Source organism: Enterovibrio norvegicus DSM 15893, from assembly GCF_900115495.1.
GTDB classification, from domain to species: domain Bacteria; phylum Pseudomonadota; class Gammaproteobacteria; order Enterobacterales; family Vibrionaceae; genus Enterovibrio; species Enterovibrio norvegicus.
The window spans coordinates 1-53,286 of sequence record NZ_FOWR01000034.1; the positions used below are offsets into that span (position 1 = coordinate 1).

Annotated in this window: 50 protein-coding genes and 3 pseudogenes; 24 read left to right on the forward strand and 29 right to left on the reverse strand. The window is 48.8% G+C overall.

The genetic code is table 11. The annotated features are described in order from the left end of the window. Positions 1–190: pseudogene (locus BM082_RS18625) on the forward strand (FAD-dependent 2-octaprenylphenol hydroxylase); the annotation flags it as partial. A 245-nt stretch (positions 191–435) separates the two neighbouring features. On the opposite strand, the gene eno reads toward BM082_RS18625, so the two are convergent. The 5 genes from eno to rlmD form a co-directional block, all read right to left on the reverse strand. Continuing rightward, positions 436–1,737 carry a phosphopyruvate hydratase gene (eno, locus tag BM082_RS18630; protein ID WP_017011833.1) on the reverse strand — a complete coding sequence of 434 codons (1,302 nt, stop codon included), beginning with the start codon at positions 1,735–1,737 and terminating at the stop codon, positions 436–438. An 84-nt stretch (positions 1,738–1,821) separates the two neighbouring features. Continuing rightward, positions 1,822–3,456, reverse strand: a complete 1,635-nt coding sequence (locus BM082_RS18635) for a CTP synthase (protein WP_017011832.1) — start codon at positions 3,454–3,456, stop codon at positions 1,822–1,824. Between the two features lie 140 nt (positions 3,457–3,596). Further along, positions 3,597–4,415, reverse strand: coding sequence for a nucleoside triphosphate pyrophosphohydrolase (gene mazG / locus BM082_RS18640; RefSeq protein ID WP_017014423.1), 819 nt, complete (start codon positions 4,413–4,415; stop codon positions 3,597–3,599). Between the two features lie 120 nt (positions 4,416–4,535). Beyond that, the gene (gene relA, locus BM082_RS18645; RefSeq protein ID WP_017011830.1) at positions 4,536–6,752 is read right to left on the reverse strand and encodes a GTP diphosphokinase; all 2,217 of its coding nucleotides are present in this window, start codon (positions 6,750–6,752) and stop codon (positions 4,536–4,538) included. 63 nt (positions 6,753–6,815) lie between these two features. Continuing rightward, the gene (rlmD, locus tag BM082_RS18650; RefSeq protein WP_074928128.1) at positions 6,816–8,132 is read right to left on the reverse strand and encodes a 23S rRNA (uracil(1939)-C(5))-methyltransferase RlmD; all 1,317 of its coding nucleotides are present in this window, start codon (positions 8,130–8,132) and stop codon (positions 6,816–6,818) included. Between the two features lie 195 nt (positions 8,133–8,327). On the opposite strand from rlmD, the gene barA reads away from it, so the two are divergent. Further along, positions 8,328–11,069: a two-component sensor histidine kinase BarA gene (barA, locus tag BM082_RS18655; RefSeq protein ID WP_074928130.1), complete on the forward strand. Its 2,742-nt coding sequence runs from the start codon at positions 8,328–8,330 to the stop codon at positions 11,067–11,069. Positions 11,070–11,151: 82 nt separating this feature from the next. Here barA and BM082_RS18660 read toward each other — a convergent pair whose 3' ends face one another. From BM082_RS18660 to BM082_RS18670, 3 genes are all read right to left on the reverse strand, one after another. Beyond that, positions 11,152–12,390, reverse strand: coding sequence for an NAD(P)/FAD-dependent oxidoreductase (locus BM082_RS18660; RefSeq protein WP_017017982.1), 1,239 nt, complete (start codon positions 12,388–12,390; stop codon positions 11,152–11,154). A 74-nt stretch (positions 12,391–12,464) separates the two neighbouring features. Then, entirely contained in the window at positions 12,465–13,532 is a 1,068-nt protein-coding gene (locus BM082_RS18665; RefSeq protein ID WP_074928132.1) for a methyltransferase, read from the reverse strand. Positions 13,533–13,557: 25 nt separating this feature from the next. Continuing rightward, entirely contained in the window at positions 13,558–13,953 is a 396-nt protein-coding gene (locus tag BM082_RS18670; protein WP_074928134.1) for a hypothetical protein, read from the reverse strand. Positions 13,954–14,009: 56 nt separating this feature from the next. On the opposite strand from BM082_RS18670, the gene BM082_RS18675 reads away from it, so the two are divergent. The 17 genes from BM082_RS18675 to BM082_RS18755 are packed head-to-tail and all read left to right on the forward strand — an operon-like array spanning position 14,010 to position 29,234. Next, complete coding sequence (locus BM082_RS18675) at positions 14,010–14,837, forward strand: beta-ketoacyl synthase chain length factor (RefSeq protein ID WP_017017985.1); 828 nt, start codon at positions 14,010–14,012, stop codon at positions 14,835–14,837. Continuing rightward, positions 14,834–15,625 (forward strand): lysophospholipid acyltransferase family protein, encoded by a 792-nt coding sequence (locus BM082_RS18680; protein ID WP_017017986.1) that lies wholly within the window; start codon positions 14,834–14,836, stop codon positions 15,623–15,625. Before BM082_RS18675 ends, BM082_RS18680 begins: the two co-directional genes overlap by 4 nt. 10 nt (positions 15,626–15,635) lie before the next feature. After that, positions 15,636–15,893 (forward strand): phosphopantetheine-binding protein, encoded by a 258-nt coding sequence (locus BM082_RS18685; protein ID WP_181163560.1) that lies wholly within the window; start codon positions 15,636–15,638, stop codon positions 15,891–15,893. Positions 15,894–15,900: 7 nt separating this feature from the next. Continuing rightward, positions 15,901–16,161 carry an acyl carrier protein gene (locus tag BM082_RS18690; protein ID WP_017011821.1) on the forward strand — a complete coding sequence of 87 codons (261 nt, stop codon included), beginning with the start codon at positions 15,901–15,903 and terminating at the stop codon, positions 16,159–16,161. Continuing rightward, positions 16,158–16,712, forward strand: a complete 555-nt coding sequence (locus BM082_RS18695) for a COG4648 family protein (protein WP_017014413.1) — start codon at positions 16,158–16,160, stop codon at positions 16,710–16,712. Before BM082_RS18690 ends, BM082_RS18695 begins: the two co-directional genes overlap by 4 nt. Beyond that, positions 16,712–18,088, forward strand: coding sequence for an AMP-binding protein (locus BM082_RS18700; protein ID WP_074928136.1), 1,377 nt, complete (start codon positions 16,712–16,714; stop codon positions 18,086–18,088). Before BM082_RS18695 ends, BM082_RS18700 begins: the two co-directional genes overlap by 1 nt. A gap of 10 nt (positions 18,089–18,098) precedes the next feature. Then, positions 18,099–18,449, forward strand: coding sequence for an ApeI family dehydratase (locus tag BM082_RS18705; RefSeq protein WP_074928137.1), 351 nt, complete (start codon positions 18,099–18,101; stop codon positions 18,447–18,449). A 14-nt stretch (positions 18,450–18,463) separates the two neighbouring features. Then, positions 18,464–20,149 (forward strand): glycosyltransferase family 2 protein, encoded by a 1,686-nt coding sequence (locus BM082_RS18710; protein ID WP_074928139.1) that lies wholly within the window; start codon positions 18,464–18,466, stop codon positions 20,147–20,149. Next, positions 20,142–21,686, forward strand: a complete 1,545-nt coding sequence (locus BM082_RS18715) for an HAL/PAL/TAL family ammonia-lyase (protein ID WP_074928141.1) — start codon at positions 20,142–20,144, stop codon at positions 21,684–21,686. Before BM082_RS18710 ends, BM082_RS18715 begins: the two co-directional genes overlap by 8 nt. Position 21,687: 1 nt before the next feature. Then, positions 21,688–22,116, forward strand: coding sequence for an acyl-CoA thioesterase (locus BM082_RS18720; protein ID WP_026024715.1), 429 nt, complete (start codon positions 21,688–21,690; stop codon positions 22,114–22,116). Further along, positions 22,106–22,723, forward strand: a complete 618-nt coding sequence (locus BM082_RS18725; RefSeq protein WP_017011814.1) for a LolA family protein — start codon at positions 22,106–22,108, stop codon at positions 22,721–22,723. Before BM082_RS18720 ends, BM082_RS18725 begins: the two co-directional genes overlap by 11 nt. Next, positions 22,707–25,013 (forward strand): MMPL family transporter, encoded by a 2,307-nt coding sequence (locus tag BM082_RS18730; protein ID WP_244276051.1) that lies wholly within the window; start codon positions 22,707–22,709, stop codon positions 25,011–25,013. Before BM082_RS18725 ends, BM082_RS18730 begins: the two co-directional genes overlap by 17 nt. Further along, positions 25,010–25,612 (forward strand): DUF3261 domain-containing protein, encoded by a 603-nt coding sequence (locus BM082_RS18735; protein WP_017017989.1) that lies wholly within the window; start codon positions 25,010–25,012, stop codon positions 25,610–25,612. Before BM082_RS18730 ends, BM082_RS18735 begins: the two co-directional genes overlap by 4 nt. 25 nt (positions 25,613–25,637) lie before the next feature. Further along, entirely contained in the window at positions 25,638–26,822 is a 1,185-nt protein-coding gene (locus BM082_RS18740; RefSeq protein WP_074928143.1) for a beta-ketoacyl-[acyl-carrier-protein] synthase family protein, read from the forward strand. Continuing rightward, positions 26,819–27,283: a hotdog family protein gene (locus BM082_RS18745; protein ID WP_017014405.1), complete on the forward strand. Its 465-nt coding sequence runs from the start codon at positions 26,819–26,821 to the stop codon at positions 27,281–27,283. Before BM082_RS18740 ends, BM082_RS18745 begins: the two co-directional genes overlap by 4 nt. Beyond that, positions 27,280–28,005, forward strand: a complete 726-nt coding sequence (locus tag BM082_RS18750; protein ID WP_074928145.1) for a 3-ketoacyl-ACP reductase FabG2 — start codon at positions 27,280–27,282, stop codon at positions 28,003–28,005. The genes BM082_RS18745 and BM082_RS18750 overlap by 4 nt, the downstream gene beginning before the upstream one ends. Beyond that, positions 28,002–29,234 carry a beta-ketoacyl-ACP synthase gene (locus BM082_RS18755; RefSeq protein ID WP_017014404.1) on the forward strand — a complete coding sequence of 411 codons (1,233 nt, stop codon included), beginning with the start codon at positions 28,002–28,004 and terminating at the stop codon, positions 29,232–29,234. The genes BM082_RS18750 and BM082_RS18755 overlap by 4 nt, the downstream gene beginning before the upstream one ends. Before the next feature lie 84 nt (positions 29,235–29,318). On the opposite strand, the gene acpS is transcribed toward BM082_RS18755, so the two are convergent. From acpS to rpoE, 11 genes and pseudogenes are all read right to left on the reverse strand, one after another. Further along, positions 29,319–29,702 (reverse strand): holo-ACP synthase, encoded by a 384-nt coding sequence (gene acpS, locus BM082_RS18760; protein WP_017011807.1) that lies wholly within the window; start codon positions 29,700–29,702, stop codon positions 29,319–29,321. Next, the gene (gene pdxJ, locus BM082_RS18765; RefSeq protein WP_074928147.1) at positions 29,702–30,433 is read right to left on the reverse strand and encodes a pyridoxine 5'-phosphate synthase; all 732 of its coding nucleotides are present in this window, start codon (positions 30,431–30,433) and stop codon (positions 29,702–29,704) included. The genes acpS and pdxJ overlap by 1 nt, the downstream gene beginning before the upstream one ends. Further along, positions 30,430–31,143, reverse strand: coding sequence for a DNA repair protein RecO (recO, locus tag BM082_RS18770; protein WP_017011805.1), 714 nt, complete (start codon positions 31,141–31,143; stop codon positions 30,430–30,432). Before recO ends, pdxJ begins: the two co-directional genes overlap by 4 nt. Positions 31,144–31,175: 32 nt before the next feature. Next, positions 31,176–32,075, reverse strand: a pseudogene (gene era / locus BM082_RS18775) (GTPase Era); the annotation flags it as partial. Between the two features lie 11 nt (positions 32,076–32,086). Then, complete coding sequence (gene rnc / locus BM082_RS18780) at positions 32,087–32,761, reverse strand: ribonuclease III (protein WP_017011803.1); 675 nt, start codon at positions 32,759–32,761, stop codon at positions 32,087–32,089. A gap of 11 nt (positions 32,762–32,772) precedes the next feature. Beyond that, positions 32,773–33,672, reverse strand: a complete 900-nt coding sequence (gene lepB, locus BM082_RS18785; RefSeq protein ID WP_017011802.1) for a signal peptidase I — start codon at positions 33,670–33,672, stop codon at positions 32,773–32,775. A 30-nt stretch (positions 33,673–33,702) separates the two neighbouring features. Then, positions 33,703–35,499 (reverse strand): translation elongation factor 4, encoded by a 1,797-nt coding sequence (lepA, locus tag BM082_RS18790; RefSeq protein WP_017014402.1) that lies wholly within the window; start codon positions 35,497–35,499, stop codon positions 33,703–33,705. 76 nt (positions 35,500–35,575) lie between these two features. Continuing rightward, a complete protein-coding gene (locus tag BM082_RS18795) occupies positions 35,576–36,070 on the reverse strand; it encodes a SoxR reducing system RseC family protein (protein WP_017011800.1) in 495 nt (164 codons plus the stop codon). Then, entirely contained in the window at positions 36,067–37,062 is a 996-nt protein-coding gene (gene rseB, locus BM082_RS18800) for a sigma-E factor regulatory protein RseB (protein ID WP_074928149.1), read from the reverse strand. The genes BM082_RS18795 and rseB overlap by 4 nt, the downstream gene beginning before the upstream one ends. After that, on the reverse strand, positions 37,062–37,688 hold the full coding sequence (locus BM082_RS18805; RefSeq protein ID WP_074928151.1) for an RseA family anti-sigma factor: 627 nt from the start codon (positions 37,686–37,688) through the stop codon (positions 37,062–37,064). The genes rseB and BM082_RS18805 overlap by 1 nt, the downstream gene beginning before the upstream one ends. Before the next feature lie 30 nt (positions 37,689–37,718). Beyond that, positions 37,719–38,297 carry an RNA polymerase sigma factor RpoE gene (gene rpoE / locus BM082_RS18810; RefSeq protein WP_017011797.1) on the reverse strand — a complete coding sequence of 193 codons (579 nt, stop codon included), beginning with the start codon at positions 38,295–38,297 and terminating at the stop codon, positions 37,719–37,721. Positions 38,298–38,829: 532 nt separating this feature from the next. On the opposite strand from rpoE, the gene nadB reads away from it, so the two are divergent. After that, positions 38,830–40,446, forward strand: coding sequence for an L-aspartate oxidase (gene nadB / locus BM082_RS18815; protein WP_017011796.1), 1,617 nt, complete (start codon positions 38,830–38,832; stop codon positions 40,444–40,446). 113 nt (positions 40,447–40,559) lie between these two features. Here the strand turns inward: nadB and BM082_RS18820 are convergent, their stop codons facing one another. From BM082_RS18820 to BM082_RS18830, 3 genes are all read right to left on the reverse strand, one after another. Next, positions 40,560–42,368 carry a methyl-accepting chemotaxis protein gene (locus BM082_RS18820; RefSeq protein ID WP_017011795.1) on the reverse strand — a complete coding sequence of 603 codons (1,809 nt, stop codon included), beginning with the start codon at positions 42,366–42,368 and terminating at the stop codon, positions 40,560–40,562. 125 nt (positions 42,369–42,493) lie between these two features. Beyond that, positions 42,494–42,904, reverse strand: coding sequence for a protein YgfX (locus BM082_RS25200; protein WP_208862539.1), 411 nt, complete (start codon positions 42,902–42,904; stop codon positions 42,494–42,496). Beyond that, the gene (locus BM082_RS18830) at positions 42,876–43,136 is read right to left on the reverse strand and encodes an FAD assembly factor SdhE (RefSeq protein WP_017011793.1); all 261 of its coding nucleotides are present in this window, start codon (positions 43,134–43,136) and stop codon (positions 42,876–42,878) included. Before BM082_RS18830 ends, BM082_RS25200 begins: the two co-directional genes overlap by 29 nt. A 203-nt stretch (positions 43,137–43,339) precedes the next feature. Between BM082_RS18830 and ygfZ the strand changes: the two genes are divergently transcribed. From ygfZ to BM082_RS18850, 4 genes are all read left to right on the forward strand, one after another. After that, on the forward strand, positions 43,340–44,317 hold the full coding sequence (gene ygfZ, locus BM082_RS18835) for a tRNA-modifying protein YgfZ (protein WP_074928155.1): 978 nt from the start codon (positions 43,340–43,342) through the stop codon (positions 44,315–44,317). A gap of 35 nt (positions 44,318–44,352) precedes the next feature. Beyond that, on the forward strand, positions 44,353–44,835 hold the full coding sequence (locus tag BM082_RS18840) for an aminoacyl-tRNA deacylase (RefSeq protein ID WP_017011791.1): 483 nt from the start codon (positions 44,353–44,355) through the stop codon (positions 44,833–44,835). Positions 44,836–44,841: 6 nt separating this feature from the next. Beyond that, on the forward strand, positions 44,842–45,777 hold the full coding sequence (locus BM082_RS18845; protein ID WP_074928157.1) for a LysR family transcriptional regulator: 936 nt from the start codon (positions 44,842–44,844) through the stop codon (positions 45,775–45,777). A gap of 216 nt (positions 45,778–45,993) precedes the next feature. After that, positions 45,994–46,197, forward strand: a complete 204-nt coding sequence (locus BM082_RS18850; RefSeq protein WP_017011789.1) for a DUF1107 family protein — start codon at positions 45,994–45,996, stop codon at positions 46,195–46,197. Positions 46,198–46,295: 98 nt separating this feature from the next. Here BM082_RS18850 and gcvH read toward each other — a convergent pair whose 3' ends face one another. The 7 genes and pseudogenes from gcvH to BM082_RS18885 all read right to left on the reverse strand — a co-directional run. After that, positions 46,296–46,691 carry a glycine cleavage system protein GcvH gene (gene gcvH / locus BM082_RS18855; protein WP_017011788.1) on the reverse strand — a complete coding sequence of 132 codons (396 nt, stop codon included), beginning with the start codon at positions 46,689–46,691 and terminating at the stop codon, positions 46,296–46,298. Between the two features lie 360 nt (positions 46,692–47,051). Next, complete coding sequence (gene mscS, locus BM082_RS18860; protein ID WP_017011787.1) at positions 47,052–47,885, reverse strand: small-conductance mechanosensitive channel MscS; 834 nt, start codon at positions 47,883–47,885, stop codon at positions 47,052–47,054. A 240-nt stretch (positions 47,886–48,125) separates the two neighbouring features. Beyond that, positions 48,126–49,037, reverse strand: a complete 912-nt coding sequence (mscS, locus tag BM082_RS18865; RefSeq protein WP_074928159.1) for a small-conductance mechanosensitive channel MscS — start codon at positions 49,035–49,037, stop codon at positions 48,126–48,128. A gap of 157 nt (positions 49,038–49,194) precedes the next feature. Next, positions 49,195–50,271 carry a class II fructose-bisphosphate aldolase gene (gene fbaA, locus BM082_RS18870; RefSeq protein ID WP_016960320.1) on the reverse strand — a complete coding sequence of 359 codons (1,077 nt, stop codon included), beginning with the start codon at positions 50,269–50,271 and terminating at the stop codon, positions 49,195–49,197. Positions 50,272–50,497: 226 nt separating this feature from the next. Beyond that, positions 50,498–51,661 carry a phosphoglycerate kinase gene (locus BM082_RS18875; RefSeq protein ID WP_017011785.1) on the reverse strand — a complete coding sequence of 388 codons (1,164 nt, stop codon included), beginning with the start codon at positions 51,659–51,661 and terminating at the stop codon, positions 50,498–50,500. A gap of 69 nt (positions 51,662–51,730) precedes the next feature. Then, entirely contained in the window at positions 51,731–52,771 is a 1,041-nt protein-coding gene (gene epd / locus BM082_RS18880; protein WP_017011784.1) for an erythrose-4-phosphate dehydrogenase, read from the reverse strand. Between the two features lie 217 nt (positions 52,772–52,988). Next, positions 52,989–53,286, reverse strand: a pseudogene (locus BM082_RS18885) (IS4 family transposase); the annotation flags it as partial.

Below are 53,286 nucleotides of genomic sequence, written 5' to 3' on the forward strand. Positions count from 1 at the left end.
AACCGAAGCCGCTCAAATGATTGCCGCTATGCAGGCATTCAGAGATTTGTTTGCCGGTGAAAACCCAGCGAAAAAATTGATTCGTGGTATTGGTTTGATGGCCGCAGCGACGCTACCGGGCATTAAGACACAGTTTATTAAGCGTGCATTGGGATTAAGTGGGGATTTGCCGAAGCTGGCGAAGAAATAGTTTCGAGTTTCGAGTTTCGAGTTTCGAGTTTCGAGTTTCGAGTTTCGAGTTTCGAGTTTCGAGTTTCGAGTTTTCTAGAGTGAGTGCTACTCCATCTGGAATCCAGCACTTTCTTTGATCTACCCGCTCTTTCTCGAATCTCGCACCTGCTCTTTCTCTAATCTGCTTTCAAAAAAAACGGCTCCCGAGGGAGCCGTTTTCATATCTAAATCAGCGTATCGCCGACTGAATGAAGTGCTAAGCGATTACGCTTGGCCTTTAACTTCTTTCAGACCGTTGAAAGGTGCGCGTTCGCCCAGAGCCTCTTCGATACGGATAAGTTGGTTGTACTTAGCAACACGGTCAGAACGGCTCATAGAACCCGTCTTGATTTGGCCTGCAGCAGTACCAACAGCTAGGTCAGCGATAGTTGCATCTTCAGTTTCACCTGAACGGTGAGAGATAACTGCAGTGAAACCAGCGTCTTTAGCCATCTTGATCGCAGCCAACGTTTCAGTCAAAGAACCGATTTGGTTGAACTTGATCAGGATAGAGTTAGTGATGCCTTCTTCGATACCACGAGCAAGGATCTTAGTGTTAGTAACGAACAGATCGTCACCCACTAGTTGGATCTTGTCGCCTAGAAGCTCAGTTTGGTGTTTGAAACCAGTCCAATCAGACTCGTCCAGACCGTCTTCGATAGAAACGATTGGGAATTGCTCAACGAGACCAGCAAGGTAGTGGTTGAACTCTTCAGCGGTGAAGGTTTTGCCTTCGCCTTTCATGTTGTAGATGCCAGCTTCTTTGTCGAAGAACTCAGATGCTGCACAGTCCATAGCAAGAGTGATGTCTTTGCCTAGCTCGTAACCCGCAGCTGCAACAGCTTCTGCGATAACTTCTAGCGCTTCAGCGTTAGACTTAAGGTTAGGAGCGAAACCGCCTTCATCACCAACTGCAGTGTTGTAGCCTTTAGACTTCAATACTTTCGCTAGGTTGTGGAATACTTCAGCACCCATGCGCACAGCTTCTTTCAACGTTGCAGCGCCAACTGGCTGAATCATGAACTCTTGGATGTCAACGTTGTTGTCAGCGTGCTCGCCGCCGTTGATGATGTTCATCATTGGTAGAGGCATAGAGAACTGACCAGCAGTGCCGTTTAGTTCAGCAATGTGCTCGAACAGTGGCATGCCTTTAGCAGCAGCTGCTGCTTTAGCGTTCGCTAGAGATACAGCTAGGATTGCGTTAGCGCCGAACTTAGATTTGTTCTCAGTACCGTCCAAGTCGATCATGATTTGGTCGATTTCTGCTTGGTTTTTCGCGTCTTTACCTTCAAGAGCGTTAGCAATTTCGCCGTTTACTGCGCTGATTGCTTTAAGTACGCCTTTACCTAGGAAACGAGCTTTGTCGCCGTCACGCAGTTCAAGCGCTTCGCGAGAGCCGGTAGATGCGCCAGATGGAGCAGCAGCCATACCAACGAAGCCACCTTCTAGGTGAACTTCTGCTTCTACAGTTGGGTTACCGCGTGAATCGATAATTTCACGACCTAGAACTTTAACGATCTTAGACATTGTGTTTCCTCTCGTATGTCATATAGCTTAAAAATGCGAAAAAGCGGTCGCACAACAAACCATCGCGACCGCTTCTTTGTTCAGTTACAGCTCACCGCGCTGATTTTTACCTGCCGCAGCAACAAAGCCCGCAAATAGCGGATGGCCGTCGCGTGGCGTAGAGGTAAATTCAGGGTGGAACTGGCACGCCACGAACCATGGGTGCGCAGGGTTTTCAATAATCTCAACCAGCTTTTTGTCCGCTGACAGGCCAGATACAACTAAGCCTGCTTTTTCGAGTTGCGGACGCAATACGTTATTTACTTCATAACGGTGACGGTGACGCTCGTGAATAGTGGCATTGCCGTAAAGTTCACGTGCTTTCGTGCCGTCAGCTAGGTGGCAAAGCTGTGCGCCAAGTCGCATGGTGCCGCCTAGATCAGATTTTTCGCTACGTTCTTCAACGTTACCTTCTTCATCAACCCACTCAGTGATCAGGCCAACAACAGGGAACTTACTTTCTTTGTTGAATTCCGTAGAGTTCGCGCCTTCCATACCCACAACATTACGTGCGTATTCGATCAGCGCAACTTGCATACCTAGGCAAATGCCCAAGTAAGGAATTTTGTTTTCACGTGCGAATTTCGCTGCCAAGATTTTACCTTCAACACCGCGGTCGCCGAAGCCACCTGGTACAAGGATTGCGTCTAAGCCAAGCAATGCTTCTTCGCCTTTGCTTTCGACATCTTGTGAGTCAACGTATTTGATTTTCACTGTCAGGCGGTTTTTCAGGCCTGCGTGTTTCAATGCTTCGTTAACAGACTTGTATGCATCTGGCAGTTCGATGTATTTACCAACCATGCCGATAACAACTTCACCGGTTGGGTTAGCTTCTTCAAAAATAACTTGTTCCCACTCAGCCAAGTCTGCTTCTGGCGCTTCAATACCAAAACGTTTACAAACAAGATCATCCAAGCCTTGTGAACGAATCAATGAAGGGATTTTGTAGATGGAATCTACGTCCTTCATGGAGATAACGGCTTTTTCTTGTACGTTACAGAAAAGCGCAATCTTTGCACGTTCATTAGCAGGAATAGCACGATCGCTACGGCACACCAGAATGTCTGGTTGAATACCGATAGACAGCAATTCTTTTACTGAGTGTTGAGTAGGCTTGGTTTTCACTTCACCTGCTGCTGCAAGGTAAGGAACCAGAGTCAGGTGCATGAACATGGTACGTTCGCGACCCAATTCAACCGCCAATTGACGGATAGCTTCAAGGAATGGCAATGACTCGATGTCACCAACAGTGCCGCCAATCTCGACGATAACTACGTCGTGACCTTCGCCGCCTGCAAGCACACGCTCTTTAATTGAGTTGGTGATATGTGGGATAACCTGGATGGTTGCACCCAAGTAGTCACCACGACGCTCTTTACGCAATACATCGGCGTATACACGGCCAGATGTGAAGTTATTGCGCTTGGTCATCTTGGTACGGATGAAACGCTCGTAGTGACCCAAATCTAGGTCAGTTTCTGCACCGTCTTCCGTAACGAATACTTCACCGTGTTGGGTTGGGCTCATCGTGCCCGGATCCAAGTTGATGTATGGGTCAAGCTTCATCATGGTCACATTAAGACCACGAGCTTCTAAAATTGCTGCCAAAGACGCTGCTGCAATACCCTTACCGAGGGAGGAAACCACCCCGCCCGTTACAAAAATGTAATTCGTTGTCATGCTAAACCTGAGAGTTGGATTTAGGGGAAATTATTGGAAATCTGGACGGGACGACATGTTACCAGAGCCCGAAACTTCCCACAACGTGAAAACTATCACACAGATCGCCGTTTTTTTTTGTCGTAAATCAATTCAGTGATTTACGACGCTGTGTTGTCTTCGTCACGTTTCACTTCTTGCCAAAGCATTTCTAGCTCATCTAGCCCACTTTCCTGCAAGTTTTTACCATTTTCGCGTAATTTCGTTTCAATATTGCGAAAACGTTTTTCGAATTTTCGATTTGCGTTCCTCAACGCAATGTCAGGATTTGTGCCGAGATGCCTAGCTAAATTAACCACAGCAAATAATAAATCACCGATTTCTTCATCGACACGCGTTTGGTCCACATCGACCATCAATGCTTCCTCCATCACCTCATCCAGCTCTTCATGAACCTTCTCAGCAACAGGGCCAACAGCATCCCAATCAAAGCCAACGCGCGCACATCGTTTTTGCAATTTCATGGCACGGCCAAGCGCTGGCAAACTGTTTGGCACATCATCAAGCACGCTAACATGCTCGGGAGCGCCTGCTTTTAATTCACGCTCTTTGGCTTTGATGCCTTCCCAATCCGCCTCAACGAGTGGGTTCCCATCTTGATCTTTCTCACCAAACACATGAGGGTGGCGACGCACCAATTTCTCACTGATTGCGTCCACGACATCATCAAATTCAAAGTCGCCTTGCTCTTTACCGAGTTGACTATAGAACACAATCTGAAACAGAAGATCGCCCAGTTCATCACGGACATCCGGCCAATTTTGGCGCTCTATCGCATCCACCACTTCGTAAGTTTCTTCGATGGTGTAAGGAATTATGGTGTCGAAAGTTTGCTTTTTGTCCCACGGGCAGCCGTTTTCAGGGTCTCGCAACGTGGTCATAATTTCGAGCAATTCTTGCATTCGCGACGCATTTTTCATCTTTTTAATCCTTCGTAAACGACGCTTTGCTCATCACTTAAAGCGAGTATGCAGAGCCAATATGTCGTTTTAAAGAAAAAGGGAAAGCCAATGCTTTCCCTTTGTTCATGTTTTGATTTTTCAGTGCAGGCGTTTTGCCTCATGCACATCTTTGACTTGTTCCAATCGGCTTATCACGCGACTCAGCACTTCCAAGTCACTGAGCTCCAGATCAAAGTCCATGATCGACATTTGTTTTTTGTAATCAACGCGACTTTGCATGCCGGCGATTTTCACTTTTTCGTTCGTCAATACACTGCTGAGGTCTTTGATTAATCCGTTTCGCTCAGTCGCAGACACACGCACACTGATTTGATAGCTCCCAACAAAGCCACCGCCCCATACAGTCTCAATCAAACGCTCAGGGGCATGATGGCGAAGCTCTGCGAGTTGCTCACAATCCGCGCGGTGAACTGAAATACCACGACCTTGTGTGACATAGCCTTCAATCACATCACCTGGAATAGGCTGGCAACAACGCGCAAGATGTGTCATGAGGTTATCAACCCCTTCCACTACAACCGCATCACGGCGCGGCTTTTTCGGGGCTGTCGACGTTTCAGCTTGTTCGAGCTTTTCGCGAAGCTGTTGGTCTTCTTCCGCCTTGGTGGGTTTATTCACCAAGGAGTTGATGTAATTCACCACTTGGTTGATACGTAAATCGCCGCTACCGACACCCGCGTACACTTCTTCCAAGCTGTTCATGTTAAAGCGCTTCATGGCCAACGAGGCATCTTTGCTGACAGCGCCTATTTTCGCCAGTTCGGTATCGAGGATCTCTTTACCTGCAATCATGTTCTTTTCGCGTGATTGCTTGCGAAACCATGCGTTGATTTTGGCACGAGCACGACCCGAGTTGACGAAACCCAAACTTGGATTCAACCAATCACGAGAAGGGTTTGGCTCTTTCTGCGTGATGATTTCAACTTGGTCACCCATTTGCAGGTGGTAAGTGAACGGCACAATGCGCCCTTCTACTTTGGTACCAATGCAGCGGTGCCCCACTTCAGAGTGAATGTGGTAAGCAAAATCAAGCGGTGTCGCGCCAATCGGCAAATCGACCACATCACCGCGAGGTGTAAAGGCATAGACGCGATCATCGAAGACTTGGCTACGGAGCTCATCCAGCATCTCGCCAGAATCTGACATCTCTTCTTGCCAATCAAGCAGCTTACGCAGCCAAGTAATTTTCTCGTCGTAGCCACTACGACCGCTCGCAGAGGCACCTTCTTTGTACTTCCAGTGCGCAGCCACGCCCAACTCAGCATCATCATGCATTTGCTTGGTACGGATTTGGATTTCAACGGTTTTGCCTTCCGGCCCAAGTACTACGGTATGAATCGATTGATAGCCGTTGGGTTTCGGGTTGGCGACGTAATCGTCAAACTCTTTGGGAAGGTGGCGATATTTGGTGTGCACCGCACCTAAGGCGGCGTAACAGTCTTGCAGTTGGTCTGCGATAATCCGTACAGCACGCACATCAAAGAGTTCATCGAAGTCGAGACTCTTCTTCTGCATTTTGCGCCAGATGCTGTAGATATGTTTTGGTCGGCCATACACTTGTGCATTGATGTTTGACGCACCCATCGCTTGCTGCAAGTCGGTCACGAAGGTATCGATGTATTCTTCGCGGTCAATGCGGCGCTCAGCCAGTTGTTTCGCGATTTGTTTATACGTCGCAGAGTGCTGATAGCGGAAAGCGTAATCTTCGATTTCCCACTTTAGCTGTCCAATACCCAAGCGGTTTGCCAAAGGCGCGTAGATGTTCGCACATTCTTTCGCAACGGATTGTCGAACCTCATCAGGTTCGTTTTTCACTTGGCGAAGGTAGCTGATGCGTTCAGCCAACTTAATCACCACGCAACGAAAATCATCCACCATCGACAGCAACATGCGTCGAACGTTATCGACCTGTGCAGAGGTGGCGGCTTCTTCTGTTGTCGCGTTCAAATGACGGATTGCCGCCATTTCTTGCACGCCTTCAACCATCTTGGCAATGGTTGCGCCATAGTGCTCTGCCAACGTTGCGCTATCCAGCAGCCCTTCTTCCACGACGGGAAAGAGCAATGCAGATACCAACGTTTCTTTGTCCATACTCAGCGTCACGAGGATTTCTATCATCTCGCGTCCGCACCATAAAGGCAGTGCAAGCGCATCTTCATCACCAAGGGTTTGGCAATAATGATAGGTATCGGTCAGCGTCTGAGAGACCGCGGAGTCTTGTGCTAGGCTCTTTACCCAGCTTTCAAGAACAAATTCTTTATTGTCATTAAGGTGCGCGCCACGAATTGCGACCATTTTACTATCCTGTTTTTCTTATCCTTTAACCGGCAACCTTCATGGTCGCCGGTGTCGAGCGGTTTAGGCTTTGACGAACAGCGCCATCGACTCTAAATGCCCGGTGTGTGGGAACATGTCCAACATGCCCAACCTAGCCAACTTATATCCATTTTCGAGCAACACTTGGCTGTCTCTTGCCAGCGTCGCTGGGTTGCAAGACACATAGACCACTCGCTCAGCGCGTGATTGTGCCACATATGGCATAACCCCTAAAGCACCAGCACGTGCTGGATCGAGCAAAATTTTGCTGTAACGCTGCTTGCCCCACGCTGTGTCCTTGGCGTCTAGCTCAAGGTTGGCGTGATAGAACTCGGCATTGGTCAATGCGTTGCGCTGTGCGTTATCGCTTGCGCGTTGCACCATGGCATCCACACCTTCAACGCCCACAACCGAAGCCGCGTGTTTCGCCATCGGCAAACTGAAGTTGCCCAGGCCGCAGAACAAATCCAGAACCTTGTCTGTGGGCTCAAGCGCCAACCATTCCAGTGATTGCGCAATCATCTGCTCATTGATGTTCGCGTTCACTTGAATGAAGTCTTGAGGTTCAAACGACAGCATCAGATCGTCCAAGCCGTATGCAGGCATATCACCGCGCAGACGCTCAGGTTCATCATCACCTTGCTGAAGATAGAACGTCAGTGCATGTTCATCTGCGAAAGATTGAAGGCGAGATACGTCTTCGTCATGCAAATGTTTCACCGCACGCACCAAAAGAACACGTTCTGCGTTGGCATCCACCAGCTCAATGTGACCGATAATTCGGCGCCCACGCAATGCGTTGATAACGTCATACAACGGCGGAAGCAACGCATCCAATTTCACGTCCAAGACCGGACAGTGCTTAACCGTAACAATGTCTTTAGCGCTTCGCTGACGAAAGCCCATTTCAAGCTCGCCAGATTTACTGACTTTTACGCTTAAACGCGCACGGCGACGATAACCTTCACCATGAGAAACCACTGGCGCGTCTTGCACCAACTCTGCAGAAGCGAACTTCTTCATCAGTTGCGACAAGGTATCTTGCTTGGCTGCGATCTGTGCGTCATGGTCAAGGTGTTGCAGGTTGCACCCACCACACTGGCGATACAGTTTACAAAAAGGGGCGACACGTTTTGCGCTCGGCGATACCACTTTGATCAACTTAGCGCGAGCGAATTGACGTTTATCTTCCGTCAATTGCGCCAACACCTCTTCCCCCGGTAAAGCGCCTGCAATAAAGACAGGCTTCTTGCCGTCGAAAGCGACGCCATCGCCTTGGTGATCAAGACGCTCAACCTTGAGTGATTTGTGTTTGGTATCGAGAGATTTTTTCTTCTCTGGCTTAAAAAAACGCGCCATGTATGTGTTCCAACTTCGTCAAATCAGCCCAAAATGTATCGGGCTGACAGCAGTGATTCGTGTATTGACGACCAGACAGTTGTGATAACCTGCTGAATTATCGCCGACAGCTTTGGCATAGACTTCTACCAAGGGGTTAGAATATAACTCAGGTACGTCTAAAAATGACGTCAATTCTCCCACAGAACAAGCAGCATGACCAAATACGGACTTCGCGCCAGAGTAATAACCCTCACGATTGCACCGACCCTGATTGTCGGTGTATTGCTAAGTGCGATTTTCATTTCAAATCGCTATCAAGAACTTGAGAACCAACTCAGTGTGACGGGTCAGGCCATTATTGAGCCGTTGGCCATCGCCAGTGAAATCGGCCTTGCCAATGAAAGCCGAGAAAACGTGCGTCGCTTAATCGGCCACACTCATAAGCAGTTCAGCAAGTACGTGCGCAGTATCGCGGTGTTTTCAGGGCAGAATGATTTATTCGTGACATCGAATTATCACCACAACCTTGATTCTCTCGCCGTACAGCGAGACTTGCCAATACCAAGCAAACTTCAAGTGGTTCGCCTTCAAGATAGCTTGTTACTGCGGGCACCAATCCGCGCTATCGGTCGCTTTAACACCAACCTTGATAACGAGCAGCCCATTGGTTACATCGCCATGGAGATGGATCTCTCCTCCGTGCGACTGCAACAATACCAAGAAGTGATTGCCGTCTGTGTTGTACTGCTCCTCGGCATCATCCTTTCGAGTTTTTTCGCTTATCGCTTGCTGATGGATGTCACCCATCCCATCACCCAAATGGTAAATATGATCGACCGTATCCGTCGGGGGCATCTCGATGTTCGGATTGAAGGCAAATTATTGGGTGAACTGGATACCTTGAAGAACGGTATCAATGCCATGGCGATCTCCTTGTCTGAATACCATTTAGAAATGCAGCAAAGCATCGACCAAGCGACGTCAGACCTTCGTGAGACCCTTGAGCAACTAGAGATTCAAAACGTCGAACTCGACATCGCGAAGAAGAACGCGCAAGAAGCTGCGCGGGTGAAATCTGAATTTTTGGCGAACATGTCCCATGAGCTTCGCACACCGTTGAACGGCGTTATCGGCTTTACGCGTCAAATGCTGAAAACCCAACTCAGCAGCAGCCAGCAAGATTACCTCCTGACCATTGAAAAATCGGCGAACAACTTGCTGACCATCATCAATGACATTCTCGACTTCTCTAAACTCGAAGCGGGCAAGCTGCTGCTGGAAAACATTCCGTTCGATTTTGAAGATTCACTCGATGAAGTCATGCGTCTTCTTGCGCCAATGGCCCATGAAAAAGGGTTGGAACTTAACCTTCGTATTGATCCTCGTATCCCACCGGGTGTGATTGGCGATCCTTTACGTATCCAGCAAGTGCTAACCAACCTTCTCGGTAACGCCACCAAGTTCACCGAGCGCGGGCACATCAATGTCAGTGTGGAATTGAAGCAATATCGCGACGAAAACCTGGAACTTCAGTTCGTGATCCGCGATACCGGCATCGGCATTTCTGAGCGCCAACAAGCCCAATTGTTCCAAGCATTCCGTCAGGCTGATACCAGCATCAGTCGCCGCTACGGCGGCACAGGGCTTGGCCTTGTCATCACGCAAAAACTGGTACAGCAGATGGGCGGCGACATCGGCTTCAATAGCCGACTACACCAAGGTTCAACCTTCTGGTTTACGCTGTCGCTGATGCACACCGATTTGCCATTGATTCAGCCCATTGATAGCACCGCCCTTCAAGGTAAATCGTTGCTCTTGATTGAACCCGATGGTGAAAGCCGACATGTATTGAGCGAGCGATTGACCCAGCTTGGTCTGGTCGTTCATAGCTATCCGAAGCGACCTGATACCTTCGAACGCACCACCTATGCGCTTTACTGCATTGATGCTAACGATGTGCCTGAACCAGAACAATTGCTCGATTGGGCAAGCAATGCTGACGACGTCGCAGAGAAAGTGATCTTCTGTCTGCCGACGACAGAGTTGGCGCTGTCAGAGCAACTTTTGCAGTCTGGTGTGGCAGCTTGTTTAGCAAAACCGCTGTCGGTACGTAAGTTGATTGAACAGCTTCAAGGGCCGGTTCAAGAACCAAAACTGCTGCCACCTGTCACCGAGGTGCATTTGAGTAAAACGCCTGTGACTGTCATGGCCGTGGATGACAACCCCGCCAACCTCAAACTGATCACGGCGCTGCTCAAAGAACGTGTCGCCCATGTCGTTACCGCCTCAGACGGCACCACCGCACTAGATAAAGCCAAAGAGCGCCATTTCGATTTGATCCTGATGGACATTCAAATGCCTGAAATGGATGGCGTGACGGCAAGTCAGGAAATTCGCAAAACGCCGCTCAATCAGTACACCCCGATCGTGGCCGTGACGGCGCATGCAATGTCGGGCGAACGTGAACGATTGATTTCAGAAGGCATGGACGATTATCTCACCAAGCCGATTGAAGAGCACATTCTTGAGCAAGTGCTGCACCAGTGGACGCACACGCATGCCGACGCGTTTCAGCCCACCACGCCGCTGATAGCCTCGAACAACGGCAACATGTCGCTGAGCGTCGATTGGTCTCTTGCTATGAAGCAAGCTGCCGGTAAAGAAGCCTTAGCAAAAGAAATGCTGCACATGTTGGTGCGCTCATTCTCCGCGGTGGAAGACATTGTTCAGCGCAGCTTGAACGGCGAGGTGATTGATTTGCTTCCTGTGATCCACAAGCTACACGGCAGTTGTGCGTACAGCGGCGTGCCTAAATTGAAGAAACTTTGTTTTGATTTAGAAAGCGCCCTGAAAGCCAATGCTTCCATCGAAGACGTGGAGCCTGAATTGCTTGAGTTGATGGATGAGCTAGACAACATTCGCCAACAAGCTGAGCCTTATTTGGAAAACAACTAAGGCTATCAACCTTAGCGATTAACGTCAGAATAACGCCCATAAAAAAAGCCACTGGAAACAGTGGCTTTTTGTTTTATTCATCTCACTCCGCCGCACATATCTCGGCAAGCGTATTCAATCGTCGCTCAGGATTTTTCACGTAAGGGTTATCGGTGTCCCATGCGTACCCTGCCAATATCGAGCAGATCATTTGTTTAATCTTTGGATCAGGCGACGGGTAGAAAATCACATCTTGCAGCGTGCCTTTGTACCAACCTTCGACGTAGCAGCGGAAAGTATCAACACCTTTCAGCAAGGGTTCTGCGTACTCTGATTGCCAATCCACAGACTCACCGTTTAATTGGCGCAAAAGCGCAGCAACCGATAACTCTGCAGATTTCATGGCAATCGTCACGCCAGAAGAGAAAACAGGGTCAAGGAACTCGCCAGCATTTCCAAGCAATGCAAACTGCTTCGTCGCCAAAGTAGATACATTCGCGGAGTAGCCACCAATGGTGCCTGAAGGGTTCGGATAATCTGCCTTGCTCAACAAGGCGTTTAAGCGCGGCTCTTCCGAAGCAAGTTCAGCCAGCGCTTCTAAGTGATTATCAGGATAACGATCAAAGAACTCAGGCTCACCCACAACGCCGAACGAACAAGTGCCGTTGCTGAACGGGATCAACCAATACCACACATCTTTTGAAGTGGGATGGACAGAGACAAGGATTTTTTCGCGGTCGTATTCTTCATCCTCGATATTGTCGATGATGTGCGTAAAGATGGCTTTGCGTGGCGGCAAGCAAGACGGCGATTCCAGATCGAGTAACCTCGGCAGCACGCGCCCAAAGCCGCTCGCATCAAGAATAAACTTGGCCTCAACGTCATACTCCAATCCGTGTTCGTCTTTGACACGCAGAACCGGAGAATCAGAAGAAAGGTCAACCGAGAGTATTTCGTGCTGGTAACGAATTTCAACGCCTTGGCGCTCCGCTTCATCAGCGAGGACTTTATCAAACTGTGCGCGTTGCACTTGGTACGTCGTGCCCTCGCCGAGCGAAAATTTGTCGGTAAAATCAAAGGCGGTGTACTGTCCTTGCCAGTTAAACGCCGCCCCATTTTTAAATTGGAAACCGGCGCTATTCACCGCATCGAGCATGTTGGCAGCTTTAAGCGATTCCATACAGGCAGGGAGAAGGCTCTCCCCAATAGAGAATCGAGGAAAGGTCGCTTTTTCTAACACCAGCGCCTTCACGCCTTGTTGGTGTAATAAGGCGGCGGCGATAGAACCAGAAGGCCCCGCACCAATAATGACCACCTCTGTGGATTCACGGCTCAACAACATCTCTCCTTAATAAAAACCATGCTCGATAACACCAACGCGCAAGCCGTTAAACACGGATTGTCGACACACCTTTTTTAGCGTGCTTTTAATTCTAATAGGGTGTGACCCAAACCGATATTGTCCGTTTGCTCCACCACATCAAAACCTGCTTCCTCCACAATTTGAAGGAATTCATTGCAGCGGTAAAAACGGCTGTTGCCGTTCGCCAGGCACGTAAAATATAGCGAGGTCGCATTCAAACTGTACGACGCCGCTTCATATTTTTGCGCATCCCAAAACAATTCAAGAACATACACCACCGCATCCGGCGCCATTGCTTGTCTCACACGGCGGAGAATACTGAGAATTTCCATCGGTGAAAAGCAATCAAGGAACTGACTCATCCACCACACGTCCGCGCCCTGCGGCAGTGCCAAAGACGTGTTCAACGCATCAAAAGGATGACCATGAATGCGACCTTCAAATCCTTGCTGTTTCGCATTTTCTAGCGCCATATTGATTTGCTTCGGCAAATCAATGATGGTGACGTCGACGTTGTCATCATGGTGACAACACTGCATTGCCCATTTGCCCGTGTTACCGCCGATATCAAAAATCTTTTTCGGTGAACGCGCGAACACTTTTTTAAGTAGCAATGGGAACGAACGATCAGAGTAGAAATGATCAAACTGGAACCAGCTTTCTTTCGCCTTTTCAGGCAATTCAGATAAGCCTTCGTAAATCGTGCTCCACTCACCCAGCTCTTTCAATCCAGCTGGCTTACCTTCTTTGATGGCGTCAGTGAGATGCGCCATCGCGGCGTAACACACGTCTGCGGTGAAATCCATGTTGGCGCGCGTCATGCCATCATGCAGCACAAAATGGCCAATATTCGCGATTCGGTAGTGTGGTTCGTGCCACGTCACCAATTTTGCACACAGTGCCATGTCGAGCAACACTTTAACGCCGTACTCAGACACACCTGTCACCTCAGAGAGGCGCACTGCATCCAAGCCTTCAGCGTCTGCATCATCCAGCGCTTTCAAAATACCCAGATCACGTAATGTTCTGGCGGTATGAAAAACAATCGGCGCAAAAGCAAGCTTTTGCGCCTCGGTCTTAGCATCAAACGCGCTAATGGTATCCACATCAAAAGAATTCAAATTAAAACCTATTACTTAACATCAGTTACTTTTGAGATGCAGACAGCATTGAAAGCTTTTTACGAATATCTACATCTAGGTTGTTGATCCAGCGATTGTAATTACGGTGAATCTTGCCATCGCTGTATTTTAAATTGTCAGAGTCAACATAGTGAATGGAATACACTTTATCGCTGTACTTCACATCAATGACCGCACTGTGAGAGCGTACAAATAATTCGCCGCGGATAACGCCAGGCTCAATCTCAGTCATCACCCATCCACGGTTTGACCCAGACTGAAGAATAGCTTGCTTCACGGTTGCAGCCGGCAGGTTATACGCGATAGGGGCATTTTCAACATTTCTGATCGGTTGCACGCGACCACAACCAACTAACAAGACAGACAAGGTAAGCAAAACCAGATATTTTTGAATTTTCACGACACACTCCTTGTTATTTCACAGGCGGGCTGATTACCTATACCGAAGATTACGATATGATCATGCATTACAACATTGATCGAACCGTAAGAAAATTGATCAATAACATAATCAGCGACGTTATAGCACCTCCCATGAGTAGTATTCAATTCAATCTGCAACGACTAAATGCACTGTCACCAGGCCTTGAAAACACTGAGGCATGGGAGAATTGGTGTCAGCGAAATCACGCTTGGCCAGAGGGCGCGCCTGCACCTAGAACAGACGCCATTCCAGCCATGATGAAGCGTAGAATGAGTCCAATCAGCAAGTTAGCGGTGCAAGTTGCCACTGAACTTTCTCGCGCTGAGCACATCGATTTCGTGGTGTTTTCAAGCCGTCATGGTGAACTGCAACGTACAGCCACCCTGTTGAAAGACATACAGATGGGAGAGCCAGCGTCTCCTACCGCGTTCTCACAATCGGTGCACAATACCGCTGCAGGCTTATTCACTATCGCCACCAAAACGCCTGTGCCCGCAACCTCATTGGCGGCGGGAGAAGACACCTTTCACTGCGCCCTGACGGAAGCGGCGATTTATCTTAGCGAGCACCCTGAACACCGCGTTCTCGTGATCGATTTCGATGCGCCTACCCCTGAACCTTACGATGCATTTGAACAGCAAGCATTCCAACCCTATGCGTTGGGTTTGTTACTCACAAAAGGTGACGACATTCGTATTGATCGACACCCAATGAACGGCGTTAACGGTGGTGATACTCAAGAAAAAGACTTGCCACAAGGGCTTGCCTTCTACTCACAATGGCTTGACCAACGCACCCTTTTTGAGATTGAAAGCACACGCCAATCTTGGCGCTGGCACATCAAGCAGGCAGAAAAATGATCACTGCCGTCAGCAAAGGATGGCGTGTTTTTGCTACTGGTTTTTGTTTCAGCCTTTTTGGGCTGGGCGCATTGCTGCTGACATTCCTCGTTTTTCCTTTGATGACCTTTACTGCAAAGGATCATCAAGACAGGGAAAAGCGCGTACAACGGATCATTCAAAAAACGTTTCTACTGTTCTGTTTGATCATGAAATACACAGGTGCGATCAATTTTCGCATTACGGGTGCCGAAAAGCTGAAGGAAGACAGAAGCTGCCTGATCCTCGCCAACCACCCAAGCTTGATCGATTACGTACTTATCGCATCGCAACTACCACAATGTGATTGTTTAGTGAAATCAGCCATATGGCATAACCCTTTTATGAAGGGCATCGTCAAGGCAGCAGGCTACATCCCCAATAACAGCCCTGATGATCTTTTTTCACGTTGCGGTGAACGCCTTGGCGACGGTAACGTGTTGCTCATTTTTCCTGAAGGTACGCGCACCACGCCCAATGAGCGGTCCGTGTTGCAACGCGGTGCCTCACAGATTGCCGTAAGAACACAAACGGACATCCGCATCGTTCATATCACCGTCACACCCAGTTTTCTCACCAAAGAAAAGAAATGGTATCAAGTTCCAGACACGAGACCCTTTTTTCATGTGCAGGTGAAAGGTAAGATAGTCGCGAGTGAATTCACAGATTGTGATGTAGCGGAAGCGACACTGGCTCGTCGGCTGAATAAAACGCTGGCATCGGCACTATTTCCAAACACTGACAATTCCAAACATCAACACTCAACATAAGAAGGCTATGGTGAATACACTACATAACGAGCTAAAAACCTTGATTATCGAGGCATTGAACCTTGAAGATCTGACTATTGACGATATTGAAACCGATGCTCCTCTTTTCGGAGAAGGACTTGGGCTTGATTCCATTGATGCCCTAGAGCTTGGGCTAGCCATTAAAAAAGCGTACAACGTGGTACTGGATGCTGATGACAGCAACACCCGCGAGCATTTTGCTTCTGTCGCTAACTTGGCTACGTTCATCTCTGCCAACAAAGCGTAAGTAAATAATGACAGAAGTAAGCAAAACCCAAGTATTTGAACAGGTACGTGACGCTCTTGTTGAGCTGTTTGAGCTCGATCCAGCGGACATCACACTGGAAATCCACCTGTACCAAGAACTTGATTTAGACAGTATTGATGCGGTTGATTTGGTTGTTCATCTGCAAAATCTCACAGGTAAAAAAATCAAACCTGAAGAGTTTAAATCAGTACGCACAGTACAAGACGTTGTTGATTCCGTAGTTAATCTGCTTTCTGAAGCCCAATGAGGCTACTTACCGTTTTAGCGGGCTTGCTGTTGCTCGCCTATCCGCTAGCGGTATACGCAGGACTCTCAAACTTTGGGATCGCTCCCCTCGCACTTGTGCTCGTCATCCTTTTTGGGTTTCGCATCGCTTCTGGTCATTTAGCCAATCGTGGACCATTGAAACACCTCGCTGTCGTCACTGGCGCAATCGGTATTGTGCTCGTGTCTCTCGGTTATCTGTTTCGACAACACGATTGGCTGCTGTTTTACCCGGTTGCCGTCAATAGCGTCATGCTGACAGCGTTTGCCTATAGTCTGACTCAATCTCAATCCATGATTGAACGACTCGCACGGTTGCAAGATCCCGACCTCCCACCTTCCGGTGTACGTTATACCCGTAACGTCACCAAAATCTGGTGTGTGTTTTTTCTGGTGAATGGCAGCATTGCGTTAGCAACCTGTTTTATGCCCCTGACATCTTGGACACTCTACAACGGCTTATTAAGCTATGTTGCGGCGGGCGTTTTGTTCGGCATTGAGTTTGTGGTCAGAAAAAGGGTTCAGACGTCCTAATGTCTCTCATTCCTCTTGCACAGTTGCTGGCGTGTGAACGTCCGCATGATCACCCTGTCGCGTTCAGTGACAATCACACAGCAACATGGGCACAGTTTCAACATGACGTGTCGTCACTTACTGCGCACTTCGAGGCCAAAGAAGAACAACGTTGGGCCTTGGCATTTGATGACAGCTACCTGTTTGCGACCGCTTTTTTGGCGCTTTGCCACGCACGAAAAAACATTGTGCTTCCTGGCAATCTCCAACCCGGCGCGCTCAATGAACTGCGTCCGCATTTCGATGCCATTGTGCATGATGAGCGCATTCAACTGCTCGCAAACACCCCTGCTGTATCTCTTCCGTACGCAGAGGTAAACACGCACGCCAATCTTTCACGCCCTGCCCCTTTTAATGCTGTCACGCTGACTTTGTTTACATCTGGGTCAAGTTCGACGCCGAAGGCCATCGTGAAACAGCTCAGTCAGCTCCAAGCAGAGCTCAACCAGCTTGAGTTTCAATGGGGGGAATCACTGTCGAACACCCGCGTTCAAAGTACGGTATCCCACCAGCATATTTATGGCTTGTTGTTCCGCGTGCTTTGGCCATTAAGTGCAGGCCGTGCCTTCTCATGCAGTGATTTGGTTTACCCTGAACAAGTCAGCGCCGCAGCGCAATCCGATGCCACCTTGATCAGCAGCCCAGCGTTGCTAAAACGCTTAGAAGGCCAATGCAAACACAACGAATACCGCGCGGTATTTTCGTCCGGCGGCCCGCTTCCTTTTGATGCTTCAACGCACAGTGAGCAGTTACTCGGTCAACGCCCTGTCGAGGTCTATGGCAGCACAGAAACCGGCGGCATTGGTTTTAGACAACAAACCCTTTCGACTCAGCCTTGGCAATTGTTTGATGACATTCGTGCCGAACTGGATGAGCACGGCTGCCTACGCTTACTGTCTCCTTACATTGATGCCAATGCGTGGTACCAAACCGCGGATCTTTGCGACCTCATCAACGACACCCAGTTCGTGCTGAAAGGCCGCGCAGATCGCGTCATAAAATTGGAAGAAAAGCGCGTCTCATTATCTGAGATAGAACAACGACTTTGCGAAAACGCATGGATTTCTGATGCCGCTTCTTTGGTTTTGTCACTTGATGAGCGCCAAGTTGTTGCCGCAGTCGTGGTATTATCCCCAAAAGGACAGCGGAAGGTTGCCGACGTTGGGAAAGGAAAATTTCAGCTAGCACTGAGACAACAACTTCGAGATTGGTTAGAGCCGATTGCGATTCCTCGCCAGCTCCGATTTGTTAATGCAATACCGCAAAACAGTCAGGGAAAACGACAGAAACAGGTGATTGAATCTTTATTTTCACCCGCATCGTCGACGAACGAGTAACAGGTAAACCATGCAAAGAAAACCCACTTTACTCAATACAACATTGAGTGAGAACACCGCCACATTAACCTTGAAAGTGGACGCAAGCCTTGAAGACTTCAAAGGCCACTTTCCAGTGTTCGCACTTCTCCCTGGCGTGACCCAGATTGATCTGGCGGTGCGTTACGCACGCGATACCCTTGGCATTAATGGCACCTTCGGTGGCATGGAAGTGATCAAATTCCAAGACCCAATTTTGCCTAATGCCACAGTAGACCTAACGCTTACATGGCACCCAGACAAAGAGAAACTGCATTTCAGCTATCAATCAGGCACCACTGCGCACTCATCAGGCCGCGTAACCCTTCGTCAGGCACAGTGAGTGATTAACGTCGTATGAGCAGTTATCGACCCTGTTTTCTGATCCCTTGCTACAACCATGGCAATACGGTGCATGGTGTTGTTCAGCAGTTGATGCCCTTTGGTTTTGACGTGTTGCTGGTGGATGACGGTAGCAATGCTGACACCAAAGCTGCCCTCGCCTATGCCGCCCTTTCACCGAATGTCACTTTGCTGACATTGAAAGAGAACCAAGGTAAAGGCGGCGCGGTCATCGCAGGGCTAAAAGAAGCGCAGAGACTGGGTTACTCCCATGCGATTCAAATCGATGCCGATGGTCAGCATGACACACAGGCATTGCCAGAACTCATCCAAACCTCGGAAGACAACCCGAACGCCTTGGTGTCAGGTAAACCCATTTATGATGCGTCCATTCCCGCGTCTCGTCGTTATGGTCGCTACATTACGCATTTTTGGGTGATGTTAGAAACCCTCTCCACTTCCGTAAAAGACACCATGTGTGGTTTTCGCGCCTATCCACTGACCCAAACGCTGGCAGTCATCGACGGTGCAGCCATTGGCACACGCATGGACTTTGACATTGAGATCATGGTGCGCCTTTACTGGAACGACACTGAGATCTTGTTTGTCGATACGCGGGTGATCTACCCAGAAGATGGCATCTCGCATTTCGATGCGTTGAAAGACAACGTGCGCATCAGCAAAATGCACAGCAAGTTGTTCTTCTCGATGTTTCCTAAAATCCCGCATTTACTCAGCAGAAAACGCCGAAAAGCCAAACACTGGTCAACGCAAAAAGAGCGTGGCACCATTCTTGGCATTAAAATTCTGTTGGGATCTTACCGCTTATTAGGGCGGGGGGTTTTCAGTCTGTTGCTGCGTGTCGTCATGGCGTATTACTGGCTTACGGGCAAATCCGCAAAGCGCGCATCTGAGCAATATTTAGCGCGATTGAATGCCTACGGTGCGGAGCAAAACATCACGTTCCCTGAAAAGATGACATCGTATAAGCACTTGTTATCTTTTGGAGAAACCATGCTCGACAAACTCGCGGCATGGCAAGGTGACTTCGACGAGAGCAATTTAACTATAAGTGGCGCGGAACATTTTCATGACTCTGTGTCACAAAGCAAAGGCGCAGTGTTATTAGGCTCGCATCTGGGAAATATTGAACTGTGTAGAGCGTTGAGCCGTCGACACACAGGTGTGAAAATAAACGCCTTGGTGTTTACTGAACATGCAGTTCAATTTAACTCGGTAATGGAAGCTGTTAACCCAGACTCCGCCGTGAACCTGATTCAAGTGACCAACCTTGGCCCTGACACCGCGATCATGTTGCAACAAAAAATCGATCAAGGGGAATGGATTGTCATCGTTGGAGACCGGACATCAGTGACCCGCGAAGGGCGCGTTGTGATGGCCGATTTTCTTGGTCAACCTGCGCCATTCCCACAAGGTCCTTTTGTGCTCGCGTCGGTATTGAAAGCCCCCGTATTTCTTCTCTTCGGCCTCAGAGCCCAAAGCGAAAGCGGTCCGCACTTCAACGTCTACTTCGAACCTTTTCATGACCCGATTGTACTGCCTCGCGGAAGGCGAGAAGAAGCACTTCAAGACGTAGTACAACAATACGCTTCGCGTTTGGAACACTACACCCTTTTAGCACCACTCCAATGGTACAACTTTTTCAATTTCTGGCAGTTAGCGGGTAAAAATAATGAATAAGATTTCTGACAACCCTATTGTGTTTGGGGATGATCAGCTCACCATCGAGTCTGTTGTTGCCATCGCGAATGGACAACACGCTGCATTGAACAGCTCTCCTGAATTTAGCGCGCGCATTGACCGCGGCACCAAATTCTTGGAGCGTTTGTTGAAAGAAGAAGGCGTGATTTATGGCGTCACCACCGGGTACGGGGATTCTTGTACCGTGGCGATTCCGCCTTCTCTTGTTGATGAACTTCCCCTTCACCTCACTCGTTTTCACGGTTGTGGATTGGGACAAAACCTAGACCATGCCCAAAGCCGCGCAGTATTGGCAACGCGCCTGAACTCCTTAACCCAAGGCGTCTCAGGCGTAAGCATGGAACTGCTCAACCAACTCACAGCTTTGATCAATCACGACATCTCTCCGCGCATTCCACAAGAAGGTTCGGTGGGCGCAAGTGGCGACCTTACGCCGCTTTCTTATGTTGCCGCGACCCTTATCGGCGAGCGTGAAGTAATTTACAAAGGCGAGATCCGCCCAACGGCAGAAGTGTTTGCAGAGCTTGGCATTAAGCCCATCAAACTCAAGCCAAAAGAAGGCTTGGCGATGATGAACGGGACGTCAGTCATGACGGCACTCGCGTGTCTTGCGTTCAAACGTGCAGAATACCTGACCCAGCTTTCAACGCGCATTACCGCCATGGTGTCATTGGCAATGCAAGGCAACGATTTCCACTTTGATGAAGCCTTGTTTGCAGTGAAACCTCACCCAGGTCAGCAGCAAATTGCGGCTTGGCTGCGTGATGATCTGCAAGCCGATCGTCCACCACGAAACAGCGACCGTCTGCAAGATCGTTACTCGCTGCGCTGCGCACCCCATGTCATCGGTGTTCTTCAAGACACCCTGCCATGGCTACGCCAAATGATTGAAAACGAACTAAACAGCGCGAACGATAACCCGATCATTGATGGCGACAACGAGCGCGTACTACACGGTGGACACTTCTATGGTGGGCACATAGCCATGGCAATGGACACACTGAAAACCGCCGTGGCAAACATCGCCGATCTGCTTGATCGTCAAATGGCACAGTTGATGGACTACAAGTTCAACAACGGACTGCCGTTTAACCTCACAGGCGCTGAAGGCGAGAGAAAGCCAATTAACCATGGCTTTAAAGCGGTACAAATCGGCATTTCAGCATGGACAGCGGAAGCGCTGAAAAACACCATGCCAGCCAGTGTCTTTTCGCGCTCAACTGAATGTCATAACCAAGATAAAGTCAGCATGGGCACCATCGCCTCGCGCGATTGTCTTCGTGTGTTGGAATTGACAGAGCAAGTCACCGCTGCAAGTTTGCTTGCAGCGACACAGGCGCTTGAAATTCGTATTCGCAAAGGCGAACTCAACATGAATCACTTGAGCCCAGCACTTCGTCAAATGATGAAAGACGTGCAGAGCGATTTTGACTTTGTGGTTGAAGACCGCCCGTTGGAGCAGGATTTACGTCGCTTTATCGATCGTATCCAGCATCAAGGATGGGAGCTTTACTAGTATGCCAGAAGCCACTTTACAGGCTGAGGTTACTCTAAGGACGGCGTTTCAGGACGCCGATCCTATGGGTGTGATCTACCACGGAAACTATTTCCGCTTTTTCGAAGAAGCCCGTCGCGCCATGATGGAACAACTCGATTATGGCTACATGGCGATGAAAGAGTCAGGCTACATGTGGCCAATCATTGATGCCGCTGTGCGCTACGTAAAGCCCATCAAGTTTGACCAATCCATCATCGTTACCGCCAAGCTCACCGAATGGGAAAATCGCCTTCGCACCGATTACGTGATTTACGATGCAGCCACCCGCAAACGCTTAACCAAAGGCCACACCATTCAAGTGGCCGTCAGCATCGACACAGAAGAGATGTGTTTTGTCTCTCCGACCGTCTTTACCCAAAAACTCGAGGCGTACCTGAGTGCTCAATAAATGCCGCCGTTTGTTCTCTGCGCTATTGCTGTTTGTGTGTGTCTTTCCTGCGCACGCATTAACCTTGTCTGATTTACAGACACGCCTTTCAGCACATGACATCACACGTGGTGATTTTACCCAAACGCGTCATCTCGCCATGTTGGACATGCCATTGGTGTCCCAAGGTGCATTCCTATTGAGCCAGACCGACGGCCTATTGTGGCAACAAGCCACCCCCTTTCCGCTGTCCTTGGTATTAACAGGGAAAACCCTGACACAGCGCATCCCTGGGCAAGCAGACAACATCGTCAATGCGGATGACAATCCGATGGTGTTCTACTTCAGTCGTTTATTTTTATCTCTGTTCCAAGGAGATACCGACGCTCTAGCAGCGCAGTTTGATTTGCAGCTAACGGGAACCACAGAGAAGTGGCATTTGGTGTTAACCCCAAAACAACCGCCGCTGTCTCAGGTATTTAAAGAAATCACGCTTCAAGGCACAGAGCACATCGATATGTTGACCTTGCACGAAGTCAGAGGCGATCATTCAGAGATTCGCTTTACCAATGTGACCTTCACACCCACGAACCTGACAGAAGAAGAACTAGGTGAATTTGCTGACTAAAGCAACAGGCTGGTTGCTTGTTCTTGTTTTGCTCTTCGCAACCTCACTGTGGCGCCAGCCTAGTGATTTGCCAATGTTGGACACTGATGTCCTCAATCTTCTGCCTAAAAACCAACAAGACCCATTGGCACAAAAGGCGTTCCAACAAGCGGCTGAGAACATTGAAGATCAGGTTGTTATTCTTGTCGGTCACGCGTCACCAAGTGTTGCCATTGAAGCCACAAAAGCACTTACCTCTCAGCTAACACAGCTTCCGTTGTTTGATAGCATCAAAGCAGAAATGTCTGACGATGAACAAAACTCATGGGGCACTGTCTTTGCGCCTGTGAAATCGCAACTGCTGACAACAGAACAACGCCAAAGGCTTGCTGACAATCCCTCTGCACAAACTGCGCATGTCATTCAATCCATCTATAACCCCTTTTCAGGCGTCACCGGAGCAGAGCTCGCGCACGATCCTTTCTTATTGTTCCGTGATTTCTTATTACACCTCGGTGCGCAAAACAGCCGTTTTACGCTAAAAGACAATGTGCTCACCACCCAGTTTGAAGGCAAGACTTACACCTTGGTGCGTGCAAGCCTGTCAGGCAGTGCCTACAGTGTGCCCATACAAGAACAGCTCATAGATTTGTATCAGGCTGAAGCGCAGCTAAAAACGCAGTACGGTGCGGACGTTCTGCATACTGGCGCCGTGTTTTACGCGGCCTTTGGCGCAGAGAGTGCTCGGTCAGAAATCAGCACCATTGGTGTTGGGTCCATGGTGGGTATTTTGCTCTTGGTGTTGTTTGTGTATCGCAGCCTTTTGCCCGTCAGCCTTGCGCTGCTTTCCATTGGCTCAGGGGTTATCACTGCCTTTTCCGTCAGTTTGCTCATCTTTGGACAAATTCACTTATTCAGTCTGGTCATTGGAGCCAGTTTGATCGGTGTTTCCATCGATTACTCTTTCCATTTCTTAACGGAAAGAATGGCAATGGGCGACAAATGGAACGCCAACGCTGGCTGGCGTGCGGTCGCTGTACCTATCACCTTTGGCCTCGCCTCAACGTTAATCGCCTACTTGAGCATGTTTGCTGCGCCTTTTCCCGGCCTTCAACAACTCGCGGTGTTCTCAGCCGCAGGGCTCATTGGCGCTTACCTCAGCGTGATGTGCTGGTATCCCTTACTTGCCGCGAAGCTGGCAAAAAAAAGAACGCTGCCATGGCAACGCGCAGCGGTTTGGTGTCTCGCGCCTTGGCAAAAAGCCTCATGGCAGCGAGGCGTCATGTGCATTGCACTGGGTATCGGCGTGCTCGGGTTAGTGTATGCCGATTACGATGACAACATTCAGAAGTTGCAGTCACTGCCACCGTCACTCAAACAACAAGAACAACGCATTCAAGATATTTCAGGGATGGGAAGCAGCCAGCCTATGCTGTTGGTGCGCGGCAATAGCGAACAGGCGGTACTCACGTCACTCAATGCATTAACGCCGTCTCTTGATGCGCTTAAAGCCTTCGGTGATATCAGCGGTTACCAAACGCTCGCCGACTATGTGCCGCCCTTGTCGATACAAAAAGACAACTATCAACGCGTCGAAGCGCTTTATGCCTCACAGGCAGAAAAACTGGCGACGCAGCTCGGCTTGGCTGAGGTTCCAACACTCAAACAGGCTTTTACACCATTCACACTCCGTGATTTTTTACAGTCACCGAGTGGCCGTGAATTTCAACCGCTTTGGCTCGGAGACATTGACGATCAATTCGCAGCGCTCGTGTTGCTCCAAGATGTGTCTTCTCCTGCCAATGTGAAAGCCGCCCTTGCTCATCACTCCCATGTCAGTTGGCTCAACAAAGCCGAGGAGGTATCGCGTCTGTTTGGTGATTACCGCCAGCGTATCAGCGTGTTCATTGGGTTGTCGTGCATCATCATTCTTATCTTACTTAGCCTTCGCTTTGGCATGAAAAACGCGTGCCGAGTTCTTATCGCGCCCGTATTGGCAGCGGGTATAGGTTTGGCCGCAGGCGCACTGAGCAGTGTGCCAATGAACTTGTTCAACTTGCTGGCATTGTTTCTCGTGATGGGCATCGGCATTGATTACGCCCTCTTCTTTGCCGAGCAGAAAGACAGCCTTCGCGCGTGGGTAGCAAACACCTTAGCGGCGCTCACCACCTTGCTCGCGTTTGGTCTGCTGTCCCTTAGCAACACAGAAGCCATTCACAGCTTTGGCATTACGGTGCTCGTGGGTATCAGTGCCGCTTGGCTTCTTTCCCCCATCGCGATTCGCGCAAACAGTAAGGGTATCGCTAAATGATCAAACGATTTGCGTTTCTCATTATCTTGGCCATAAGCCTTATGGGCTGTTCAACGCTTTTAAGCACGCCTGAATCTGACAACCGCGTTGAGCTAGCCAAAGGGGTATCTGTCACCCTCCCCACACCCGCAGAATTTGGCGGCAGCGTGAGTGTTAGCCAACTCATTAACGCAGATTGGGAAGGTGAAGCACATACGCTTCCGGTGCATTTAGAAATATCTTCTGAGCGTGTGGTGTTGGTCGGGTTTTCGGCATGGGGAACCCGCTTGATTACCGCCACGTATGAGAAGGGCCGACTCGAAGAAGATGCGCTAGCAGGCCTCGGTATTGTGTTACCAGACAGCCGACAAATCTTGATGAATTTGATGATTACACTCTGGCCAGTGGAAGCATGGGCACCGCATCTCAAGCCCATTGGTTGGACGCTGATCGAACAAGATAAGCATCGCATCTTACGCGATGCGAGCGGCGAAACCGTGGTTGAAATACAGTATGATGAACCCTTCAAATTGGGGACGGTGCCAGCCTTCATCCAATACGAACACAAACAACAACATTATCGCATTACGATTAACACCCTGAGCCCGAACGGACGCTAATTTCAACACCAAGGCGGTAAACTTCATGACTCCCGTTTACATACATGCCTGCGGTGCGCACTCCGCACTTGGCAGCACTCTCGATGAGATTCATTCCAGCTTAAAACGAGGCATTAGCCCAGGTATGTCCGGCGAGCGCTTTCGGTTGAACGATGACACCATGGTGACCGTCGGTCGCGCAGTGGGCGCACTGCCGTCATTGGAAGCTTTTCCTTCACATCAGCAGACACGCAATAACCAACTGGCACTCTCTGCGTTGCTGCAACTGTCTGATGCCGTTAATGATGCCAAAGCGCGTTTCTGCCCTGATCGCATTGCCGTGGTATTAGGCTCGAGCACGTCCGGCATTTCAGACGGTGAGCGCGCGTTAAAACATTACATTGATCAGGGTGAATTCCCAAAAACTTACCATTACCACCAGCAAGAACTCGGTAACCTATCAGACTTCGTCAGTGACTATTTTGGCCTAACGGGGTTGCACTATACGGTTTCAACCGCATGTTCATCCAGCGGCCGCGTTTTTCTCACCGCGAAACGGTTATTAAAAGCAGGCCTTGCCGATGCAGTGATCGTTGGTGGTGCTGATAGTTTGTGTGCGTTAACAGTGAACGGGTTCCATGGGTTGGATTCAATCTCTCCTGAGCTTTGCAACCCATTCGGAGAGAACCGAAACGGGATAAATATTGGTGAGGCAGCGGCTTTTATGCTTCTCTCGCTTGAGCGGCCTTCTGACCTTCCTCATATTGCATTACTCGGCGCGGGAGACAGTTCTGATGCGCACCATATTTCAGCGCCCCACCCTGAAGGGGATGGTGCTGAACGAGCAATGAGAAACGCGCTGGAGGATGCGCATCTCACCGCGAATGACATTGGTTATGTGAATGCGCACGGTACGTCTACGCCATTGAACGATGCGATGGAATCTAAAGCCATTTTACGCACCTTAGGTGAACACGTACCTGTGAGTTCGACAAAGCCGCTGACGGGACACACTTTAGGCGCAGCCAGTGCCATTGAAGCCAGCATTTGTTGGCACGTATTGAAACATTCACTGCCGCTACCCGTATCAAAGCATCAACAAGCGCATGCAACGGATGTCGCGCCGATTCGATTGGCACAGCTCGGCGATACACTGGAAAAACCGGCCATTTTGAGTAACTCCTTTGCGTTTGGCGGTAACAATATCAGCCTGATTTTTGGACACGTATGAAAACAGTACCTCATGTGAATGATTTGCTTCCTCACGAAGCACCCATGATCTTGATCGACGACATGATCGATGTGGGTGAAAAACACATTCACTGCCGCGTCACCTCAAAAGAGAGCAACCTCTTTTTTGATCAAGAGATAAAAGCGATCCCAGGTTGGGTCGGCATTGAGTTAATGGCCCAAACCATTGCTGCGTGGTCGGGGTATCACGCTTGGCATGAAGGCGGCGAACCGCCTGTCGGCTTCTTGCTCGGCAGTCGTCGCTACAACACTGACACCAGCGTATTTCCTGCTGGGCAGGTGTTAGACATTCATGCTGATCACATGATGGAAAGCAACGGCATGGCCGTTTTTGCTTGCCGAATAGAACATGACGGCGTTGAGATTGCCACCGCGCAGCTCAACGCATTTGTACCGCCAAAAGAAAAACTCGAACAGATGATGAACAGGGATACCCAATGAACAGAGATGTACTGGTAACGGGTGCCAGCAAAGGCATCGGTAAAGCGATTGCACTGCAACTCGCAAAAGATGGGTTTTCTGTGGTGGTGCACTATGGCCGAGATAAAGCAGGTGCAAAAGACACACTCGCTGCTATTCAAGCTGAAAATGGACAAGGTCGCCTCATCAGTTTTGACATCAGCAACCGTGAACAATGCCGTGAAACTTTAGAAGCCGATATTGCAGAACACGGTGGCTACTACGGCGTTGTGAACAACGCTGGCGTTACCGCAGATACCGCCTTCCCAGCGATGACAGCTGAAGAATGGGATGGCGTGGTTCATACCAACCTAGACAGTTTCTACAACGTGCTTCACCCATGCATCATGCCGATGCTTCAACGCCGCAGAGGCGGGCGCATTGTTACCATGGCGTCTGTTTCCGGTATGATGGGCAACCGCGGTCAAACCAATTACAGCGCGGCGAAAGCGGGCATTATCGGTGCAACAAAAGCACTGGCATTGGAGTTGGCCAAGCGAAAAGTCACGGTCAACTGCGTCGCACCCGGTTTGATCGATACAGGCATGATTGACGAGCATGTAAAAGAACATGCGCTACCACAAGTTCCTTTGCGTCGCATGGGCGAACCTGAAGAAGTCGCAGGCCTTGTTAGCTACCTGATGTCAGACATCGCAGGCTATGTCACGCGACAAGTCATTTCAGTCAATGGAGGCCTCATATGAACCGCAGAGTTGTTGTCACTGGTATGTCCGGTGTCACTGCGTTTGGTAACAACTGGCAAGACGTTAGCGCCAAGCTCGATGAGCTTAAAAATGCGGTACGTTACATGCCAGATTACGAACAGTATGACGGACTAAACACCAAGCTCGCCGCGCCGATCAGCGACTTTCAAGTGCCTTCGCATTACAACCGCAAGCAACTGCGCGGTATGGGTCGAGTCTCGAAACTTTCCACCGTAGCGACAGAGAACGCTTTGGTTCAGAGCGGGCTGATTGGCAGCGACACGCTCACCGATGGCCAAACGGGTATCGCTTATGGCTCATCAACGGGCAGTACACCCGCTATCGGCGCTTTCGGTGTCATGTTGAATGACAAAACCACCAAAGCCATTACAGCCACCACCTACGTGCAAATGATGCCGCACACCACCGCGGTTAACGTGGGTCTGTTCTTTGGTCTTAAAGGCCGCGTTATTCCAACCAGCAGTGCATGTACGTCGGGCAGTCAAGCCATTGGCTATGCGTTCGAAGCCATTAAACACGGTTATCAAACAGCCATGGTTGCAGGCGGCGCTGAAGAGCTTTGCCCGACAGAATCAGCCGTGTTCGATACCCTTTTCGCGACAAGCTTGAGAAACGACGCCCCTGAAACATCACCGCGCCCGTACGACAAAGACCGTGACGGCCTTGTGATTGGCGAAGGTGCTGGAACCTTGGTGCTGGAAGAATACGAACATGCGGTTGCTCGTGGCGCAACGATTCTGGCTGAATTGGTCGGCTTTGCCAGCAACTGCGATGCTGCCCACGTGACACAGCCTAAAATGGAAACCATGCAAATTTGTATGGAAATGGCACTGCAAAACGCAGGCTTAACGCCCTCTCAAATTGGGTATGTATCTGCGCATGGCACAGCAACAGAAAAAGGCGATATTGCTGAATCTCAAGCAACGTCAAACGTCTTTGGCAATCAAATTCCAATCAGTTCGATGAAAAGCTACTTTGGCCATACGCTCGGCGCATGCGGTGCGATTGAAGCCTGGCTTGCTATCGAAATGATGAATGAAGGCCGTTTTAGCCCGACACTAAATCTTGAAAACATCGATCCAGCCTGTGGCGATCTTGATTACATCCGAGGTGAAAACCGTCATATTGATTGCGATTACATCATGAGCAATAACTTTGCTTTTGGTGGTGTGAACACCTCACTGATCTTTAAGCGTTTCCAAGCGTAAACGCACTCGGTCTCTTTACGTTTAAAAAGAGCCAGAGACAAAAATGCCCGCAATGTGCGGGCATTTTTATGTTTGTGCGTAGACTCATGAACGCTCTAATAACACCGTCGCCACGGCATAGCGTTTTTCATCCGCAATGGTCAGAAGAATGTTGGTCACGCCACGCTCGTCCGCCATCTGCTTAGCAACGCCAGAGAAAGCCACAATCGGTTTACCCAAAGCATCGTTGGACACTTCAAAGTCGTGAAACGTGACGCCACAGGCAATGCCTGTTCCCAAGGCTTTAGACGCCGCTTCTTTTACGGCGAAACGCTTAGCAAGGTAGCGGGCTGGAAACTTGGTCGCGCCATACTTTTCGAGCTCAGAGTTCGTAAGCACACGCTTGGCAAAGGCATCTTGATTCCGCGCGATGATGTCATCAAATCGCGCGATTTCAACAATGTCTGTCCCTAGACCCACAACCGACATTAGCGACGCGCGTCCTGCATGATCACTTTCATGTCAGCCACGGCTTTTGACAGGCCATCAAACACGGCACGGCCCACAATCGAGTGACCGATGTTCAACTCGTAGATTTCAGGGATAGCCGCAATTGGCGTCACGTTGTGGTATGTCAGGCCATGACCCGCATTTACCTTAATGCCTTGATCAGCTGCGTAGCTCGCGGCGGCGGCAATTTTTTTCAGCTCAGCCTGCATGTCTTCATCAGATTCAGCATCGGCGTAGTGACCCGTATGAAGCTCTATGTAAGGTGCACCACAGGCTTTTGCTGCATCAATCTGCTCGCGATCAGCATCGATAAACAGTGACACTTTAATACCTGCTTCCGCCAGTGTTTGAGTAGCCGCTTTCACTTTTTCAAGTTGACCCACCACGTCCAGTCCACCTTCAGTGGTCAGCTCTTCGCGCTTCTCTGGCACCAAGCAAACATAAGCAGGTTTCACATCCAACGCGATAGCGACCATCTCATCTGTCACTGCCATTTCAAGGTTCATGCGTGTTTGCAGGGTATCTCTCAGCAAGTAAACATCGCGATCTTTAATATGGCGACGGTCTTCACGGAGGTGAACAGTAATACCATCGGCACCTGCACGCTCTGCAATTTCAGCGGCATGGACAGGATCAGGGTACTTGGTGCCGCGTGCATTTCGAACCGTTGCCACGTGGTCAATATTGACGCCCAAATAAATGGTATTCATTGCGTAGATTTCCTTGTTCGTAACAAAAATAACTCTCTGCTCTTGAGAGGCTTTGAGCCAAGATAAGGCTTGAGGGCCAGCCGTGTAAAGCGCTTGGCGGCTTTTAACTGTTCAGTGGTCGAGAATTGGCGACTTGAGAGCGCAATTAAATCACTGCCTTGAAATGCAAGGTTGTGGCTCTTCATGAGCGAGGCAACAAATCCCATTTGCTCTCGGAATATATATGTCATTCCTTCCCCAACAGGTTCACCGCTGCCGGCGCAATGCAGAAAATCAACACCATAGCCCAATGATTCCAGCAAGGCCAACTCAAATCGGCGTAGTGCAGGTTCAGGGTTTTCGAATTGTGCGAGCTCTGTTAATGCAGAAACATAATCGAAGAACAATTGGTGATACGCCGTTTCAGGCTCAACCACACGACTGAGAATTTCATTGAGGTAGAAACCAGAAAAGAGAGCGTTACCAGAAAGAGGAATAGCAAGGCCCATGGCTTCAGCGTGACGCATCGTATGCATCTCACCGCGACCAGACCATTTCATTAAAAGCGGGGTAAAAGGCTGAAGTGCGCCTTTTAGGGGAGAGCGTTTACCACGAGCGCCTTTTGCCATAAGGCTAACGCGCCCGTGATTTTCGCTAAAGACATCCAGAATAAGGCTGGTTTCGCTATAAGGGCGAGAGTGCAAGACAAAGCAACGCTGCAAGCCTTCCATACCCCACCTTTCTTATTCTGAATATTCGGCGATCAAAGATCGTCGATGTAGCCAAGGCTGCGCAGTGCACGTTCGTCGTCTGCCCAACCTGATTTCACTTTCACCCATAGCTCTAAGTAGACTTTGCGTTCAAACAAATCTTCCATGTCTAGGCGGGCTTCGCGACCGATGGTTTTGATTTTGTCGCCACCTTTGCCGATCACCATGCGTTTTTGACCGTTACGCTCAACCAAGATCAGGCCATTGATTTCAAAGCCATCAGTGTCTGGGTTGTAGTCAAAACGCTCAATTTCAACGGTGACGGCATACGGTAGTTCATCGCCCGTAAAACGCATCAGCTTTTCACGGATGATTTCAGACGCCATAAAGCGCTGTGAACGGTCTGTCACGTAATCTTCTGGGAAGTACCAATCGCCTTCAGGCAAATGCGCACGCACCAGTTTCTCAACCACATCGATGTTTTTACCGCTCTTCGCAGAAACAGGCACAACATCAACGAAGTCCATCTTCTCGCTTAATGCTTGAAGATGTGGGAACAAGTCCGCTTTTTCTTTTACGTTGTCGACTTTGTTGATCAGCAAAACAACGGGTAATTCAGACTTCTTGAGCTTGTTCAGCACCATTTCGTCATCTTCGGTCCAGTGTGTACCGTCAACGAGGAAGAGTACCAATTCAACATCGGTCAATGAGCTTGATGCCGCGCGGTTCATCAATCGGTTGATGGTGCGCTTTTCTTCAATGTGAAGCCCAGGTGTATCCACGTATACCGCTTGGAAACCGTCGCGCGTATCGACACCCATGATGCGGTGACGCGTGGTTTGCGGTTTACGAGAAGTAATAGACAGTTTCTGGCCCACTAAACGGTTCAGAAGTGTCGATTTACCCACGTTAGGGCGACCAACGATGGCGATAAAGCCACAGTGGTGAATTTCGTGCGTGTCTGTCATGAGTCCAGCTTTTCTAATGCCAGTTCTGCAGCCGCTTGCTCTGCCTTGCGACGACTACTGCCTTTACCTACTGCAGGTCGTTCCAGACCTGCCACTTCACATTCAACCGTAAATTGCTGGTTGTGCGCCTCGCCTTGTACCTTCGTTACATTATAGGCAGGCAATGGCTTACGACGTCCTTGCAAGAATTCTTGCAACCGTGTTTTCGGGTCTTTTTGGTTCGCGCCGGGCATGATGGTGTCCAAACGTTCTTTATACCAACCCAAAACAATCCCACGGACCGTTTCCAAATCGCTGTCGAGGTAGATTGCGCCGATAATTGCTTCTACAGCATCAGCAAGGATAGAGTCGCGACGGAAACCGCCACTTTTCAACTCACCCGGCCCCAGTTGCAATACATCACCCAGTTCGAACTCACGGCCTAGCTCAGCCAGAGTATTACCACGAACCAAGGTCGCACGCATGCGGCTCATGTCACCTTCATCAACGTTCGGGAAACGATGGTAGAGATCGTCAGCAACAACGAAACTCAAAATAGAATCACCCAGAAACTCTAAACGCTCGTTGTGTTGACCACTAGCACTGCGGTGAGTAAGGGCGAGACTAAGAAGCGCCATATCGCGAAATTCATACGCAATACGACGCTGTAATTTATTTGTTGGTGTTGTCATGTTGTTCCAAGTTAATCAATGCCGCCGATACGCTCGAAGCGCACGCCGACAGGTACCCATGATGGCAAGAAGCTATCGCCTTGCTCATCAAATTCAAAACTGGTCCAGATACCTACTGCTTTACCCACCAAATTGGCTTCTGGGACAAAGCCCCAGAATCGGCTGTCTTTACTGTTGTCACGGTTATCACCCATCACAAAGTATTGCCCTTCAGGTACAACCCACTCACCCAGTCCAGGGGTTGGGTAGTACTGACCTGCCTGATTCGGCATGTAAGGGTTAACCAAAATCTGGTGGGGTTCTTGGCCAAGCTGTTCTTGCGCTTGAATAAGCGACACACCGCGCTGCGTAAACGGGCTTTCGTGGACATCGTCCACAGCGACCAATTCACACGTAGACTCGCCTTTTTGTTGAACACAAAGGCGTTTGTCTTCGCTGTAACGCACGATGTCGCCCGGCATACCGACTACACGTTTAATGAAATCAATGCTCGGTTGCGGTGGGTATTTAAATACCACAACATCACCACGTTCTGGTTGTCCCGTCTCAACAAGCTGATGACGGAACACCGGATCTTTCAAGCCGTAAGCAAACTTCTCAACCAAGATGAAGTCACCCACCAGCAAAGTAGGCATCATAGAGCCTGAAGGAATTTGGAAAGGCTCGTAAATAAACGAGCGCAATACCAATACAAGGCCGATAACAGGGAACACAGAAGCGGCGGTTTCCACCCAGCTAGGCTGAGGGGCAACTTGTGCGATCTGTTCTTCACTTATCTCACCACTTGCCAGATTGAGCGTTTCTGCCGCTTGTTCGGCGCGACGTGGTGCCCATCTGAATTTATCCAGTGCCCAGATAATCCCAGTCAATAGGGTGACCAGCACCAGAATCAGTGAGAAAGTATTTGCCATAGTGTTCCCTTAACCCTTAATCCTTTTTTATTATTTGTCTTTGCCTACATGCAGAATTGCGAGGAACGCTTCTTGTGGCAGTTCGACGTTACCGATCTGCTTCATGCGTTTCTTACCGTCTTTCTGTTTCTGCAGTAGTTTTTTCTTACGGCTAATATCACCACCGTAACATTTTGCAATCACGTTCTTACGCAATTGTTTCACGGTTGAACGTGCAATGATGTGTGTGCCGATCGCCGCTTGGATCGCGATATCAAATTGCTGACGAGGGATGAATTCTTTCATCTTCTCAACCAGATCACGACCACGATTCTGAGCGTGATCTTTGTGCGTAATGATCGCCAACGCATCCACGTTATCGCCGTTCAATAGCACGTCAACACGCACCATGTTTGATGCTTCATAGCGTTGGAAGTTGTAATCCAGTGACGCGTAGCCACGTGACGTTGATTTCAGACGGTCAAAGAAGTCCAAAACCACTTCAGCCATCGGAATGTCGTACGTCAAGGCAACTTGTTTACCGTGGTAAACCATGTCCACTTGCATGCCGCGTTTTTCGACACACAATGTGATCACATTACCAAGGTATTCAGAAGGCACTAAAATATGGCAGCGAGCAATCGGCTCACCCATGATCTCAATGTCGTTTACCGCAGGCAATTTAGCTGGGCTATCGACATACAAGATATCGCCATTTGTTTTCTTCACTTCGTACACTACGGTTGGTGCTGTTGTAATCAGCTCCAAATTGTATTCACGCTCAAGACGCTCCTGAATGATCTCCATGTGCAACATGCCAAGGAAACCACAACGGAAGCCGAAACCTAGAGCAGCAGAGCTTTCTGGTTCGTAGAATAGCGACGCATCATTCAGGCTAAGCTTACCTAGCGCATCACGGAAGTTCTCGTAATCATCCGAAGAGATAGGGAACAAACCCGCATACACCTGTGGCTTCACTTTTTTAAAGCCAGGAAGCGCAGCTTCTGCACCGTTTTTCGCGTGAGTCAGCGTATCACCAACCGGTGCGCCAAGAATGTCTTTGATACCACATACAACCCAGCCCACTTCACCAGTGCGCAGTCCTTGCGTATCTTTTTGTTTTGGTGTGAAGATACCAATGCGATCAACGCCCCAGACTTGACCCGTCGTCATCACCTTGATCTTGTCACCTTTCTTCAGTTCGCCATGTTTAATACGAACGAGGGAAACAACACCTAAGTAGTTATCGAACCATGAGTCAATGATCAATGCTTGCAAAGGTGCCTTTGGGTCACCTTCTGGCGCAGGGATATTTTTCACGATATCTTCAAGGACAAGATCAACACCCAAACCTGTTTTCGCAGAACAGCGAACAGCTTCAGTGGCATCAATACCGACAATGTCTTCAATTTCTTCAGCAACACGATCAGGATCGGCAGCTGGCAAATCAATTTTGTTGAGAACTGGAACCACTTCAAGGTCCATCTCAATGGCTGTGTAGCAGTTAGCTAGTGTCTGAGCTTCTACGCCCTGACCCGCGTCAACCACCAGCAAAGCACCTTCACAGGCCGCCAGAGAACGTGATACTTCGTAAGAGAAGTCAACGTGTCCTGGGGTGTCGATGAAGTTCAGCTGATAGGTTTCCCCATCATTGGCTGTGTAATTCAGCGTCACACTCTGTGCTTTGATGGTGATACCACGTTCGCGTTCTAGATCCATAGAATCCAGAACCTGTGCGGCCATTTCACGGTCTGATAGACCACCGCAAACCTGGATAAGACGGTCTGACAGCGTCGACTTACCGTGGTCAATGTGGGCAATAATCGAAAAGTTACGAATGTGCTTCATAGATGGTGTGACTAACTCGTTAGTGAAAATTTGACGATCAATAGATCAAGTGGCGGGATTCTACCGAAATTAATGGCTAGTCGCTATCCTCAGTTGCGGCATTTATCACCGCAGCCCCTGCAACGGAAGCCCCAATAACCCGAATCAGTGACGGTGTTGACCCGGTATCTTGTTCCAATTTACGGGAAAAACGGCGCGCTAGGCCCATACCTAGGCCACCAGCAAGCAAGGAAGATAAAATGATTATCCCTTCGCCACTTTCCAATAAGTCTGATAAAAATTGCCCGATGAACGCCCCGCCAATGGCAAACATCAGCGGCAAGACATACACCAGCATGGCAGATTTCAGCACGGTTTGTTCTTCCAAGCCAATTTCGACCAAGGTGCCAGCGGGCACGGGCTCAGATGACGGCACGCGAATATCAAGCACTTTACCTGGTAACGCGTTGCTCACCACCCCCGTGCCGCAGCTGCTTTTTGACGCGCAACTGCCACAGCTGGTTTTCTGCTGGCAACGAACAGTGAGATAACCGTCTCCACTGCCCGTCACTTCAGCCAATGCTGTCATCATGGGCTTTTCGCCTCGGTTGCGATCGCATCCGTTGCGGTTTCATCTGATGGTGGATTGAATCGCACGGATTCAGCCACTTTCTTTGCCGTTGCAGGTGGAATATCACCTACCACAGTAATTTCAGCGTTACCTGACACATGGCTGTGCAGTGTACGCCCGCCTTTACGAACAAGTTGTTCGCGTACCGACATGTTGTCAGCTTCTGCTAAATACACAGAAAAGCTAAACAACCCATCGCTGAACATCTGACTTTCAACAGGTCGCTCCGTCATTAGTAAACGATGACGATTGCTGTAGATCGGTTTAAAACCATTAGGAAGTGCGGTGACCTGCCAACGTAATTCCGATTTTTCTTGCTTAGGGACTTGCACCACTGGCGGCAATTCCAATGCAGCAAGTTTGCTCATGGCATCGCTCAATTTCGGTGAAACCACCAATGACAATGCGCGATATTGCTCGATAGGATCACCATCGCGGTCGAGCAAATCAGCGCGAACCAGCAAGCGAGAACCTTGATCTATCCAAAGTACATAAGAATAGCGCGCACCGTCTTTTGGTGACACACGCACAACATCACACGCAAGACCCGCTTCACGGGCACGCCCTAGCGGGACAAAGTCATACATGCTGGCAAGGTGGTTCACGTCGGTTTGCAAAATAGAAGGCAAAGGCGCAACCATCTGTGCGCTTTTAATCGTAAACGGATCAACGCCTGGCTCGAAGTAACTGACTTCGTCGCCCCGACGGATCACTTCTCGAGGGGGACCGCTTAGGTAGGCAATATGCCCAAAGGATTCGCCTTCCACCAATGCATGGCGGTAACGCAACGGTTCGATACTGTTCTTTCGAACCAAGATGTACGAGAGTTCGTAGTTTAGTTGCTCGGTAGCCTGGCCCATTTGATGCAACAATGCCTCGGCCGGACTTTCATCCGTCGAGGCATTCGCAACCAGACTGACCAGTGCAACAACACCGATCAGGAGGGGTTTCATCAATCTTGTATGCTCACTTCCGGGGTTAGCAGATCGTTTTTGTCAGCAATATCATCAGCATTTAAGCGCAACTGCAGTTCGTAGTCTTGGAACATCGCGTTTACACGGCGGCGTTGTTCCATCAGTTGAGCTTCGTCAGACGTGGATTGCAAAGGTTCACGACTCAAGCTGACAGGTTCTGCAGAACCAGACAATGGAATAGTTTGCAGTACTGGAGGCTGTGCACCGGCTAATACAGGATCTGTTACCGAACCGCCATTGTATTGCTGCACACCAACAATCACAGCCAACGAAACCGCAGCGGCCATACCCACTTGGGTCATTTGCTGAAGCCAAGATGGCATACCGCTACGTGCAACCTCTGGGGTTGGTTGAGAGACATGCATAGGTACAACGTTTTCTGCTGTTTCACCTGAGTATGTCGGCTCATTTTCCAACGCAGCGGCAACACTGCCGGCGATATCCCAATTCAGATGTTGAGGGACATCGCCACGCATCACATCGCGGGTGACGCTGAAGCTCTTCCATGCTTCTTGCGCCGACACATCGTTTTCGAGGGCATCAATCAGCCGACGATCTGTCGTATCACCATCAAACAATGCAGATAGGTTTTCTTTTTCAGCCATTTATTTCACCGTTATTAAACAGGTCATTCGCTAGTGGTTCATCAACGGACGAACACGTTTATCCACTGCTTCCCTGGCGCGAAAAATACGCGAACGTACTGTTCCTACCGGGCAGTCCATTACTTCTGCGATCTCTTCATAGCTTAGGCCATCGATTTCACGCAATGTAATTGCTGTTTTCAGGTCGTCAGGCAAAGCCTCGATTGTACTAAAAACGACCTGTTTCAATTGTTCTGACAACATAAGGTTCTCAGGGTTCGATATTTCTTTTAGCGCCCCACCACTTTCGTAATTTGCTGCATCTTCTGCATCAATATCACTGGCTGGCGGACGTCTCCCCTGAGCGACTAAATAATTCTTCGCTGTATTGACGGCAATGCGATACAACCACGTATAAAAGGCACTTTCTCCGCGAAAACCCGGCAAGGCACGATACGCTTTAATAAAGGCTTCTTGAGCCACATCTGGCACATCACCGCTATTGTTTACATAGCGAGAGATAAGGTTGCACACCTTATTCTGATATTTGATGACCAAAAGATTAAACGCTTGTTTATCACCGTTTTGTACGCGTTCGATTAGCGCTTGATCAGTAAACTGCTCGCTCATTCGAGCGCCTTCTCCTTATTATTGATACCAATACACTAGAGGTACTGCGTAATGCATAACCTACAATTCTTCATCGACATCATGTCTGTGTTTGGTATTTCTTTATGCTCTTATGCCACTGCGCTCTGCTGCATAATATTTACAGCGAGTCATTTATGAATGAGCACATTGTCAGAGTTTGCAGAAAATGAAAAGTTCCCACTAGACGCTGAAATCATCTCGTGATCTGATCCAGCTCGCAAAGTCTACCAGATCGAACGGCTACTCTGTAACCGTCAAACCATGACATGCGATATACCCAATAACCTCAAGATGAAGGGTTCAGTGCCTATCATTCGCTTCAATGTTGCGTGGTCTAGGTATATACCCACAGTAAAGCATTGTGCCATGCGAATGTCTCTAGCATGTGAACATTCTCCGTTTACACGGTTTCGTGTAAACTGGCTTGATATCTCAGAATAAATCACGCTGTCTCGGACGGACACAGGAAATGCGGGTGCCAATTCGTTCGAGTGAAAGGAATACATAATCGATGGGCAATCACCAAGAACATATTTGTGACGTGCTGGTTATAGGCAGCGGCGCAGCAGGACTTTCTTTGGCGCTTCACCTCGCGCCAACGCAAAAAGTCATGGTGTTAAGTAAAGGACCTCGAAACGAAGGCGCGACCTACTACGCGCAAGGCGGCATTGCTGCCGTTTTCGATGAAAGCGATTCCGTGGAATCACACGTTGAAGACACTCAAATTGCTGGCGACGGCATTTGTGACGAAGACGTGGTGACATTCATTGCTGAGAACGCAAAAGATTGTGTGCAGTGGCTCATTGATGGTGGCGTACCCTTCGACCGCGAAGAGAACGACAACGATGATTCGCCAAAGTACCACTTAACGCGAGAAGGTGGACACAGTCACCGCCGTATTCTGCATGCTGCCGATGCCACAGGCATGGCGGTGCAAACATCACTTCAAGAAAACGTTCACCAACACCCAAACATTACCGTGCTTGAGCGCCACAACGCCCTTGACCTGATCACGCGTAAAAAAATTGGCATTTCTGGTGCGAACCGTGTGTTAGGTGCATATGTTTGGAACCGAGACCGAGAAGCGGTAGAAACAGTACGAGCGAAATTCGTGGTATTAGCCTCTGGCGGCGCATCCAAAGTTTACCAATACACCTCTAACCCTGACGTGTCTTCCGGCGATGGTATTGCCATGGCATGGCGTTCAGGGTGCCGTGTCGCCAATCTAGAATTCAACCAATTCCACCCAACGTGCTTGTTTCACCCAGACGCACGTAACTTCTTGCTGACAGAAGCCCTGCGCGGCGAAGGCGCCTATTTGCGCCGGCCAGACGGTTCCCGTTTCATGCTTGATTTTGACGAGCGCGCGGAACTTGCCCCTCGTGATGTAGTGGCACGTGCTATCGACTACGAGATGAAGCGTTTGGGTGCAGATTGCATGTACATCGACATCAGCCATAAAGATCCTGAGTTTGTGTCCAAGCACTTCCCGACCATCCATGAAAAACTGCTGACTTTCGGGTTTGATTTAACCAAAGATGCCATTCCTATTGTGCCAGCCGCGCACTATACCTGTGGTGGCGTGATGGTAGACAGGAATGGTCAAACAGATCTAAGTGGTTTATATGCCATCGGTGAAGTCAGCTACACTGGCTTACACGGCTCAAACCGCATGGCGTCTAATTCACTGCTCGAATGCGTGGTTTACGCGTGGGCAGCGGCGATGCACATTGGCGAACATGCGTCAGAAGCAGAAGTGCCACCTTCCCTCCCCCATTGGGATGACAGCCTTGTTTGTTGCTCCGATGAAGAGGTGGTGATCCAGCACAACTGGCATGAATTACGCCTGTTTATGTGGGATTACGTGGGCATCGTGCGTTCGACCAAGCGTCTTGAACGCGCACTTCGACGCATTGAATTGCTCAAGCAAGAAACCAATGAGTACTACAGCAACTTCCGTGTCTCTAACAACTTGTTGGAACTGCGAAACTTGTTGCAAGTGGCTGAACTGATGGTGCGTTGTGCGATGGCGAGAAAAGAAAGCCGAGGACTGCACTACACCATCGATTATCCCGATAAGCTTGAAAACAGTGGTCCAACGATTTTGGTGCCTGACTTTCCTTGTTGAGCTTTTGAGTTGCCATGTTCCTAAAAGGTAAATGGCCAACGCCACGGTAGCAAAAAGCCCTCGAATGAGGGCTTTTTCATGTCTTGCTGACACATGCTAGTAACGGCTATCTCTTAAGATCGGAAGGCGGCAATCGAACGCTCCAGCTCTTCACTTTGCTCCGCCACACGATAAGCAGCACGTGCGTTCTCACCTGTCGTTTCAGTATTTTTAGATGTGATGGTTTGAATAGAGTGCACATTCACGTTCACTTCTCTCGCCACCATGCTTTGCTCTTCAATTGCCGCCGCAATTTGCGTGCTCACATCCATGATCTGCTGCATATCGATGATGATGTTATCAAGTTCAGAAGCCGCATCTTCCACATAGTTGACCGACGTATTACTCTGGTCTTGGCATGTCGCGATACGCGCCACCACTTCATTGGTTTGCTGCTGAAGCGAAGTGATCATATTGCCGATTTCTTCCGTCGATTTATGGGTACGCGTAGCAAGTGAGCGTACTTCATCCGCAACCACTGCAAAACCGCGCCCTTGCTCACCCGCACGTGCCGCTTCAATCGCCGCATTCAGCGCAAGCAAATTGGTTTGCTCTGAGATACCTTGGATAACATCCACCACACTGCCAATCTCTTGGGAAAGTGACACAAGGCTATGAATATCAGTATTCGCCATGCCCAAACCGTCAGAGAGCGATACGATGGCATCACGCGTTGCTTGCACGGTTTTGTGCCCTTTCTGAGCACGGGACAGGCTTTGATCTGCGTTTGCAGCAGCAGATTCTGTGTTCGACGCAATTTCACGAATGGTTGCTTCCATCTCATTCACTGCCGTCGCCGCCATTTCAGCCTCTGATTGCTGCTGATCAAGCGCGCGCTCCGCATCACTGCTTCTTGAACGCACATCTGATGCCGTTGCATTTAACGTGGTGATCGACACTTTCACACCAGCAATGAGCGTCTGACAATGCTGAAGCACGGTATTGAAATCTCTCGCCACCAAACCAATTTCATCATTGCTTGATTCATTGGCGCGAAGGGTGAGGTCTCGTTCTGATGCTACTTTTTCCATGGTGTCTGTCAGCGTTTTCAAACGCTCTTGAATGTCTCGGTTTAACCATATGCAACACGCGATCAACAGAAGTGAAATCACCACCAGCACACTGCCCGATGACACAATCAGACTTTTCTCTGAAGAGGACAATTCTTGGTTCAATTGTGTGCGCATTGAATCAAAGTCAGCTTCAACCTGATGGGTTTGACCACGAATGCTACCAAGTAAACCTGATTTATGGTTTAGCCCGACATCACGCTTTAATTGCATGTAACGCGTGACCAATGCCCGCTGCTCATCCAGCTTAGGCGCATTAGTGCGCGATGCCATTTCGTCCCATGATGAAAGGTACTCGTCAAAACGCGTTTCTGTTGTATCAGCAACCAACAAACGAGCAAGCGTTACCGCGTGCTCGATGTCTGCGTTATTGGGTTGATCTGAAAGCAGTGCGGCATTCACCTTAGTAAGCTCACCCCACGTCCCCGACTCACGACGCAAACCCAGTGTTTTATAACTGCTCGCCAATGTTTTAAAGCCATTGCTGTAGCTTTCCATGGCACGAGAAACAGCGCTCAATTGCGGTAAATCAAGGGATAATTTTTGCGCTTGTTGATTTAGCGTCTCTAGATTTTGATCAAATATCGCCACGTTATTGGCGAACTTATCCACGTACTTTTCATCCAATCGCGCTAAAAAGTCTTTCTCGTTACGCCTTAAATTCAATAAACGCACTTCTAGATCGGAGATGAGTGTTTGTTTGGTTTTGAGTTCAACCAACCTGTCAGAAGCCTGCCACCCTATGGTTGCAAACAGTATCAAGGACACAGCAGAGAATGCAGTAAGTGCGTAGAGCTTGGTTCTTATTTTCATCGTGTGTCTTCCCTATAAACGTCTTTGGGCGCATGAGTGTTCACAAACGCATTCCCATTTATCGACAGAGTGAATGGTTTTTTTAGGGACGTTATACGATAAACGACAAGGTTATGAGATCGAAATCACACCTTTATTGCCAAACATACCCGACTGAGGTGGCGATAGGTGGATTCGGAAAAGGCATCTTTAAAGAAAGGGAGTCGGCGTCGTTGCTGACCATTATGAAGATCAATCACCATCAACCACCCACTAAGGAAGTGAACACGATGGACATGCCACACATGGCTATTCAGCAAACAACGGCCTTGAGTATCAAGTTGAAGCGTAGCGAGTTCTGTCGAAGACAATCGCCAAGAAAGACGGCGATACTCATTAGCAAGGAAGGGAATACAAAGCGCTTTGGCTTCAATAGGTAAGGCGCTGACGGAGAACAGAAGCACTCCCGTCAGCACAAATCCCACCACCACACAGCGTGAAAGCAAGCGGGATTGACCGATAGACGTATTAACGCAACTTGCTTCGGTTATGAGCAATGATCTTGTCCGTCATCGCTGACAACACGGGTGATTCACTGCGTGTGTGTCCCATTAACCATGTAAATAAGTCAGGGTCATCACACTCAAGTAAAGCAACGAAATCTCGTTTTTCGGCTTCAGTCAAATCATCAAAACACTCTTCAAAGAAAGGCATAATGATAACGTCCAATTCCAACATACCGCGACGGCATGCCCATTTGACCCGCGCTTTATCTTCTGCGGTCAGCATGATTACCTCGTTAAACATCAATAAAAATTCTGACACAAATAGTATCAGTGCCTTGCGCGCGGCGCTATTTCCATTATCAGACACCTTTAGACCTTGTGATCTAGTTAACTCACCCTCACTTAAAAAGTTAGAAGATGTAAAGTGCTGACTTTACGCCATGGCAGCATTAACATAACAGCATTGAAAATGAAGCGAGAAATACCATGACAAACTGGTACCAACAGCACGACTTCCCACGCCTGCCACTTTCTCCGGACAGCGAGTTACCAGCACTGTCAGTGATCGCGCTTGATACGCTCACGCTGATCATCGCAAAAGGTGATGACACCATCAGTTACCTTCAAGGTCAGCTAACGTGTGATTTGGTTTCACTCGATAAAACCGCGTCAACCCTTGCAGCACACTGTGATGCAAAAGGTAAGGTGTGGTCTGCACTGCGAATGTTCCACCATCTAGATGGTATTGCTTATACCCAGCCTTCTTCTATCGCAGAAAAGCAGCTTACCGAAATTAAAAAATACGGCATTTTTTCTAAGGTGACGTTTGAAACAAGCGAACTGGTATTGCTCGGCATAGCCGGTGAGAAAGCCGATAACGCCATGCTCTCTCGTTACATTGGTGACGGTGATGTGCGCGCAACGCAAACCGGCACCGCCGTTCGCCTTGCGCCAAACCGTTGGATGTTGGCCATTGAGGCATCTGAAGCGGACCAATTGTTGTCAGAGCTTGGCGATCGCGCAACGTTAAGCGATGCAGCCCTGTGGGATCTGCTAGAGCTTCGTGCTGCAATCCCTGCCCTTTCAGCGTCAACCTCCAGCGAGTTCATTCCTCAGTCATTGAACCTACAAGCGTTGGATGCCATCAGCTTTAAGAAAGGGTGTTACACCGGCCAAGAAACCGTGGCGCGCGCTAAATACCGTGGCATCAACAAACGCGCGACCTACTTACTGCAAGGTGAAGCAAGCACTGCACCGAAAGCAGGTGATGCAATGGAGCGAAGCGTGGGGGAAAACTGGCGTTCAGGCGGCACGATTTTGTCTGGCTATCAGTTCGACAATGGTCAAGCATTGGCTCTGGTTGTTATGCCAAACAACCTCGACGATGACACCCAATTCCGCCTTGCTGATGCATCGGAGATTTGGCAGAAATTGCCGCTGCCGTACAGTCTAGAAGACGCGTAATCGACAGACCAACCTAGAGAGTTCACGGTTTTAGAATGACAGATTTTGATACACCGATTTTATCTGTGCTTCGCTATCACGAGATTGCACACCGCATTTTGCCTCATGAAACAGAAGCAACCACCATTGCCGATGCCGCGCAACAGCGCGGTGTTGACCCTCGCCAAATGGTGAAGTCCATGTTGATGAAAGACATGGGTGGCAACATCGTGTTGGCGTGTGTTCCGGGAACATCATCGGTTGATCCAAACAAAGTCCGCGACGTCATGGGGCTTAGACGCATGACCTGTGTTGAGAGCAAACACGTTATTTCCATGACAGGCTATGCGCCAGGCATGGTCACGCCCGTAGCAGTCAATCAGATGTACCCCATCATCTTTGATGCGGCACTAAGCGAGTGTGAGCTGATCAACATCAGCAGCGGTTCGCCCATGGCGGGCGTGGAAATGGCTTATCAAGATCTTGTCGAGTTGTGCACCCCAATCGTTGCAGACATTCGCCGAGAAGACGCGAGCTAACCCTGTATGAAACAGGTAAATTGGCGCAGTGTTGACCTTAACTTGTTGGTCGCATTCTCTGCGTTGATGGAATCACGCAGCGTGACTCGCGCGGCTGAAAAGTTATCTATCGGCCAATCGGCAATGAGCCACAACCTGTCTCGCTTACGCACCTTGCTTGATGACCCTTTGTTTCATCGGCAAGGAAATGAAATGCTCCCGACGACCCGAGCGTTAGAACTCGTACCTGTTGTCGAACAGCTTCTTGAAACCATCGCCAGCGACATATTGACGCCAGTACGTTTTGAACCCGAGCACTATGATGGGCCAGTTCGCATCGGGCTGACCGATTACGCCGAACTGGTTTTTGCACCAGTGCTTTTTGATGAATTTCGCCGCCAAGCGCCACATTGCCAGTTAAGTTGTCGCCCTATTGATCGCGTGAATTATCGCGAAGCGCTTAAATCGGATCATGTTGACGTGGTGTTAGGGGCAGTAGAGCCGCAGGATACGGCGCTTATCATGGAAGATTTATACACAGAGCGACATGTCTGCCTGTTTGATCCGCACTCTACCGGCCTCTCTAGCCCTCTAAGCTTAGAGAGCTACACATCAACACCTCATGCCCTTGTGACCGTTGATGGTCAACTCAGCAGCCCTGTGGATGACACATTGCGTGCCTTAGGGTGTGACCGACAGGTTGTCATGGGTTCACAACGCTTCCTCACGGTGAGGCATTTGCTCTCCGGCCGCAACCTACTCTGCACCGTTGCCGAATTGATGGCAAAACTCGAAATGTTCAACGACACTTTGGCAATCAGCCCAGCCCCCGTCAACGTCAGCGATTTCGTTATCCGTCAGATTTGGCACAAGAAACACGACAATAACGCGAAGAATACGTGGATCCGCCAAACCATTCAGCGCACTGTCATCCAGCAAGTGGCAGATTTACGTGCTAGATAATACAACGCCTGTCTAACTTTCTGGAATGTGACCAATCGCTTATTCGTACAAGTCTTTCTATTTTTCTTGGGCTAAGTGCCTTGTATGTCACATTGTAGTCATCACTGCATCGTTATAATGCCGCCCGCCAAAAATGCAGAATCTTACTCTGCACTTTAAGCGGTTGGCTAGCAGTGCCGTGAGGCACGGACATAAAAACGAAAAAGGAATTACGTAATGCGGATGTTTAATCGTTATGTCCCTACCATGATAGCTAAACACGTCTACCGTTTGTTTCAAGGACGCATTTATATCGACGGTCGAGGAGATTTCGAATTTCATCAGGGAATGGTGCAAGCACAGTCTAATGCAGACATTGAGCACTACCGCACGGTCAGTGAAATCAATGCTGAAATTAAACGTCTGAAACAGCAGCACTAGGGGCGCGGAGCGCCAAACTTTGAGTGTCCATTTGGACACATCGCTTGATCAAAAACACCGCGGAGCCCGCGGTGTTTTTTTATTCCAAGAAAACAAACTTATTCGTCGTCTTCTTCAATCGCATCAGTGTACGCTTCAGCATCCATCAACTCATCAAGTTCTGAACTATCAGAGATGCGGATCTGGAACAGCCAACCATCGCCGTATGGGTCAGAGTTAACCAATTCAGGCGAACCGTCCAAATCTTCGTTCACTGCAACGATTTCGCCCGTCAGTGGTGTGTATATATCCGATGCTGCTTTAACTGACTCTGCAACGGCACAATCATCGCCCGCATCAACCGTGTCACCAACGTCGGGCAAATCAACGAACACCATATCGCCAAGTAGGGCCTGTGCATGGTCTGAAATTCCCACAGAATATACGCCGTCACCTTCTGGTCGTACCCACTCGTGAGAGGCCGTAAATTTCAGCTCAGATGGGATATTGCTCATAAATCAAATTCCTTCTATGTAAACGCGCTGCTATCTCTTAACTGTGTGCCGTCGACGATCCCACCACATCAAAGTCATGCTTGATGATCAAGCTCAACACTTCAAACGGAAGCCTATACCTCAAAGAAGCTAGGGACATCACCTCAGATACGCAAATTAGGAAAGCCTTCGCGTCTACGCAAGAAAATTCCTCAGCGCGCCCTCAATTGTTTTAACTCGATCAAGGGTTAATCCCTCAAAGCACCACTGGAGCAACAAACCCATAATGTTTACACACACCACCTCTACGTAAAGACCAGACAAAAAAACGCCAGCCTCCCAAAGAGGAAGCTGGCGTTTTCCTAGGAAAAACAGACTACATTATGCGTCGTTTTTCTGAACGTGAACGTCCATTTGCGGGAACGGAATTTCGATACCTTCATTATCAAGCTCTTCTTTAATGGCTTGAAGAAGGTCAAAGTAAACGCCCCAGTAATCTGCTGTTTTCACCCACGGGCGAACAACAAGGTTTACAGAAGAATCCGCAAGCTCAACCACACCAATGGTCGGCTCTGGCGTTGGAAGAATACGAGATTCTGCTGCAATAACACGCGCCAACACTTCTTTGGTTTTCTTCAAATCAGCACTGTAAGACACGCCAATCACGTAGTCGATACGACGTGTGTTGTGGCGTGAGTAGTTAGTGATTGGGCTTGAGATAACGCCACCGTTAGGCACAACAATCATTTTGTTGTCTGGCGTGGTCAGCACGGTTGAAAAGATCTGAATAGATTCAACAGAACCCGCAACACCAGCCACTTCAACGTAGTCACCGGACTTGAATGGACGGAATGCAACAATCAACACACCCGCTGCGAAGTTAGAAAGAGAACCTTGCAGTGCTAGACCAACCGCCAAACCTGCCGCACCGATAACAGCAACCACTGACGCTGTTTGAACGCCTAGTTTGCCAAGTGCCGCAATGATAACGATAACGAAAAGTAGGTAACGAACAAAAGAGTGAACGAACTCGATAACACTTTCATCAAGTTGCTTCTTACGTAAAACCTTCGCCACAGTGTTCGCGATTTTTTTAACGACCCAGTTACCGACGATGAGAATAACGAGTGCAGACAATGTGTTCACTGCATATTGCAGTAGGATATCTTGGTTTTCTGTAAACCAGTTAACCGCTCCTTGAGTTGCATCTTCCATTGCTATGTCCTTGATAATTTTAATTAACTAAACCTTCCTGAAATACATCAGAGAGCCGATGCACCTCAATTACCTGACTCAGTTACGCAGGTAAAAATCAGGAGAGAGTGTACAGTTTAAGCAGCATTGAAAACTGTCTCAAATTTAAAACGATTGAGCTGATCTTTTTGTGACTTATCTGTGTCATAGATATAAAAAAGCCCCGCATATTTGCAGGGCTTTTTCTCAGGATGCGAGGGATTAAACCGCTTCAGCAACCGGTTGTTTCTCCGCGTTGGCTTTCGCCTTCACTTCTGCAGCCGCAGCATGGTAATGAACATCCATTTGTGGGAATGGAATTTCGATACCCGCTTCGTCCAGGCCTTCTTTAATGGCTTGCATCAAGTCGAAGTACGTTGCCCAGTAATCAGAGGTGTTTACCCAAGGGCGAACAACGAAGTTCACTGAAGAGTCCATCAATGCATGCACACCAATGGTTGGCTCAGGATCTTGCAGAACACGGGGGTCAGCTTTAATAACGCGTGTTAACACTTCTTTGGTCTTCTTAAGATCAGCCTTGTAAGACACGCCGATAACGAAATCAATACGGCGAGTATCATGGCGTGAGTAGTTCGTGATCGGGCTAGAAATCACGGTGCCATTCGGTACAACGACCATTTTGTTGTCTGGTGTGGTCAAGATGGTTGAGAAGATTTGAATCGACGCAACCGAACCTGATACACCGCCCACTTCTACATGGTCGCCAGACTTGAATGGACGGAACGTCACAATCAATACGCCTGCAGCAAAGTTCGACAGTGAACCTTGAAGTGCTAGACCAATGGCTAAACCTGCCGCACCAATCACCGCAACGATAGACGCAGTTTCAACGCCAACGCGGCCTAGAGCTGCAATCAGTACGATGGTAAACATCACGTAGCGAACCAAGTTTTCGATAAAATCGACAACCGATTGGTCCAATTCACGCTTTTTAAGAACAACGGCTACAGAGCCAGCGACTTTCTTAACAACCCAATTACCCACAAGCATGATCATGATTGCGGTAATAATATTCACGCCATACTGAATCATCAGTTCATGGTTTGACGCCAACCAACTCATTGCTTCATTTGCTGTTTCTTCAACAGCTAGCATCGCATTTTGCTCAGTCATCTCTTTCTCTCATCTTAAGATCACACAAGCCAACCCCTCCTGTCGTTTCCAACAATTAGAATTGGCTTGGTTACATGACTAAATTTCAGCCACAAAAAAACCCGCTAAATTTAGCGGGTTTTGAGAGATTTGTAATCCGTTTTTTTAAAAAACGAACTTACAGAACGTCGATTGCGTTTAGGTCAGCAAATGCTTTCTCTAGACGGGTAACCATTGACGCTTGACCTGCACGTAGCCATACGCGTGGATCGTAGTATTTTTTGTTTGGAGCAGCTTCGCCAGTTGGGTTACCGATTTGACCTTGCAGGTAATCAAAGTTGTCTGCAGAGTAAGTACGGATACCGTCCCACGTTGCCCACTGAGTATCAGTATCGATGTTCATTTTGATAACACCGTAACCGATAGACTCTTGGATTTCTGCTTCAGAAGAACCAGAACCGCCGTGGAATACGAAGTTCAATGCGTTTGGTGCGATACCAAATTTCTCAGCACAGTAAGCTTGAGAATCACGCAGAATAGTAGGAGTCAGTACAACGTTACCTGCTTGGTAAACACCGTGTACGTTACCGAAAGATGCTGCGATAGTGAAACGTGGGCTGATAGCGCTCAGTTTCTCGTATGCGTATGCAACGTCTTCTGGAGAAGTGTATAGCTCAGACGCGTCCATATCAGAGTTGTCTACGCCGTCTTCTTCACCACCAGTACAACCCAATTCGATTTCTAGGGTCATGCCCATCTTTTCCATGCGCGCTAGGTAAGCTGCACAGATTTCGATGTTTTCTTCTAGAGACTCTTCAGACAGGTCAATCATGTGTGAAGAGAACAGTGGCTTGCCAGTTTCAGCGAAGTGCGCTTCACCAGCGTCTAGAAGGCCGTCGATCCAAGGAAGAAGTTTCTTCGCAGCGTGGTCAGTGTGCAGAATAACTGGAACACCGTAAGAAGCAGCTACTGCGTGAACGTATTTCGCGCCAGCAACAGCACCAAGGATTTGTGCACCTTGACCTTCTAGCTTAACGCCTTTACCAGCGAAGAAGCCTGCGCCACCGTTAGAGAACTGAACGACAACAGGTGCTTTCACTTTAGAAGCAGCTTCTAGAACACCGTTGATTGAATCTGTGTTTACTACGTTTACCGCTGGAAGAGCGAACTTGTTCTCTTTAGCAATTTCAAACACTTTCTGTACGTCGTCACCAGAGATAACGCCAGGTTTTACAAAATCAAAAATCTTAGACATGACAATAGTCCTATTTACTCTGTAGTCTTTGAATGAATCAGTACCAAGCTGGCTATATCCCAACCAACTCGGCTAAATCGGCAAACGTTTGCGATCAGCGCTGCGCATTGTACCCAAACGTCTCACCAAACACATTAGTTTTTGTCTTTGGTGTATGCATCTTCGCGCGTAATTCTCGGCGAAAGACACATAAAAAAACGGAGGCTATTAACCTCCGCTTCATGAATTACGCTTTAGCGCGCGCTTCTAGCATTTCTACTGCTGGAAGAACTTTACCTTCAACGAATTCAAGGAAAGCACCACCGCCAGTTGAGATGTAAGAAACATCAGCTTTAATACCGAACTTGTCGATAGCTGCCAATGTATCACCACCACCCGCTACAGAGAAACCTGCAGATTCAGCGATTGCTTTAGAAATGCCTGCAGTACCGGCTTCAAAGTTCTTGAATTCGAATACGCCAACTGGACCATTCCAAAGGATAGTTTTCGCTGCACCGATGATTTCAGCAAGTGCTGCAGTTGATTGAGGACCTAGGTCGAAAATCATGTCGTCATCTTGAACGTCAGCAACGTTTTTGATTTCAGCTTCTGCGTTTTCATCGAATGCTTTTGCACATGCAACGTCAGTCGCGACTGGAATCGCACAGTCTTTCATTAGCTTCTTAGCAGTGTCTACTAGATCAGCTTCGTACAGTGATTTGCCCACATTGTGGCCTTCCGCTGCGATGAAGGTGTTCGCGATACCACCGCCAACAACCAATTGGTCAGCAATTTTAGACAGAGACTCAAGAACAGTCAGCTTAGTAGACACTTTAGAACCACCAACGATAGCAACCAATGGACGCTCTGGGTTGTCCATTGCTTTGCCTAGTGCTTCAAGTTCAGCAGCAAGAAGAGGACCCGCACACGCGATAGGTGCGAATACACCTACACCGTAGGTAGACGCTTGAGCACGGTGAGCAGTACCGAATGCATCCATCACGAATACGTCACACAGTGCAGCGTATTGCTTAGACAGCTCGTCTTCGTTCTTCTTCTCGCCTTTGTTAAAGCGAACGTTTTCTAGAACCACTAGCTCACCCGCGTTCAGCTCTAGGCCGTTCAAGTAGTCTTTTGCTAGTTTAACGTCACAATCAAGCGCGTCGTTCAAGTAGTTAACAACAGGTTGTAGAGAGAACTCTTCCGCGTACTCACCTTCAGTTGGACGACCTAGGTGAGAAGTTACCATCACTTTCGCGCCAGCATCTAGGCAGGCTTGGATGGTTGGGATTGACGCTAGAATACGTGCGTCAGAAGTTACTTTTCCGTCTTTTACTGGTACGTTCAGATCAGCACGGATAAATACGCGTTTGCCAGCCAGATCCAGATCAGTCATCTTGATTACAGACATTTTGTCCTCTCTCTAAAGTTGCAAAAATTAATAAATTTGCTTTAGCTCTTACTGAGTAAAAGCCGTGACTCAAGCCTTCGAGCCACTGGAAACTGCATCCATGGCTAACGCGGTGTCTAACATCCGGTTAGCAAATCCCCACTCGTTATCGCACCACACCAGCATTTTCACCAAGTTGTGGTTACTCACCCGTGTTTGCGAGCCATCGACAATGGCACTGTGGGGGTCATGGTTAAAGTCAATCGAGACTAACGGTGCCTCGGTATAATCGACGATGCCGTTCAATGTACACCGAGCAGCCTCTTCGAGTGATTGATTTACGTCATTAACTTTCACTTTTGTGTTAACTGTGACGCTCAAATCCATCGCTGTGACATTTATGGTAGGAACTCTAACTGAAATTGCTTCAAATTTGTCAGAAAATTTCGGAAATATTCTTCCAATTCCTAAATGTAATTTTGTGTCGACAGGAATAATAGACTGACTTGCAGCACGTGTGCGTCGCAAATCTGGGTGATATGCATCAATCACCTGCTGATCATTCATTGAAGAGTGAATTGTTGTGATTGTTCCCGACTCAATGCCGAACTGCTCATCCAGTACTTTTATCACGGGAACAATACAATTTGTGGTGCAAGAACCGTTTGAAACGATCACGTCAGATGAGGTCAATGAATCTTCGTTAACACCAAAGATGATGGTGTTATCGAGATCATTACTACCTGGGTGGGAGAACAGCACTTTCTTTGCGCCTGCATCAATGTGTGCCTGACCATGCTCTCGGTTACCATATACACCAGTACAATCGAGCACGATATCAATGTCTAGATCTCGCCAAGGAAGCAATTCAATATCAGGTAAATGAAGAAGGCGAATGGTGTCGTAATCACCATCTTGGTGATGGACATAGAGGTGTTCCTGATTATTGGTGATTTTTTTCTGGAATCGCCCATGACTGGTGTCATATTGCAGAAGATGAGCCATCGCATCAGGCTGGGCAAGTTCATTCACCGCCACCACTTTAATTTGCTGACTTTTTCCGCTTTCGTATACGGCGCGTAAAACATTGCGGCCGATACGCCCAAATCCATTGATCGCTACCTTAAGCATTGCACCCTGTGTCCTAACACGAATTTATTGTCTTAGATATTACATGATACGGATCACAATCGCATCCGTAGAATCGTATCTGTTAGAAGCAAGCGCTTTCATTCAAATGGCTAGGCCTTAGCGCGCTGTTTCTCTTTAAATTACATACGTAATGCAATTGCACTCTGCTCTTTTTCCAACGAAAAAAAACCGAGCCCATTGGCTTAATGCCACTCGCTTAAGAGCGAGTGGCTTTTTTCTCTCTGGTTCTGGTTGGATATTTTGCGGGTCTTTTCAACACTGCCCGAGGGTACGCTTTCCTCTTTCTCTTGTTAGGTAATATCAGCCGTTTGCCATTTTCTCTAAGCATTTTTAGTGCATTTGGGACTGCACCAGGACTTCTGCCACTCGCCCAGATAAACTCATCTTGGATGAGATATAGCGCATTGAGGAAGCTTATCCTAAGCGGCTCAACTTTGTGCTCTTTCGCCATCGCTGCCATTTCTAAACGGACGATATTGTAAGACGTCAGGATC

What these genes read in the sequence shown, in the direction of transcription:
- eno (WP_017011833.1), bottom strand. Translation starts at nt 1,737, where the DNA reads ATGTCTAAGATCGTTAAAGTTCTAGGTCGTGAAATTATCGATTCACGC.
- BM082_RS18635 (WP_017011832.1), bottom strand. Translation starts at nt 3,456, where the DNA reads ATGACAACGAATTACATTTTTGTAACGGGCGGGGTGGTTTCCTCCCTC.
- mazG (WP_017014423.1), bottom strand. Translation starts at nt 4,415, where the DNA reads ATGAAAAATGCGTCGCGAATGCAAGAATTGCTCGAAATTATGACCACG.
- relA (WP_017011830.1), bottom strand. Translation starts at nt 6,752, where the DNA reads ATGGTCGCAATTCGTGGCGCGCACCTTAATGACAATAAAGAATTTGTT.
- rlmD (WP_074928128.1), bottom strand. Translation starts at nt 8,132, where the DNA reads ATGGCGCGTTTTTTTAAGCCAGAGAAGAAAAAATCTCTCGATACCAAA.
- barA (WP_074928130.1), top strand. Translation starts at nt 8,328, where the DNA reads ATGACCAAATACGGACTTCGCGCCAGAGTAATAACCCTCACGATTGCA.
- BM082_RS18660 (WP_017017982.1), bottom strand. Translation starts at nt 12,390, where the DNA reads ATGTTGTTGAGCCGTGAATCCACAGAGGTGGTCATTATTGGTGCGGGG.
- BM082_RS18675 (WP_017017985.1), top strand. Translation starts at nt 14,010, where the DNA reads ATGATCATGCATTACAACATTGATCGAACCGTAAGAAAATTGATCAAT.
- BM082_RS18680 (WP_017017986.1), top strand. Translation starts at nt 14,834, where the DNA reads ATGATCACTGCCGTCAGCAAAGGATGGCGTGTTTTTGCTACTGGTTTT.
- BM082_RS18690 (WP_017011821.1), top strand. Translation starts at nt 15,901, where the DNA reads ATGACAGAAGTAAGCAAAACCCAAGTATTTGAACAGGTACGTGACGCT.
- BM082_RS18695 (WP_017014413.1), top strand. Translation starts at nt 16,158, where the DNA reads ATGAGGCTACTTACCGTTTTAGCGGGCTTGCTGTTGCTCGCCTATCCG.
- BM082_RS18700 (WP_074928136.1), top strand. Translation starts at nt 16,712, where the DNA reads ATGTCTCTCATTCCTCTTGCACAGTTGCTGGCGTGTGAACGTCCGCAT.
- BM082_RS18705 (WP_074928137.1), top strand. Translation starts at nt 18,099, where the DNA reads ATGCAAAGAAAACCCACTTTACTCAATACAACATTGAGTGAGAACACC.
- BM082_RS18710 (WP_074928139.1), top strand. Translation starts at nt 18,464, where the DNA reads ATGAGCAGTTATCGACCCTGTTTTCTGATCCCTTGCTACAACCATGGC.
- BM082_RS18715 (WP_074928141.1), top strand. Translation starts at nt 20,142, where the DNA reads ATGAATAAGATTTCTGACAACCCTATTGTGTTTGGGGATGATCAGCTC.
- BM082_RS18720 (WP_026024715.1), top strand. Translation starts at nt 21,688, where the DNA reads ATGCCAGAAGCCACTTTACAGGCTGAGGTTACTCTAAGGACGGCGTTT.
- BM082_RS18735 (WP_017017989.1), top strand. Translation starts at nt 25,010, where the DNA reads ATGATCAAACGATTTGCGTTTCTCATTATCTTGGCCATAAGCCTTATG.
- BM082_RS18740 (WP_074928143.1), top strand. Translation starts at nt 25,638, where the DNA reads ATGACTCCCGTTTACATACATGCCTGCGGTGCGCACTCCGCACTTGGC.
- BM082_RS18745 (WP_017014405.1), top strand. Translation starts at nt 26,819, where the DNA reads ATGAAAACAGTACCTCATGTGAATGATTTGCTTCCTCACGAAGCACCC.
- BM082_RS18750 (WP_074928145.1), top strand. Translation starts at nt 27,280, where the DNA reads ATGAACAGAGATGTACTGGTAACGGGTGCCAGCAAAGGCATCGGTAAA.
- BM082_RS18755 (WP_017014404.1), top strand. Translation starts at nt 28,002, where the DNA reads ATGAACCGCAGAGTTGTTGTCACTGGTATGTCCGGTGTCACTGCGTTT.
- acpS (WP_017011807.1), bottom strand. Translation starts at nt 29,702, where the DNA reads ATGTCGGTTGTGGGTCTAGGGACAGACATTGTTGAAATCGCGCGATTT.
- pdxJ (WP_074928147.1), bottom strand. Translation starts at nt 30,433, where the DNA reads ATGAATACCATTTATTTGGGCGTCAATATTGACCACGTGGCAACGGTT.
- recO (WP_017011805.1), bottom strand. Translation starts at nt 31,143, where the DNA reads ATGGAAGGCTTGCAGCGTTGCTTTGTCTTGCACTCTCGCCCTTATAGC.
- rnc (WP_017011803.1), bottom strand. Translation starts at nt 32,761, where the DNA reads ATGACAACACCAACAAATAAATTACAGCGTCGTATTGCGTATGAATTT.
- lepB (WP_017011802.1), bottom strand. Translation starts at nt 33,672, where the DNA reads ATGGCAAATACTTTCTCACTGATTCTGGTGCTGGTCACCCTATTGACT.
- lepA (WP_017014402.1), bottom strand. Translation starts at nt 35,499, where the DNA reads ATGAAGCACATTCGTAACTTTTCGATTATTGCCCACATTGACCACGGT.
- BM082_RS18795 (WP_017011800.1), bottom strand. Translation starts at nt 36,070, where the DNA reads ATGATGACAGCATTGGCTGAAGTGACGGGCAGTGGAGACGGTTATCTC.
- rseB (WP_074928149.1), bottom strand. Translation starts at nt 37,062, where the DNA reads ATGAAACCCCTCCTGATCGGTGTTGTTGCACTGGTCAGTCTGGTTGCG.
- BM082_RS18805 (WP_074928151.1), bottom strand. Translation starts at nt 37,688, where the DNA reads ATGGCTGAAAAAGAAAACCTATCTGCATTGTTTGATGGTGATACGACA.
- rpoE (WP_017011797.1), bottom strand. Translation starts at nt 38,297, where the DNA reads ATGAGCGAGCAGTTTACTGATCAAGCGCTAATCGAACGCGTACAAAAC.
- nadB (WP_017011796.1), top strand. Translation starts at nt 38,830, where the DNA reads ATGGGCAATCACCAAGAACATATTTGTGACGTGCTGGTTATAGGCAGC.
- BM082_RS18820 (WP_017011795.1), bottom strand. Translation starts at nt 42,368, where the DNA reads ATGAAAATAAGAACCAAGCTCTACGCACTTACTGCATTCTCTGCTGTG.
- BM082_RS18830 (WP_017011793.1), bottom strand. Translation starts at nt 43,136, where the DNA reads ATGCTGACCGCAGAAGATAAAGCGCGGGTCAAATGGGCATGCCGTCGC.
- ygfZ (WP_074928155.1), top strand. Translation starts at nt 43,340, where the DNA reads ATGACAAACTGGTACCAACAGCACGACTTCCCACGCCTGCCACTTTCT.
- BM082_RS18840 (WP_017011791.1), top strand. Translation starts at nt 44,353, where the DNA reads ATGACAGATTTTGATACACCGATTTTATCTGTGCTTCGCTATCACGAG.
- BM082_RS18845 (WP_074928157.1), top strand. Translation starts at nt 44,842, where the DNA reads ATGAAACAGGTAAATTGGCGCAGTGTTGACCTTAACTTGTTGGTCGCA.
- BM082_RS18850 (WP_017011789.1), top strand. Translation starts at nt 45,994, where the DNA reads ATGCGGATGTTTAATCGTTATGTCCCTACCATGATAGCTAAACACGTC.
- gcvH (WP_017011788.1), bottom strand. Translation starts at nt 46,691, where the DNA reads ATGAGCAATATCCCATCTGAGCTGAAATTTACGGCCTCTCACGAGTGG.
- mscS (WP_017011787.1), bottom strand. Translation starts at nt 47,885, where the DNA reads ATGGAAGATGCAACTCAAGGAGCGGTTAACTGGTTTACAGAAAACCAA.
- mscS (WP_074928159.1), bottom strand. Translation starts at nt 49,037, where the DNA reads ATGACTGAGCAAAATGCGATGCTAGCTGTTGAAGAAACAGCAAATGAA.
- fbaA (WP_016960320.1), bottom strand. Translation starts at nt 50,271, where the DNA reads ATGTCTAAGATTTTTGATTTTGTAAAACCTGGCGTTATCTCTGGTGAC.
- BM082_RS18875 (WP_017011785.1), bottom strand. Translation starts at nt 51,661, where the DNA reads ATGTCTGTAATCAAGATGACTGATCTGGATCTGGCTGGCAAACGCGTA.
- epd (WP_017011784.1), bottom strand. Translation starts at nt 52,771, where the DNA reads ATGCTTAAGGTAGCGATCAATGGATTTGGGCGTATCGGCCGCAATGTT.